At 53.0% G+C, this 57,671-nt stretch carries 45 protein-coding genes, 1 tRNA gene and 7 pseudogenes (1 of these 53 running past the window's edge); 31 read left to right on the top strand and 22 right to left on the bottom strand.

What is annotated here, in order from left to right:
• From JCM15908_RS00240 to JCM15908_RS11305, 4 genes and pseudogenes are all read right to left on the bottom strand, one after another.
• Window positions 1–1,095, bottom strand: partial view of a DUF8426 domain-containing protein gene (locus tag JCM15908_RS00240; RefSeq protein WP_084607791.1) — the 5' portion only. The gene continues 114 nt to the left of window position 1, outside the view; the window shows 1,095 of its 1,209 coding nt (coding positions 1–1,095); the start codon lies at window positions 1,093–1,095; its stop codon lies beyond the left edge, outside the window.
• Window positions 1,004–1,978 carry a 5-methylcytosine-specific restriction endonuclease subunit McrB gene (locus JCM15908_RS11310; RefSeq protein WP_148295475.1) on the bottom strand — a complete coding sequence of 325 codons (975 nt, stop codon included), beginning with the start codon at window positions 1,976–1,978 and terminating at the stop codon, window positions 1,004–1,006. The genes JCM15908_RS00240 and JCM15908_RS11310 overlap by 92 nt, the downstream gene beginning before the upstream one ends.
• Entirely contained in the window at window positions 1,945–2,364 is a 420-nt protein-coding gene (locus JCM15908_RS13950) for a hypothetical protein (protein ID WP_051530720.1), read from the bottom strand. Before JCM15908_RS13950 ends, JCM15908_RS11310 begins: the two co-directional genes overlap by 34 nt.
• Window positions 2,365–2,550: 186 nt before the next feature.
• Window positions 2,551–4,295, bottom strand: a pseudogene (locus JCM15908_RS11305) (GNAT family N-acetyltransferase).
• Window positions 4,296–4,745: 450 nt separating this feature from the next.
• Between JCM15908_RS11305 and pta the strand changes: the two are divergent.
• The 4 genes from pta to JCM15908_RS00210 all read left to right on the top strand — a co-directional run bounded on the left by pta (window position 4,746) and on the right by JCM15908_RS00210 (window position 8,209).
• Window positions 4,746–5,792: a phosphate acetyltransferase gene (pta, locus tag JCM15908_RS00225; protein WP_025001812.1), complete on the top strand. Its 1,047-nt coding sequence runs from the start codon at window positions 4,746–4,748 to the stop codon at window positions 5,790–5,792.
• Window positions 5,793–5,998: 206 nt separating this feature from the next.
• On the top strand, window positions 5,999–7,204 hold the full coding sequence (locus tag JCM15908_RS00220; RefSeq protein ID WP_025001811.1) for an acetate/propionate family kinase: 1,206 nt from the start codon (window positions 5,999–6,001) through the stop codon (window positions 7,202–7,204).
• 92 nt (window positions 7,205–7,296) lie between these two features.
• Window positions 7,297–7,968, top strand: coding sequence for a hypothetical protein (locus JCM15908_RS00215; RefSeq protein WP_025001810.1), 672 nt, complete (start codon window positions 7,297–7,299; stop codon window positions 7,966–7,968).
• On the top strand, window positions 7,961–8,209 hold the full coding sequence (locus JCM15908_RS00210; protein ID WP_025001809.1) for a hypothetical protein: 249 nt from the start codon (window positions 7,961–7,963) through the stop codon (window positions 8,207–8,209). The genes JCM15908_RS00215 and JCM15908_RS00210 overlap by 8 nt, the downstream gene beginning before the upstream one ends.
• Before the next feature lie 391 nt (window positions 8,210–8,600).
• Here JCM15908_RS00210 and JCM15908_RS14490 read toward each other — a convergent pair whose 3' ends face one another.
• The 4 genes from JCM15908_RS14490 to JCM15908_RS00190 form a co-directional block, all read right to left on the bottom strand.
• Window positions 8,601–8,813, bottom strand: a complete 213-nt coding sequence (locus JCM15908_RS14490) for a hypothetical protein (protein ID WP_148295474.1) — start codon at window positions 8,811–8,813, stop codon at window positions 8,601–8,603.
• Window positions 8,783–9,220 carry a hypothetical protein gene (locus tag JCM15908_RS11300; RefSeq protein ID WP_051530719.1) on the bottom strand — a complete coding sequence of 146 codons (438 nt, stop codon included), beginning with the start codon at window positions 9,218–9,220 and terminating at the stop codon, window positions 8,783–8,785. The genes JCM15908_RS14490 and JCM15908_RS11300 overlap by 31 nt, the downstream gene beginning before the upstream one ends.
• A 112-nt stretch (window positions 9,221–9,332) precedes the next feature.
• On the bottom strand, window positions 9,333–9,836 hold the full coding sequence (locus JCM15908_RS00195; protein WP_025001807.1) for an RNA polymerase sigma factor: 504 nt from the start codon (window positions 9,834–9,836) through the stop codon (window positions 9,333–9,335).
• A 206-nt stretch (window positions 9,837–10,042) separates the two neighbouring features.
• Window positions 10,043–12,859: a M16 family metallopeptidase gene (locus tag JCM15908_RS00190; protein WP_025001806.1), complete on the bottom strand. Its 2,817-nt coding sequence runs from the start codon at window positions 12,857–12,859 to the stop codon at window positions 10,043–10,045.
• Between the two features lie 150 nt (window positions 12,860–13,009).
• Between JCM15908_RS00190 and JCM15908_RS14730 the strand changes: the two genes are divergently transcribed.
• On the top strand, window positions 13,010–13,150 hold the full coding sequence (locus JCM15908_RS14730) for a hypothetical protein (RefSeq protein WP_159101282.1): 141 nt from the start codon (window positions 13,010–13,012) through the stop codon (window positions 13,148–13,150).
• 177 nt (window positions 13,151–13,327) lie between these two features.
• Here the strand turns inward: JCM15908_RS14730 and JCM15908_RS14725 are convergent, their stop codons facing one another.
• Window positions 13,328–13,477, bottom strand: a complete 150-nt coding sequence (locus tag JCM15908_RS14725; protein ID WP_159101281.1) for a hypothetical protein — start codon at window positions 13,475–13,477, stop codon at window positions 13,328–13,330.
• 174 nt (window positions 13,478–13,651) lie between these two features.
• On the opposite strand from JCM15908_RS14725, the gene JCM15908_RS00185 reads away from it, so the two are divergent.
• From JCM15908_RS00185 to nadA, 3 genes are all read left to right on the top strand, one after another.
• Window positions 13,652–15,160: a GH3 auxin-responsive promoter family protein gene (locus JCM15908_RS00185; RefSeq protein WP_025001805.1), complete on the top strand. Its 1,509-nt coding sequence runs from the start codon at window positions 13,652–13,654 to the stop codon at window positions 15,158–15,160.
• A gap of 226 nt (window positions 15,161–15,386) precedes the next feature.
• Entirely contained in the window at window positions 15,387–17,324 is a 1,938-nt protein-coding gene (locus tag JCM15908_RS00180; RefSeq protein ID WP_084607790.1) for an Ig-like domain-containing domain, read from the top strand.
• A 56-nt stretch (window positions 17,325–17,380) separates the two neighbouring features.
• Window positions 17,381–18,370: a quinolinate synthase NadA gene (gene nadA, locus JCM15908_RS00175; RefSeq protein ID WP_025001803.1), complete on the top strand. Its 990-nt coding sequence runs from the start codon at window positions 17,381–17,383 to the stop codon at window positions 18,368–18,370.
• A 196-nt stretch (window positions 18,371–18,566) separates the two neighbouring features.
• Here the strand turns inward: nadA and JCM15908_RS14720 are convergent, their stop codons facing one another.
• Entirely contained in the window at window positions 18,567–18,707 is a 141-nt protein-coding gene (locus JCM15908_RS14720) for a hypothetical protein (protein ID WP_159101280.1), read from the bottom strand.
• Between the two features lie 136 nt (window positions 18,708–18,843).
• Here JCM15908_RS14720 and JCM15908_RS00165 point away from each other — a divergent pair, with 136 nt between their 5' ends.
• The 6 genes from JCM15908_RS00165 (at window position 18,844) to JCM15908_RS00145 (ending at window position 24,449) form a co-directional block, all read left to right on the top strand.
• Window positions 18,844–19,848 carry a sensor histidine kinase gene (locus JCM15908_RS00165; RefSeq protein ID WP_025001802.1) on the top strand — a complete coding sequence of 335 codons (1,005 nt, stop codon included), beginning with the start codon at window positions 18,844–18,846 and terminating at the stop codon, window positions 19,846–19,848.
• Window positions 19,849–19,870: 22 nt separating this feature from the next.
• A complete protein-coding gene (locus JCM15908_RS11295; RefSeq protein ID WP_051530718.1) occupies window positions 19,871–20,338 on the top strand; it encodes a LytR/AlgR family response regulator transcription factor in 468 nt (155 codons plus the stop codon).
• A gap of 11 nt (window positions 20,339–20,349) precedes the next feature.
• Window positions 20,350–20,640, top strand: coding sequence for a LytTR family DNA-binding domain-containing protein (locus JCM15908_RS14715; protein WP_036892403.1), 291 nt, complete (start codon window positions 20,350–20,352; stop codon window positions 20,638–20,640).
• A gap of 331 nt (window positions 20,641–20,971) precedes the next feature.
• Complete coding sequence (locus JCM15908_RS00155; protein WP_025001801.1) at window positions 20,972–21,349, top strand: response regulator; 378 nt, start codon at window positions 20,972–20,974, stop codon at window positions 21,347–21,349.
• Window positions 21,350–21,381: 32 nt separating this feature from the next.
• A complete protein-coding gene (locus JCM15908_RS00150; protein ID WP_148295473.1) occupies window positions 21,382–23,499 on the top strand; it encodes a choice-of-anchor J domain-containing protein in 2,118 nt (705 codons plus the stop codon).
• 62 nt (window positions 23,500–23,561) lie between these two features.
• Window positions 23,562–24,449 carry a choice-of-anchor J domain-containing protein gene (locus JCM15908_RS00145; RefSeq protein ID WP_025001799.1) on the top strand — a complete coding sequence of 296 codons (888 nt, stop codon included), beginning with the start codon at window positions 23,562–23,564 and terminating at the stop codon, window positions 24,447–24,449.
• Window positions 24,450–24,878: 429 nt separating this feature from the next.
• Here the strand turns inward: JCM15908_RS00145 and pdxT are convergent, their stop codons facing one another.
• Window positions 24,879–25,490 carry a pyridoxal 5'-phosphate synthase glutaminase subunit PdxT gene (gene pdxT / locus JCM15908_RS00140; protein ID WP_025001798.1) on the bottom strand — a complete coding sequence of 204 codons (612 nt, stop codon included), beginning with the start codon at window positions 25,488–25,490 and terminating at the stop codon, window positions 24,879–24,881.
• 32 nt (window positions 25,491–25,522) lie between these two features.
• Entirely contained in the window at window positions 25,523–26,398 is an 876-nt protein-coding gene (gene pdxS / locus JCM15908_RS00135; RefSeq protein WP_025001797.1) for a pyridoxal 5'-phosphate synthase lyase subunit PdxS, read from the bottom strand.
• Between the two features lie 87 nt (window positions 26,399–26,485).
• On the opposite strand from pdxS, the pseudogene JCM15908_RS11285 reads away from it, so the two are divergent.
• The 3 genes and pseudogenes from JCM15908_RS11285 (at window position 26,486) to JCM15908_RS00120 (ending at window position 28,875) form a co-directional block, all read left to right on the top strand.
• Window positions 26,486–27,411: pseudogene (locus JCM15908_RS11285) on the top strand (ABC transporter ATP-binding protein).
• Window positions 27,411–28,445: a C1 family peptidase gene (locus JCM15908_RS00125; RefSeq protein WP_025001796.1), complete on the top strand. Its 1,035-nt coding sequence runs from the start codon at window positions 27,411–27,413 to the stop codon at window positions 28,443–28,445. Before JCM15908_RS11285 ends, JCM15908_RS00125 begins: the two are co-directional and overlap by 1 nt.
• A 43-nt stretch (window positions 28,446–28,488) precedes the next feature.
• Window positions 28,489–28,875, top strand: a complete 387-nt coding sequence (locus tag JCM15908_RS00120) for a VanZ family protein (RefSeq protein ID WP_199897197.1) — start codon at window positions 28,489–28,491, stop codon at window positions 28,873–28,875.
• Here JCM15908_RS00120 and JCM15908_RS00115 read toward each other — a convergent pair.
• From JCM15908_RS00115 to JCM15908_RS00080, 8 genes and pseudogenes are all read right to left on the bottom strand, one after another.
• Window positions 28,835–29,332, bottom strand: a complete 498-nt coding sequence (locus JCM15908_RS00115) for a CYTH domain-containing protein (protein WP_025001794.1) — start codon at window positions 29,330–29,332, stop codon at window positions 28,835–28,837. The genes JCM15908_RS00120 and JCM15908_RS00115 overlap by 41 nt on opposite strands.
• Entirely contained in the window at window positions 29,332–29,475 is a 144-nt protein-coding gene (locus tag JCM15908_RS14860; RefSeq protein ID WP_199897196.1) for a hypothetical protein, read from the bottom strand. Before JCM15908_RS14860 ends, JCM15908_RS00115 begins: the two co-directional genes overlap by 1 nt.
• 128 nt (window positions 29,476–29,603) lie before the next feature.
• On the bottom strand, window positions 29,604–30,728 hold the full coding sequence (gene prfB / locus JCM15908_RS00105; RefSeq protein WP_025001793.1) for a peptide chain release factor 2: 1,125 nt from the start codon (window positions 30,726–30,728) through the stop codon (window positions 29,604–29,606).
• A gap of 8 nt (window positions 30,729–30,736) precedes the next feature.
• A pseudogene (locus JCM15908_RS11280) lies at window positions 30,737–32,544 on the bottom strand (AMP-dependent synthetase/ligase).
• A 394-nt stretch (window positions 32,545–32,938) separates the two neighbouring features.
• Entirely contained in the window at window positions 32,939–33,406 is a 468-nt protein-coding gene (locus tag JCM15908_RS00095; RefSeq protein ID WP_025001792.1) for an RNase H family protein, read from the bottom strand.
• 197 nt (window positions 33,407–33,603) lie between these two features.
• Window positions 33,604–35,422 (bottom strand): annotated as a pseudogene (gene argS / locus JCM15908_RS11275) (arginine--tRNA ligase).
• A 126-nt stretch (window positions 35,423–35,548) separates the two neighbouring features.
• Window positions 35,549–36,595, bottom strand: a complete 1,047-nt coding sequence (locus JCM15908_RS00085) for a threonine aldolase family protein (protein ID WP_025001791.1) — start codon at window positions 36,593–36,595, stop codon at window positions 35,549–35,551.
• Window positions 36,596–36,654: 59 nt separating this feature from the next.
• A complete protein-coding gene (locus JCM15908_RS00080; protein WP_025001790.1) occupies window positions 36,655–37,197 on the bottom strand; it encodes a hypothetical protein in 543 nt (180 codons plus the stop codon).
• Between the two features lie 126 nt (window positions 37,198–37,323).
• Here JCM15908_RS00080 and JCM15908_RS00075 point away from each other — a divergent pair, with 126 nt between their 5' ends.
• Window positions 37,324–39,789, top strand: a complete 2,466-nt coding sequence (locus JCM15908_RS00075) for a TonB-dependent receptor (RefSeq protein ID WP_025001789.1) — start codon at window positions 37,324–37,326, stop codon at window positions 39,787–39,789.
• 416 nt (window positions 39,790–40,205) lie between these two features.
• Here JCM15908_RS00075 and JCM15908_RS00070 read toward each other — a convergent pair whose 3' ends face one another.
• On the bottom strand, window positions 40,206–40,520 hold the full coding sequence (locus tag JCM15908_RS00070; RefSeq protein ID WP_025001788.1) for an MvaI/BcnI family restriction endonuclease: 315 nt from the start codon (window positions 40,518–40,520) through the stop codon (window positions 40,206–40,208).
• Window positions 40,521–40,616: 96 nt separating this feature from the next.
• On the opposite strand from JCM15908_RS00070, the gene JCM15908_RS00065 reads away from it, so the two are divergent.
• On the top strand, window positions 40,617–41,855 hold the full coding sequence (locus tag JCM15908_RS00065) for a TRM11 family SAM-dependent methyltransferase (RefSeq protein WP_025001787.1): 1,239 nt from the start codon (window positions 40,617–40,619) through the stop codon (window positions 41,853–41,855).
• Window positions 41,856–42,212: 357 nt separating this feature from the next.
• Here the strand turns inward: JCM15908_RS00065 and JCM15908_RS00060 are convergent, their stop codons facing one another.
• The gene (locus tag JCM15908_RS00060) at window positions 42,213–43,202 is read right to left on the bottom strand and encodes a patatin-like phospholipase family protein (protein ID WP_051530717.1); all 990 of its coding nucleotides are present in this window, start codon (window positions 43,200–43,202) and stop codon (window positions 42,213–42,215) included.
• Window positions 43,203–43,822: 620 nt separating this feature from the next.
• Here JCM15908_RS00060 and JCM15908_RS00055 point away from each other — a divergent pair.
• From JCM15908_RS00055 to JCM15908_RS00005, 12 genes and pseudogenes are all read left to right on the top strand, one after another.
• Window positions 43,823–44,968, top strand: coding sequence for an acyltransferase family protein (locus JCM15908_RS00055; RefSeq protein WP_025001785.1), 1,146 nt, complete (start codon window positions 43,823–43,825; stop codon window positions 44,966–44,968).
• A 765-nt stretch (window positions 44,969–45,733) separates the two neighbouring features.
• Window positions 45,734–48,391 carry a DNA mismatch repair protein MutS gene (mutS, locus tag JCM15908_RS00050; protein WP_025001784.1) on the top strand — a complete coding sequence of 886 codons (2,658 nt, stop codon included), beginning with the start codon at window positions 45,734–45,736 and terminating at the stop codon, window positions 48,389–48,391.
• A gap of 353 nt (window positions 48,392–48,744) precedes the next feature.
• On the top strand, window positions 48,745–49,614 hold the full coding sequence (locus JCM15908_RS13945; RefSeq protein WP_051530716.1) for a DUF6242 domain-containing protein: 870 nt from the start codon (window positions 48,745–48,747) through the stop codon (window positions 49,612–49,614).
• Window positions 49,611–50,122: pseudogene (locus tag JCM15908_RS13940) on the top strand (DUF6242 domain-containing protein). The gene JCM15908_RS13945 and the pseudogene JCM15908_RS13940 overlap by 4 nt, the downstream one beginning before the upstream one ends.
• 113 nt (window positions 50,123–50,235) lie before the next feature.
• Complete coding sequence (porG, locus tag JCM15908_RS00040; protein ID WP_025001783.1) at window positions 50,236–50,931, top strand: type IX secretion system protein PorG; 696 nt, start codon at window positions 50,236–50,238, stop codon at window positions 50,929–50,931.
• 62 nt (window positions 50,932–50,993) lie between these two features.
• A complete protein-coding gene (locus JCM15908_RS00035) occupies window positions 50,994–51,734 on the top strand; it encodes an isoprenyl transferase (RefSeq protein ID WP_025001782.1) in 741 nt (246 codons plus the stop codon).
• Between the two features lie 12 nt (window positions 51,735–51,746).
• Window positions 51,747–54,376: pseudogene (locus JCM15908_RS11265) on the top strand (BamA/OMP85 family outer membrane protein).
• A gap of 144 nt (window positions 54,377–54,520) precedes the next feature.
• Complete coding sequence (locus JCM15908_RS00025) at window positions 54,521–55,075, top strand: OmpH/Skp family outer membrane protein (protein ID WP_084607781.1); 555 nt, start codon at window positions 54,521–54,523, stop codon at window positions 55,073–55,075.
• Window positions 55,076–55,206: 131 nt separating this feature from the next.
• Window positions 55,207–55,710, top strand: a complete 504-nt coding sequence (locus JCM15908_RS00020; protein ID WP_025001780.1) for an OmpH/Skp family outer membrane protein — start codon at window positions 55,207–55,209, stop codon at window positions 55,708–55,710.
• 169 nt (window positions 55,711–55,879) lie between these two features.
• Window positions 55,880–56,382 (top strand): annotated as a pseudogene (locus JCM15908_RS11260) (OmpH/Skp family outer membrane protein).
• Window positions 56,383–56,532: 150 nt separating this feature from the next.
• Entirely contained in the window at window positions 56,533–57,369 is an 837-nt protein-coding gene (gene murI, locus JCM15908_RS00010) for a glutamate racemase (RefSeq protein WP_025001779.1), read from the top strand.
• Window positions 57,370–57,565: 196 nt separating this feature from the next.
• Window positions 57,566–57,638, top strand: a tRNA-Pro gene (locus JCM15908_RS00005).
• The last annotated feature ends 33 nt before the right edge of the window (window positions 57,639–57,671 follow it).

The following is a 57,671-nucleotide window of genomic DNA, read 5'->3' as shown; positions in this document are numbered from 1 at the left end:
CATCAGACTTTGGAGGTTCAGTCTCCACAGTTCCTCGTGCGTCATCCTCCCCTCTTCCACTTTCAGGAACTGCGCCCCACCTATCTGATAGTCCTTTCCAAGTCCGTCAGTATCGGCTATCGCCTTGTTCAGCCGGTCCATCCGCTCGCGGTTTTCGCCCGAGATGCCCATATTGTCGGCACTCTCCGCTGCTGTGATTTCCTGCCAGACAAAGCGTCGGCGCATGGCAAAGTCCATGCTTTCTACGCTTCGGTCTATGTTGTTCATCGTACCTATGATATACACATTCTCGGGAATGAAGAAGCCATCCTTGAAGACATCACCCTCCTCTATCAGGCTTTGGTACTGCGTCTGTACCCGTTCCTTCTCGCCGCGATAGCTGGGTTCGATAGAGAAAAAGAGTTCTCCGAATATCTTGGAAATCTCTCCGCGGTTGATTTCGTCAATGATAAAGACGTAGGGTTTGGGTTGGTTATGGGCCAAAGTAGTCGGAGCTGGAAGTAAAGAACGTACAACTTTAATAACATCCTGTATGTTCCAATAAAGCCTATACACTGTTGAGAGTGTCAACATCCGATTGTCATTCAGCTCTCTTATATCGTACCTGATGTTCTTTACCAACCATTTTACAGTACGGTATCGAGGGTATGCTCCACCTTCTTTACGATATTCGTAATCGCCAGTGATAATCCCAATCGCATCGGTCTCCTTGGCTGAGTAGCAGGAAACGACAAGGTCGCCAATCTGCATGCCTGTCTGGAACGCTTTAAGAATCGCTTTCCCTCCATCCGAGTAGTCTTCATAGTCATTGAAGTCTTCCACATCGCCGTACTGCCCCCATCCTATACGGATATGTCCATTGTCCAAACAATCTGTACGTGTGGGATTATCTCCTGTCCCTTCAAGCGAAACCTTCCAAATTTTCGGGCTATCATTCAGTTCGGAAAAGATGTCTCCACTATCTTGTATCTCTGAGTTCAGAAGGGCCTTCTTGCAAAACTCCTTAAAGATTCCATCTTCCCGGCGAAAGCAACAGCTCCATTGGACTGCCCAAAAGTCGTAGGACGCAGTCTTCCACGAAATCTGTATAGTCATACGAGGGGTGAAACTGCACCTGTTTGCACACTCCGCCCATCCGATTTGCCATTTCCTTGGCCGTGAAAGTCTTTCCTGTGCCGGGCGCACCGGTAAAGATAAGGTTGTGGTTGGCCTTGAGGAGGTCAATATATTTGTCTATTCTATCCATGGTCTTTGTCGTTTCGTTGGTTATGGATTGTTGTTTCGTGTCGTCATCATAATATCTGCTGATATAGAAACCGAAGTCTACAGTGAGCGTTCTCAGCTCAGGATCGGCATAAAGTGGCAGTGATTCTCCATCAATTGTCGCCTTTACGAGAGCCAAAAGCTCCGCATCTTTCTGCAATTCCTCGCAGACGGCATCGTAAAACAGGCAGCCTAACACCACCTGCAAGGGAGATGACGACCGTTTTGGCTTATATACGTTGCTTAGAAGTGATGCAACCTTCTTGTATTCCGTACTCTTATAGATGTAGTATTTGTCGGGATAGCGAAGCCACAGATACACACTGATGCTGTTATTGTTCTGGTAATGGCTTTTCCACGTGCCATCATTGTATGTCGACCGCAGCCTTTCCGCTTCACTCTGAAAGATGCCTATCCTTTCAAAGAGGCTCTTCTCTTCATCGTAAAGCCGTCGGAACATCGCCCGAACATCCTCGGGAGCCACTTTAGCAAAAGCTTTTATCGTCCCCAAAGGATAGAAACGTGCCGCATTAAGCAGGTTTTTCACCTTTGAAAATGCCTTTTCCAACATTGCCGAGAAGTCAGCTGCATCAATATTCCACTCCTCTTGAAAGTTCCTGACAGCCTCCCACTTGTATCGTTCAAGTTCCCAATGAGACGGGAAGTAAGCCTTATAGCCATTCAGGGCAGACGCCAAGGCTGTCTTGTTCGACACGAGCGAGGCTTTGACAGCAGCCGCAAGCTCCGGCCGCATCTGCCATACAAACAGATTATCGACCTTTTTCCCCCATCCATCGGGAAAAGCCACGCAGCCCCTTCGCCTACAATCTCAATCCGATTGAGGATAGACCGTGCGGCACGGCCGAACTGCACTACCGCTGCATTGATGTTCCGATAGTGCTTATCGTCTCCATAAACCGCCCGACTAACTTCCATGCACGATGCCTTATAGTCGGGCATGGCATAGAAAGCCAACAAAGCCTCCTTTGCTTTCGGAGTAATTTGGGTAGCGGAAAGAACAGCCTTCCATTCCTCCATGCTTATGTTGACCTCGCAAGTATAGCTGCCATCTGCATTTATAACAGCTTGTATCTTTTCCATTATCGATTAGTTCTCATAAAGGTATAAGCCAAAAGACGGACGAAAACCGCCCCGGCTTCCACCTGCAAATATAGCAATTTGCCCTCAACTGAGCAACTTTGCGACAAAGAATGTACTTCCGCCGGGTTATCAGCCAGCAGTTCATACCATGCAGAAACACAGAGCCGGCAGGAAACCTTCCCTGTTCTAATTGAGCATCAGGGTCATTTCGAGGCTGTCATCTGCGAAGATGTAGTCGGCCAGTTCGTTGATGGTCAGCGTCCGGGTATGCGGAAGCGGATGGTTGGTGTGGCTGACGTGTCCGTCCTCTATATGGAAATAGATGTTGTTCATCGGGATGTCCGAGTCGTTGTAGACACGCAGGTTCTCCGTCAGCGCGGGATCCGGGAGGCATAGAGTTGCAGAGCCTTCCCGGCATTGACTACGCGTATCATGCCCGGGACGGCTTCGGTGGGCCGCTGCACGGCCGGATTGAGCGAACGGGCAATGCGGAAGTCTTCCTTGATGACCTCGAATCCGCCCTCGCTGTGCAGCAGGATGGCGGGACGCGACTGCTGCCACTGGTCGTAGGCGGAGAAGTCCCAGTCGTCCACGCCGGCAGGCGGAGCCACGCAGGTGATACGGCGCACGTAGCCGCAGCGGCCGTACCAGTCGCAGAGCCATTCTTCGGCAGGTATCAGGACGGCGAAGACCGCCTCCTTATGGTAAAGCCGGAAGTGCGCCTGCGACATGAGATTGCTGCCTATCTCCTGCTTGCGGTATTCCTCGCGGACGCTTACTCCGCTGATGTAGGCGGTCAGTGCCTGCGCGTCGTAGTACTTCAGCTGATGCGGAATGGTCTGGAGGGCGGCCACGGTGTGGCGGCCGAACTGGCAGACGACGTTCCATTCGGGACGGAACACACGCGAGAAGTAGAGGTCGATGAACTCCTCCGGGTCGTGGAAAGTGTCGCGCCAGAGGTCGCGCGTCTCCTGCCTGATGCGGTCTTGGTTCTCGAATTGCGCAAGCGGATACCTCTCCATGACTACGTTTTTCTCCAAAAGAATGTCGGGCCTGTACGACAATTTCGCATAGCGCAGGCCTTCTATGCCGAGGTCTTCCTCCCTGTTCATATACTCATACTGTTCGGGCAGATGGCGCGCAAACTCCTGATTGATGATGGAGAACGCCCCTTCGTAGCCGGTATCTGCCTTTTCTACGCAGACGTCGAAGACGGTATTGGTAATCGGACATCCGAAGGTGAAGGCGACTATCTTGCCGCCGACCCATATCGTACCGCCTATCGTGCCTATCTCGTCCCACATATCGAAGATACGGGTCATGGAGCGCAGCTCTTCCGAAAGGTCCTCGGCACTCTCCGTGTCGTCCTTCGAGGCTTTGCGCCAATTGGCTTCTACGGCAAGACATTCGGGTATCATGTCCTTCGTCAGCGGCTTGTACTCATAGTCGGGATAGAGCTTCCGGAACTTGTTGCAGTGGTTGCGCTTCCCCTGCAGCTTCTTGCCCGACAGCGTGGCGAGCTTCTCCCGCGTGTAGATATAGTCGAAATGGTCGCGGTCGGGCCTTATGTCGAAGGTGCCGGGAAAGGTGGTTTCGAGTATCTCCACCATGTTGCTGCATACGCCAAGCATCAGGAAGGGGTGCCCAAGAGCTATGGCGTCGTCTCTCATCTGGCGGACAATGGCTGCAAACGACTCGCGCATCGACTCGTCCCAACGGCACTTCCATACGGGGGCCATGTAGGCAAGGTGGTGCCCCATGTAGAAACGGAAGACGAGAAAGCCGTCTACTTCGGCAATCTGAGTATTGTATAGGAATCGCCAAGAGATGATGTTGGCAATGCTGAGGTCGCAGTTCTGACGGTCGCCGCAGAGGGTATAGCTCTGTATGAGTTCGCGGTCGGTGGTCTTGACGTCGTGGAATTTTATCATTTTCGTGTTGGATTGACAAACTGATTTGAGCGTACTGAAAGGCCGGGAACAGGGGCGCGGCACTGCCATCTGTAAGACTTTGACAGACAATGGTTTACCTTCCATCTTGCGAAAGTGCCGCTTTGACATGGTGAAAGTGCCACTTTGACCATGCGAAAGTGCCGCTTTCGTATCTCCGTCCGGGCTTGGCCGCTGTTTCAGCTCTTCGGTGTCGACTGCCGGCCGCTCCTCCGACGGTGGCGAATCTGTCCGCAGGGCGAATCCTTCACCGCGGAATCGTTCAGCCGTCCCGGCCATTCAACAATGTTGCAAAAGTAAATAGTTTTTCCGTATCGGCCAAATCGTACCGCAAAAAGACGAAAAATGCAATGTAGATTTGGCAATTTAGTGGGTTTTTACTATCTTTGCAACGCATGTACGAAACACAAATATAAACATTCAAATAAGACTATGGATTTATTAGAGCAGATTGTTGCACGTGCCAAAGCTGACAAACAACGTATCGTACTCCCCGAAGCCGAAGAGGAGCGCACTCTGAAAGCCGCTGACAAAGTATTAGCCGACGACATTGCAGAACTTATTTTGATAGGCAATCCTGAAAACATTAACAGACTCGCCAAGGAATGGGGGCTGAACCATATCGGCAAGGCTACCATCATAGACCCCGCCAACAACCCGCGGAGCGAGGAGTATGCCGCCAAGCTCGCGGAACTCCGGCAGAAGAAGGGCATGACTCTGGAACAGGCGCGGGAGCTCGTTACGAAGAATAACCTCTACCTCGGCTGCATGATTATCAAGAGCGAGGGGGCCGACGGACAGATTTCCGGTGCGCTTTCCACCACGGGCGACACGCTGCGTCCGGCTCTGCAAATCATCAAGTGTGCCCCGGGCGTTACCTGCGTGAGCGGTGCGATGCTCGTCCTGACACACGAACAGCAGTACGGCGAGAACGGCATCGTCGTCATGGGCGACGTGGCGGTTACCCCGAATCCAACCGCCGACCAGCTCGCACAGATTGCCTACACCACCGCCGCCACCGCGCGCAGCGTGGCAGGATTCCAAAATCCCCACGTGGCAATGCTGAGCTTCTCTACCAAGGGGTCTGCCAAGGATGCCAAGGACAAGGAGACGGGCAAGAGCGTCTATATCATAGACAAGGTGGTTGAGGCTACCAAGATAGCCAAGGAGAAGTACCCAGACCTTAAGGTGGACGGAGAGTTGCAGGCAGATGCCGCACTCGACCCTGCCGTGGCCGCAAAGAAAGCTCCCGAATCCGGCATTGCCGGCAAGGCAAACGTCCTCATCGTCCCCAATCTGGAGGTAGGCAACATCGGCTACAAGCTCGTTCAGCGTCTCGGCGGCGCAACGGCCATCGGCCCGATTCTCCAAGGCATCGCACGCCCTGTAAACGATTTGTCGCGCGGCTGCTCCGTAGACGACATCTATTATATGGTAGCCATCACGGCATGTCAGGCACAGGACGCAAAGAATAATTAAAAACGGCCTCTCCCCCGCCCCCTTCCCCGACAGAGGGGAGCGTAAAAGACACAAGGGGGAAAGCTGCTGATACATCCATTCCAATAAAACAATAACAGAGACTGGAGGCGACGGGAGAATGACCAAGGATGGAAAGACAAGCGACAGAGCTGTTGCCCCTGACTTCCTGAACTCCCTTTACTCCTTCAACTCCCAAACAAAACAATATGAAGATTTTGGTATTGAACTGCGGCAGCAGTTCCATCAAGTACAAATTGTACGATATGGCAGACGAGTCGGTACTGGCTCAGGGTGGCGTAGAGCGCATCGGACTTGACGAGGCTTTCATCAAGGTGAAGCTGAACAACGGAGAGAAGCGACAGATTATGGCAGAACTGCCCACCCACAAGGAAGGTGTGGCACTCGTATTCAAGGTGTTGCTCGACCCGGAAATAGGTGCGCTGAAGAGCCTTGACGAGATTGACGCCGTCGGACACCGCATCGTGCAGGGCGGAGACCTCTTCGAGAAGAGCTGCATAGTAACCGAAGAGGTGGAGAAAGGTATCGAAAGCCTCATCGACCTCGCCCCTGTCCACAACGCAGGACACCTCCGCGGACTTCGCGCCGTGGACGAACTGATGCCGGACACACCGCAGGTAACGGTCTTCGACAATGCTTTCCACAGCACAATGCCCCCCTACGCCTATCTGTACGCAGTTCCCTACGAACTCTACAAGAAGTACCACGTCCGCCGCTACGGCTTCCACGGAACGAGCCACCGCTACGTTTCGCAGCGCGTTTGCGACATGCTGGGCGTCGACATCAAGACACAGAAGATCATTACCTGCCACATTGGCAACGGTGCATCGGTAGCAGCGGTGAAGTATGGCAAGGTTGTCGATACGTCGATGGGCCTCACTCCGCTCGCCGGACTGATGATGGGGTCCCGCTCCGGCGACATTGACCCGTCCGCAGTTACCTATCTGATGGAGAAACTCGGCAAGAAACCGCAGGAGATGGCAGACTTCCTGAACAAGGAGAGCGGCGTGCTCGGCATCACGGGCATCAGCTCCGACATGCGCGAAATAGAGAATGCAGACAACGAGGGCAACGCACAGGCCCATCTGGCACTGGAGATGTACAACTACAGAATAAAGAAATACATCGGTGCTTACGCTGCAGCCATGAACGGAGTGGACATCATTGTCTTCACCGCCGGCGTGGGCGAGAACCAAGAGGGTGTACGTATGGACTCCTGCTCGGACATGGAATACCTCGGCATCAAGATGGATGCAGAGCGCAACCACTGCCGCGGCGAGGAGAAAGTCATCTCTGCCGACGACTCGAAGGTGAAGGTCGTGCTCGTCCCGACCGACGAGGAGATTGTCATTGCACGCGATACTCAGGAACTGGTCAAGGGCTTGAAGAAGTAAGAATGTGCCTCCCTTGGAGAGAGGGAACAAAGCATCATAGCGGCAGGATTCCCACAATGGGAGTCCTGCTGTTTTGTTTTTAGAGAAGAAAGATGCCGAAAACGCTGATTGAACATATAAAAACGGCAATACGGGCATGCTATGAAAACCCGTTCAAGGTGTCGCTGTCAGTGCTTTTAGCGAGCATAGCCCTCTGCGCCCTTCTGCTTTTTGCCATACCCGAAGAAGACCATCTACGCTGGGGACTGGGCTATTTGGCTGTATGGGCCATGCTGCTGTCGCCCGTTGCAGTCTTCGTCTCGGCACGCCATAGCGAGTGGAGGGTGATGGCAAGGGTCTGTTCGGCTTTCTTCTTCCTCGCTGTATGGGGCGGCTGCATCCTCCTGACGGCTATCGGCGGCGACATACTCCTTCCACCGACCTACTTCTGCGACGACGGCGACTATCTCGTCCGGCAACAATATGATGGCTTTTTCAACCCTCCTGTCATTGCCGTCTATAAACGAGAAGGACTATTGGAACACCGCGTGAGCAAGCTGCGGATGGCCAATGCCGACTCCATCAAGGTTTACGAGCAGTGGGATGCCATTGTCGTTTACAGCAGCGGACTGAAAAATGCCGACCCTTGGGGCGACTCATGGGGCAGTCCCGAGCGAGCCATCTACCCGCTCACGGACAACGGGGCGTTCGTCCGGCACCGCAGGGAAGTGAAAGCGTTGGCACGAAAACTGCGAGTCCACGCAATTGATTTGGAATATGAATAACATAGCAAAGGCTCTCTGCCTCCTCTTAGCAGGCTTCTTCCTGACGGCCTGCCGCCACGGCCGCATTACCGGCAAGCCCGAAATGAGCGACAGCACACTGGCGGCCTTGGACTTGATTCGCAGGGACAGCATCTTCTACCTCACACGCGGCATCGGCTATTCAGGGCACGAAACACCGCAATACCGCTGTGGCAAGTTGCTGGGACGACACGGCAAGATGATGACAGACTTATGGGCGTAAAGAGCACGCAGGTTGTTCTGGACGGGAAAAACACAGTCTGTCTTAGCAAGAACACGCCTTTTCCGAAACGAAAACAGAAAAGCGAACACAGCAAAAACACATACCCGGGAAACAGACTTGCAACTATCTGCCTGTCAAGGCTATACAAAGGCAAAACGAAAATGGCTTCCTGACGGTGCGAAAGTGGCACTTTGACTTGGTCAAAGTGCCACTTTCGTTTTACGAAACGGGCTTGTCCGTCTTGCAGCCATGCCGGACCGGCTGGTTTTCCGTCATCCAAACGCTTGCCGGCAAAGCTGTACCGACGGTATAAACATCCGGATATATCCTCGCCACGATGCCCGGAACAAGTGCCTGAAGCGTTCCGCCGGCCATGCCGTTGCGCGCTTTCCTATTCCTGCCCTTGGCCATCTTCAGCTGTCAGCTCCTCTATTTGCCGGATGATTTCCGTATTGATGCGCTGCATCTTCCAATAGATGTATAGGCCGACCATTCCGCCGCCGACACCTCCGATAATACCTCCAATAATGGCACCACTGCACATCACCCTGACAAATTCGTCGCTACTGTCATTCAGCCTGCGTATAGCTCTGCCCCCATCCATGCTATCCAGATGGCAAGCATCGGAAGGCTGACCATCAGGCTGCGCTTGCGCATCTGCTTCATCCAGACCATCCGGCGCGATGTCTCCAAGAGGTCGCCCGTCATAAACTGCTCCCTGCTGAAGCGGTTGATGTATGCGTCGCAGGCAACATCGGCCGTCATGATAACCAAGGTAAAGGCGTAGAGCCACCAAGAGAGATGGAGCGCGCTGCACATCCAGTAGTAGACGACACAGACGAAGGCCAAGAGGAAGTAGGAAACCCACGTATATTTCTTCATGAACGACATCTTGCCGAGCATCGACTCGCGCAGCAGGCGGTCGCTGACAAGCTCCTGAGCGTTTAGCTTTTCCTTGAGGATGGCCATCTGCTGGCGCATTTCCTCCAATTCGTTATTCTGCTTTTTCATTATTTCTTTTCTTTGATAAAGTCCTGTTTGTGTTAGTCTGACAATCCGGGTAAGCCCGGGATAATCCGGCATACTGCACTGCCGGTTCTGCCGGCTGAAAGCCATGCCGCCCCTACCTGTCCGAAACCGGGTCGGGGGCCGGGCTGTTTTTCAGTTTCTCCTTGATTCTATAGAGCCTTACGGACACGTTTTTGGTAGAGATTCCCACTACCTGTCCTATCTCCTCGTAGCTCATGTTCTCGAGCCACAGCAGGATGATGGCACGGTCGAAAGGTCCGAGCTGGCTGATGCGCCGGTTGAGCTGCTGCACCTGCCGGCTGTCCTCATCGCTGTCGGTGAAGGGATTGATGTCGATGGAAAGCGGTACCGACTTGCGCTTTCGCTTTTTGCGGTCGCACGAGATGCAGGTGTTCAGGCTGACGCGGTATATCCATGTCCGCACGTCGCTGTCGCCCTTGAACCCCGGCAGGCCCTTCCAGAGGTTCACCAACACCTCCTGAAAGAGGTCGTTCACCTCGTCTTCGTTCTTGGAGAACATATAGCAGACGGTGTATATCGTGCTCTTATGCTCTCTGACGAGCCTCGCAAAGGTCTGTTCGTCTTGTTTTGGTTTCATCTTCGCTGAAAAATTATTTTGTCTATTAGACGCATTGGCAGCGGAATAACTACACTGACAAGCAGAAAAAGTTTTATCCTCGTAGCTTTTCCCTGCCCCAGCAGGACCATAAAGGTAAGTTTGGCCACAGCTGAACGCAGAAGGCCTGCAGCTCCGTTGAGCTACAGGCCTTCGATGGTTTTATCCCACAAGGGAAAAGAAATGTCCTACTTGGCAGGAGTCATCACTACTTCCGAGCGGTTGCCGGCAGCAACAAGACCCTTCAGGAAGGCTGCAATCTTAGCCGGAGTCAGAGACTCTATGGCTGCCTTGTAGCCAGTGTGGAGGTCTACGCCTGTCCAGTTGTATTCGTCAATGACGTTCATCCAGTGTCCGTTGGTCTTGAAGTCCTGATCTGCCTGCTTCAGCATGAAGTCCTTAACCTTCTGTACCTTGTCGGCGTCTACCTTGACGGTATTGTTCTTCATACCCTCTACGAGGAGCTTCAGGGCAAGTTCTGCCTTGTTCGGGTCCATCGGGCAATAAGCCTGAATGGCTGCCACGGCCTTGTCGCCACGGCGAGACAGGCCACCCGATGCGCTTACGGAGTAGGCGGCACCGTTGTCCTCGCGGATGTCCTTCAGGTAAACCATGGAGAGAACCTGCGATGCTGCGTCAACGAGTACGCTGTTCTCTACGTTGTAAGCCATTGGCTGGTGCCAGAGTTCAAAGGCAATTGCCTTCGGGGTCTCGCTCTTGCGGGTGAACTTGTTCACGTTGATGCCATTGGCAAGACCCGGAGTCTCTACCCAGTTCTCGGCCTTTCCGGAAGGCAGACAGGCGATATACTTCTCGAGCAATGGGCGGAGTGCAGCCTCGTCGAAGTTGCCGACGAAGTAGTAAACGAACTGGCCCGGACTGGCGAAACGCTCCTTCCAAATCTGGAGAATACGGTCGTAGTTGAGCCCCTTCAGCGTGTTCACCGTCAGCGGAGCGCGGCGTGGGTTGTGGCCATAGATGGTATTGGTCAGCGAATCGCTGAATACGGCCTCGGGAGAGAGGTCCTTATTCTTCAACGCCAACTCCAGTTGAGACATCAAGGCATTGTATGCCTCCTGGTCCTTGCTTACGCTTGTGAAGTTGAGATAGGCGAGCTGAAGCATCGTCTCTATGTCCTTCGGTACGCAATATCCGCTCAGATACTGATAGTAACCGCCCAGACCAACGTTTATGCCTGCCTGTTTGCCATAGAGAGCCTTCGTGAGTTCCTGATTGGAGAAGTTGCCCAGACCACTTGAACCAATCACAGCGTCGAAGAGAGCGAGATTGCTGTAGTCTGCCTTTCCATAGGAGCCGCTGCCTCCCTTGGCCATAGCTTGGAACTGAACTTCGTTGTCCTTGAAGTCGGTCTTCTTGAGAATGACACGTGCGCCATTGCTTAAGGTGAGTTCCTTATAGCCGAACTGCTTGTTCTCCTTCTCACCGGTAATCTTTCCGGCCTTCGGGAGCTTGGTCTCATCAAGAAGCGGTTCGTTCTTCACATTGTCCACATAAGGCTCTATCTTCTCCGCGCGCACGGCGTTGATGGTCTTTGCCATGCTTGCCTCTGTAGGATAAACCTTGCCCGGCTTCTCCTGAGCGAAGATGTAGGCAACGAAGTTGCTGTCCTTGTCGGAGATGAGTTCCTTAGCGTACATATTAATAACGTCGACGTTAAGAGCCGGCATTTCAATGAGCGACTTCATAATCTGATACTCCTCTTCCTTTCCGGGAATAGGCTCGTTGTCAAGATAATAGTCGGTCAGCTCGTCGCCATACTGGGCGTTGCGAATCTTGTTGCGGTTGGTATACTGCGACTCCAACTGGGAGAGGAACTCGGCCTTCATGCGCTCGAACTCGCCCGGGGTGAAGCCATACTGACGGGCACGCAGAGCCTCGCGGTAGATAGCGGCAAATGCCTCAAGGTCTTTGCCCTCCTTGGCACTGCCACCCAACTGGAAGGCATCCTTGGTATTGGAGAGGATAAAGTTGCCGTCGTAGCCGTAAGCACGCGTGAAGGGACAGTCGGCCTTCTGTGCCAACTCGCTGTAACGCTGGTTGAGCATCATCGAAATCATCTGCTTGGCATAAGAGTCAATCAGGTAGCTGATGTCGGTCTTGTCCTCGTGAGGTATCGCGTCGTGCTTCATGGCGATGCCGATGGAGCTGTACTGCATTTCCTTATCCTTGTCTACGACGTAGATAGGGTCTTTCGTGTCGGGCACCTGCTCGGCAACGACCTGTGCGGCATTTGCAGGGACAGTTACACCGTTCCACAATCTCTTAATCTCACTTTCAAAATGGTCTACGTCAATGTCGCCAACGATGATGATGCACTGGTTGTCCGGGCGATACCATTTCTTATAATAGTCGCGCAGAACCTGATACTTGAAGTTGTCTACAATGCTCATCAGGCCGATAGGCAGACGCTCGCCGTACTTCGATCCGGGATAGAACTTCGGCAGAACACGGTCGTAAATGCGCATGACAGGACTCTGTCCCATCTGCCATTCCTGATGAATCACACCGCGCTCCTTATCGATTTCCTTGTCTTCAAGGGTCAGGCCGTTCGACCAGTCCTTCAGAATGAGCAGACAGGAGTCAAGTGCCGACTGACGGGTTGTGGGCACGTCGCTGATGCGGTAAACCGTGCGGTCGATGGAAGTAAAGGCATTCAGATTGCTTCCGAACTCAACACCGATGGAACGGGTGAACTCCAACAGGGTGGAATCGGGGAAGTGCTCCGATCCGTTGAACGCCATGTGCTCAAGGAAATGGGCCAGACCGCGCTGGTCATCATTCTCCTGAATGGAGCCGACACGCTGTGCAATGTAGAAGTTTACAACGTTTTCCGGCCATTCGTTGTGCAGCAGGTAATAGGTCAGACCATTGCTGAGCTTTCCCTGACGAACGTTCTTGTTGACGGGAATAGGCCCCAGTTGTTGAGCCGATGCAATTCCTGCAACAAAGAAAAAAGCTACTAAAAGTAGTTGTTTCAGTCTCATTTTCTTTTCAGGTTAAAAAATTTATTAATTGATAATGGCACAAAGGTACATAAAATAATGATACATTGTTATTCTTTTATGCTTTTTTTATGAAGATATAGGGGATTTTCTAACTCCCGACGGCTTATTTCGGGGTTATCGGACAACAAAATGGCACACAATCATTTACGGAGACGCAAGGAACGGCCACAGAACAGCGGAAGGGCGGAAGTACCGCCCCCGTCCGACGGCACAGCTCAGAAGGGCACAACGCTGACCGGAGACAACGCTCCGCCTGCCCCGAAACCATAGCTCTGAAGCATGGTTCCGACATGCACGTTCCGCCATATTCCCACTGCGGAAACGGAACATTCCTGCCGCTGAATACCACAAGGAGGAAACCATTCTCAAACAACTGATAATCAGGAGAATAGAGACGGGGCAACGAAAGTGCCGCTTTCGCCCCGCGAACAAGCCCGTTTCGCATGGTCAAAGTGCCGCTTTCGTCAGACGGGAAAGCCTTGCCGGAGGAGCGAAGGCCATCTTGTCGCGAAGCGGCAGGGTGAAATTCATCCTTCCGCCCCTCCCGTCTCCAACCATCAGGACACCGGGAGAATCTGTCAGAGACCTTTTCCCCACCGTCCGCCAAGAAGCTGTCGCATCGGGCTTACGCTGCGTTTCATCCTAACGGACAGGTGTTTGCCGAAGCCGACAGGTTTTTCCTGCCTGACGGACGAGTGTTAAATTTATAGAAAACAAGGCTGTTTCGGCTTTTTTGCACTACTTTTGCACCTTAATATAATAGAAAGTCAGATGAATCTTACAGGCATAGTCAACAAGCTGTATTTCCAACCCCGACAGCGAGAACTGGGCAGATACCAGACAGAAGGAGCCGAAATTCAGCATGAGATACTGCGCTATCTCATTGAGCGTGCAAGAGATACGGAATACGGGCGACACCACTTGTTCTCCACCATCCATTCGTATGACGAATTTGTACAGAACATTCCCGTCAACACATACGAGGAGCTGAAAGGCGACATCGACCGCATGCGCCACGGCGAGGGCAATGTCCTCTGGCCGGGACAGGTGAAGTGGTACGCGAAGTCGTCGGGAACGACCAACGACAAGAGCAAGTTCATACCCGTATCCAACGAGGGCTTGCAGAATATACACTACCAAGGCGGAAAGGACGTGGTGGCCCTGTATCTCGGCAACAACCCCGGCAGCCGCCTGTTCGACGGAAAGAGCCTCATACTCGGCGGCAGCCATGCTCCGAACTACAACCTCCCGAACTCGCTCGTGGGCGACCTGAGTGCCATACTCATCGAGAACATCAATCCGCTGGCAAACCTCAAGCGCGTCCCGGGAAAGGACGTGGCACTGCTGAGCGACTTCGAGGTGAAGCGCGACCGCATAGCCCGTGAGACCATGACGAAGAACGTAACCAACCTGTCGGGCGTCCCGTCGTGGATGATGTCTGTCCTCGTCCGCGTGCTGGAGCTTTCCGGCAAGCAGCACATAGAGGAAGTGTGGCCCAATCTGGAAGTTTTCTTCCACGGGGGAATCGCCTTCACGCCCTACCGCAAGCAGTACGAGCAGCTCATCACGAAGCCCGGCATGCACTATATGGAGACCTACAACGCGTCGGAAGGATTCTTCGGTATTCAGGACGACCCGGCCGACCCGGCCATGCTGCTGATGCTGGACTACGGGGTCTTCTACGAGTTCCTGCCGATGGACGAGTTCGGCAGCGAGCATCCGGACATCGTGCCGCTCGAAGGCGTCGAGGTGGGCAAGAACTACGCCCTGCTTATCAGCACCTCCTGCGGATTGTGGCGTTACCAGATAGGCGACACGGTGCAGTTCACGTCCACCAATCCCTACAAGTTCATCATTACCGGGCGCACCAAATACTTCATCAACGCCTTTGGCGAAGAACTTATCATGGACAATGCGGAGCGAGGTCTCGAAGCCGCCTGCAAGGCCACGGGAGCGCAAATCAGCGAGTACACCGCAGCACCTATCTATATGGACGCCAACGCCAAGTGCCGCCACCAGTGGCTCATAGAGTTTTCCAAGGAACCGTGCAGCCTGACGGAGTTTGCGACCATCCTCGACTCGAAACTTCAGGAAATCAACTCCGACTACGAGGCGAAGCGTTTCCACGACGTTACCCTGCAGCCTCTCGAGGTGATACCTGCCCGGCGCGACCTCTTCAACGACTGGCTGAAGTCGAAAGGAAAGCTCGGCGGACAGCACAAGGTGCCGCGCCTGTCCAACAGCCGTGCCAACATAGAGGAGATGCTGAGGATGAACTAAGCCTTTCAAAAGCCTACCGGGAAGCCTCCACCAACTCCTCCGCCTCTCCTCTGGCCTACCATCAGGGAAGAAAACCTGCATGATGGCCGTTTCTCTCTGCCAAAACGAACAGCTTATGTTTTCAATATTGTCCGACATAAAACGGTCTATCCGCAAGCGCATCCCTTCCTTCGAAGGGGCTTGGGGAGGACTTTTGCCCCTGCTTCTCCTTGCCTCCTGCGCACGGATGGGCGAACCCGACGGTGGCTGGTACGACGAAACGCCGCCGCGGATAGTCGGTTCGTCGCCATCCGACAAGGCAACCGACGTGGCAAGCAAGCACATCAGCATCCTCTTCGACGAGTTTATCAAGGTGGACAATCCCTCCGAAAAGGTAATCATATCGCCGCCCCAGCTCGAAGTTCCCGAAATAAGGGGAGAGGGAAAGCGCATATCCGTGAAGCTGCTCGACGAACTCCAGCCCAACACTACCTACACGGTCGACTTCTCGGATGCCATCTCCGACAACAACGAGGGAAATCCCTTGGGCAACTATACCTACTCCTTCTCCACGGGAGACCACATTGATACGCTTGAGGTTGCGGGCTATGTGCTTGCCGCCGAAGACTTGGAGCCGGTCAAGGGAATACTCGTCGGACTCTACAAGAACCAGTCCGACACTGCCTTTACCCGTCTGCCGATGCTCCGCGTAGCCCGTACCGACAGCCGCGGACGCTTTGTCATAAAGGGAGTGGCCGAGGGCGACTACCGCATCTACGCCCTCAGCGATGCAGACGGCGACTACCGGTTCAGCCAGCAGAGCGAGGCGATAGCCTTTACACCCGAAGTTATCATGCCCGGCTCGAAGCCCGACATACGTCAGGACACTATATGGCGCGACTCGCTCCACATCAGCGACATCCGCCAGACGCCCTACACGCACTTCCTCCCCGACGACGTGGTGCTCACATCCTTTACCGAAGCCCCTGCCAACAGGTATTTCATAAAGGCCGAACGCAGGGAACCCGACCACTTCTCGCTGCTGTTCAGCCACGGCGATGCCGAGCTTCCGGTCATCCGCGGACTCAACTTCAATGCCTCGGATGCCTTCATCGTCGAGCCGGGAATGAATCAGGACTCCATCAACTACTGGCTACGCGACACGGCATTGGTCAATCAGGACACGCTGAGAATGACGGTCCGGTACAACGCTACCGACAGCCTCGGAAAGCTCGTACCGCAGACCGACACGCTCGAGGTGCTATCCAAGAATCCCTACGCCAAGCGTCTGAGACTGCAGCAGGAAGCCTACGACAAGTGGAAAAAGCAACAGGACAAGAACCGCGAACGCGGAAAGGACTACCAGACCGAGATGCCGGCCAATCCGCTGGAAGTCAGATACAACGTCAGCGGTAAGATTGCACCCGACGAGAATCCCACCCTTGAGCTGCCATCGCCCCTTGCCGCCTGCGACACAACGAAGATTCACCTCTACGAGAAGATAGACACGCTATGGTACAGGGCACGCTATCAGTTCGGCGAGATACCGGGACAGGCACGCCGCTACAAGCTCGTCGGGGCATGGAATCCCGGACACGAGTACAGCCTCGAGATAGACTCGGCAGCCTTTACCGACATCTACGGCAAGACATCGGCGAAGTACAAGCAGGGCATCCGCATCGGCGCGCTCGAAGACTACGGCACACTCACCGTAACCCTGCAGGGAATGGAGGGCAAGAACTGCCTGCTGCAGCTCCTCAGCGGAGGCGACAGGCCGGAGAAGGAAGCCCTTGCCAAGGACGGCGTGGCAAACTTCTTCTACGTCAACCCCGGCAAATACTACCTACGGCTCATCGTCGACGACAACGACAACGGGCGTTGGGACACGGGCCTGTACAGCGAACAGCGGCAGCCGGAAGCCGTCTATTACTATCCCAAGGAGATAGAGTGCAAGGCGAAATGGGACATCAGGGAGCTGTGGAATCCCCGTCAGCTGCCGCTCTACCGGCAGAAGCCGGAGGCCATCACCAAGCAGAAGGCCGACAAGCAGAGAACCATACGCAGCCGCAATGCCGAACGGGCGAAAAAGCTCGGCATCGACTACAACCCGAAGAACGGACTGGAAAGCACCAAGGCCGCCCCAAAGGGAAAGAAAGACAAGGACAAAAAGAAGAAGCCAAAATAACCAAGAAACTCTCCCCAAGCACCTCCGCCGGAAAGCCTTGGGAAAGCAAAAACACTATGATGAAAAGCGAATGGATTGAAAAAGGCTACGTGGACGAACCGATAGACGCGTCCATCGACCTGAAGGCAGAGATACGCCGGCTCTGCAAGGAGAAAGATGCCATCATCTTGGCACATTACTACACCGTCGGCGACATACAGGACATAGCCGACTTCGTGGGCGACTCGCTCGCACTGGCGCGCAAGGCTGCCGAGACCGATGCAGGGACAATGGTCATGTGCGGAGTCCACTTCATGGCAGAGACCTGCAAGCTGCTCTCCCCCGGGAAAACCGTCCTCTGCCCCGACCTCACCGCCGGCTGCTCACTGGCAGACAGCTGCAAGGCCGAAGACCTGAAGAGATTCAAGGACGGGCATCCCGGCTACAAGGTTGTATCCTACGTCAACACCACCGCTGCCGTGAAGGCACTGACCGACTGCGTCGTAACATCGGGCAACGCAAAAAAAGTCATCGACGCCTTCCCTGCGGACGAGAAGATAATCTTCGGACCCGACTACAACCTCGGAAACTACATCAATTCAGTTACGGGACGCAACATGCTGCTCTGGGACGGAGGCTGCCACGTACACGAAAAGTTCTCCGTCGACGCCATCGGCAGGCTCAAACGGCAGCACCCCGAAGCCATCGTCATGGCCCACCTCGAATGTAAGGCCCCCGTGCTCGCCGCAGCTGAAGTGAAGGGAAGCACGGCGACGATGCTCGCCTACGCCCAGAACAGCCCGGCAAGGGAATTCATCGTGGCCACCGAACCGGGCATCCTGCACGAGATGGAGCGCACCTGCCCCGGCAAGGCCTTCTACCCCGTACCGCCGGAGACGGACGAGGGCAAGCCCGGATGCACCTGCAACGAGTGCGAATACATGAAGCGGAATACCCTCGGAAAGGTCTACAACACCCTCAAATACGGTTTCCCGGCCATCGAGATAGACCCCGAAACGGCACGGGAGGCAGTCAAGCCCATCGAGAAAATGCTGTCGCTGAGCTGACAGGCCGCACCATGAACCTGCAGGCGCAAGGCGGCCGACACCCTTCCCACCCGCAGCCCGCCGTCAGCCTGACCGTCCTGACTGCGGCCACAAAACGCCATCCGTGTAAAGAAAAGTCAGGGCCGGCTTCCCGTCAGGCCCTTCCGACACCGTCAAAGTGCCATTTTCGCCCTGCGAAAGTGGCACTTTCGCTGTGTCAAAGCGGCGTTTTCACTTCATCAAAATACCACTGCCGGCACACCTCCCCGAAACTTCCTGACTTCCAGTCTTCTACAACCGTCATCAAAGAGCTTCCCGTCGCCGTCCTGAAGACATCCCATCCTGACTTTGTAAACATAATTCCGCGCATTATCCGCAGCCCGCAGAAAATATGGCAACAGACCGACAGGCATTTCGGAAAGATTTTGTAAGTTTGCAAAAACGAAGAATCGTCAGCCGTAAACTATACAGAATCCTTACCCATCACGCCTCCAATGAAAACAAATGCTATACGCGGACTCTTCCAGAGCGCGTTGCTGGCAACGGCAATAGTCCTCGTCTCCTACATTACCTTTCAGGCTTTCTACAATCTGATAGCCTTCAAGTCGCTTCTGCCCTACGCAGATGCCTACGACTTCTGGCAGAGCGTAGTCCACAATCTCGTGCCGATGGTGGTGCTCTTTTCCGTCAATTTCGTGCTCGTCTTCAAACTAAACCGCCTCCACCATGCGGTCTACAAGATATTGGTAGACGTCATCATATCGTTCTCCTTCCTGACACTGGTCAACCTCGCCTTTCTTCTCTACATGCGCAACACCCCGTCCGCACATATAGACTGGGCAGGCACGACATTCTGCAACACATTTATCCTGATGGGAATAGAGATGTCTTTCTACATCAGCCACTACCGCAAGTCGCTCCAGCAGGCCGAGGAGTACAAGCGGCGCATACTCATGTATCAGTATAATGCCCTCAAGGCACAGGTCAACCCACATTTCCTGTTCAACTCTCTCAACATTCTCTACTCGCTGATAGGCATCGACCAGACGAAATCAAGGCAGTTTGTCATGTCGCTCTCGGAGATGTACCGCTACATCATGACCCAACAGGACCACGAACGCACCCTCCTCAGGGACGAGCTGCGCTTCCTCCACTCCTACGTCGAGGTGCTGGAGATGAGGTACTACAACCAGTTCCGCGTCAGAATACTGGGCGAGGAACTGGTGAAGGAACAGGAAATCATCCCTTTCACGATGCAGCTGCTCATAGAGAACGTTACCAAGCACAACGTCATCTCGCAACGCCATCCACTCGAAGTTACCATCCGGATAACGGACACGACGGTTACGGTAGTCAATCCCATCCGCCCGCGCAGCTCTACCAGCTCCACAGGCATCGGACTACGCTACATCACCGATCTCTACAAGCAGTACGGAAAGGACTTTGCCTACCACGACGACGGCGAGAGCTTTGAGGCAACAGTGCCATTCCTCCAATAATCCACAACCATACCGCATTGACATGAAAACAAAATACGCCATCATAGAGAACGAACCCATCTCGCTCGAAAGCCTGAAGCAGACCGTCGCCGTGCTGCGTCCCGAGTACGAGCTTGTCTTCACGGCCGAATCGGTAGAAGAGAGCATCGCTTTCTTTCAGGAAAGTCCCGGAGTCGACCTTGTCTTTATGGACATAGAACTGGTCGACGGCAACTGCTTCGAGATATTCGGCAAGGTTGAAGTCCATACGCCCATCATCTTCACGACCGCCTACGACACCTTTGCCCTACAGGCGTTCAAGGTAAACAGCGTTGATTATCTGCTGAAGCTATCCACGAAGCCGACCTTGAGCGTGCCTTGCAGAAGCACGAGCGCAGCCGGAAAGCCGGAAAGGAAGCCGCCAGCCCGGCTCCGCTCTACAGCCGGCTTGCACAGACGGCCACGCAGCACCGCATCCTCACCGTCAGCGGCGACAGCTATTCGTTCATAGAGATAGCCGACGTGGCGTTCTTCGCCAGCGAAGACAAGTGCATCTTCGCCTACAAGAAAGGCGGCGGACGGAAGCTGACCGCCATGACAAACCTCTCCGAAGTGGAACACATCGTCAGTCGGAGCGACTTCTTCAAGCTCTCGCGCGACTTGGTAGTCAATATCTCTGCCATTGCCTCCGTACAAAAGTTCTTCCACGGCCGACTCTCTGTCGTGGTAAGGGCAGGAACGGAAGAGCGCAGGGTTGTGGTCAGCATGGCACGCCGCAAGAATTTCCTCGACTGGCTGGGCGGTCAGGGCTGACCCACCAAGCCGTCTTGCCACTCCCAAGGAAGTCTTTCTGTCGTTCCTAAGAAAGCCCTTCTGTCGTTCCTAAGGAAGTCTTTCAGCCGTTCCTAAGGAAGTCCTTCTGTCGTTCCTAAGGAAGCCCTTCTGTCGTTCCTAAGGAAGTTGTTTATCCGTTCCCAAGGAAGCATTCTGCTGCCCTTGGCGAAGCTTTTGTCCGTTTCCCAACAGATTCTAAAACCATTTCATTCCCTACTTCTTCCATTTAGGTAGCTGAATGGTAGAGTCCGTTCCAACTTGCTTGCCATTTCATTATTTTATCTATAATTTTGTTCGCAAAACAACAGGAATGGCAAATAAGCGGAATATAGGCTATATAGTGATGAGCGACGAGCATTATACCTCCTTGGACATTCAGGAGACGATACGCTCCCTCCGTCCCGGCTATTATCTTTTAGGCATGGCCGAAGACTCGGAGCAATCGACGGAAATGCTCAACAACAACGACATTGACCTTATTATAGCCGACCTCCAGCTCTCCGACGGCAACAGTGCCGACGCTATCCGGCACTCGCGGCAACAGCATACGCCCGTCATCTTCACCACTCCCTACCGCAAGGACAACCCTGTCTACGACGACTTGAACGTCTTTGCCTTCATGGTGAAGCCCGTCAGCAGCAGCGAACTGGCAAAAGTAATCGTACGATTCGAGGAGAAAGAGTATTAGAAAGAACGAGTATTAACTAATATTTTACGGTAATGAAAAAAGACACTAAGCTATTATCACTCTGTCTGGCAGTGATGTTGTCTGCGCCCCTAAGCAGTATGGCGCAGCAGGATGAGCACAAGGTAAACGTGCCTTTCGGCTCTGTAACCCACCCGGCACGGGCAATGAAGGCCCCGACCGTGAACAATGGCAGGGCGGCAAAGGAGCCACAGGAAGTCGTAAAACCTGCTTGGACGGCACTGCTCAACGACGAGAGCGTCTTCAATCAGTTCACCATCGTGGACAACAACAAGGACGGCACTACATGGTTCTTCTACAGGGAGATGAGCGGAGCAGGCAATGCGTGCTACAAGTACAACAGCCTCGAGAACGCTGACGACTGGCTCATCTCGCCAATGATAGAGCTTAAGGCCGGGACAAACTACAATATAAAGTTCCATACACGCGCCAACAGCTCTTACTATAAGGAAAAACTCAAGGTCAGCGTGGGAACGGAGCAAACCAACGAAGGCATGGAGGCAGGTCAGGACATTCTTCCAACAACCGAGATAGGGGGCGATACGGTTTTCTTCTCCAAGACTTTCACGCCCGAAAAAGACGGCAACTACTGCATAGGATTCCACGCCGAGACAGAGGCTGACCACAACCGCCTGTATGTATACGACCTGACCGTAGAGGAAGGAGCCGTCGACAGCGCACCCGAAGCCCCGACTGGATTGCAGGTCGTGGCAGACGAGACGGGCGACCCCAAGGCAAGAATATCGTTCGTACTGCCAACGAAGACCGTCGCAGGAACCGACCTGACTACCATTGACAGCGTGGTGGTGAAGCGGAACGGCGAAATGCTGGCCACACTGAAAGACACTGATCCGGGCAGCCGCCAGACCTTCGACGACGAGAATGTCGTCCACAACGGCAACAACACCTATACCGTGGCGGCATACGCAGGCGGCAACAAGGGCAAGGAGGCTTCAGCATCTGCCTTCGTGGGCGTAGACAAGCCGCTGATGCCCGAGTCTCTCGTCATCAAAGACAACAAGACGCATATCGGGGCTGCGTGGAAAAAGGTTACGGAAGGGGCTAACAAGGGCCGGATTAATCCTGAAAAGATTGTCTACAAGCTCTGCGGATTCGACGACAAAAACCAGCCGACGGTGCCGGTACAGGACGTTCAAGGAAAGACCGAGACCGACATAGACGTCAATACGGGCGAAGGCAAGCAGCGGATTCTCCAGTATGCCGTTGCGGCAAGCAACGCCGGAGGGCAGAGCGACTTCGTATACTCCAATGCGATTATCGTCGGTGCACCCGACATCCTGCCCTATCGCGACAGCTTCAACGACGGCTTCAAGCAGGGATTCAGCCACTTCTGGTGGATGGACGGTGAAGGAATGGGATACGACTACGGTGTCTCTACCATCGGATTCGACACCTCCTCGTCCGACGACGACGGTTCCTGCATCAAGTTCACATCCATTGCATATAACGACAAGCTCAACTTCAAGACGGGAAAGATAAAGCTCGAAAACTCCGACAGGATGAAGGCAGTCTTCAGCTACCGCTCCGACGGAGCCAAGTTTGCCCAGTTCAACCTGATGGTAGTCATGCCCGACGGCAGCGTACTGCCCCTGAAGACCTTCCCATTAGCCGAAGCCACGGAGTGGACGGCCGCACAGGTCGACCTGCCGTCCTACTTGGGGCAGCTCGAGAACGTGATGTTCCAGTTCCAGCTCGAAGCAACAGGCGCGCCGGACGTTCCTCAGGTAGTCTACTTGGACAATGTCAACGTTGCCGTAGCGTCCAACAAAGATGTGGCAGTCAGCATGGTGCTGCCCGAAAAAGTGCAGCGCGGCAAGAAGACTTCGCTGAAGGTGAAAGTGAAAAACTATGGCAGCGAGGAGGCTAAGGACTATACCCTGACCGTGAAAGCAGGCGACGAAACCATCTTCCATACAACCATCAGCAAGCCGCTGCCCCCGTTCTGCAACACAGACATTCAGGTTGAGCTGACGCCCAACATACTCTTCGCCGACGAAGAGCTTCCCATGACGGCCGAAATAGCCATGGACGGAGACGAGCAACCCGAGAACAATACGGCAATGGGAGTCATTGACCTCTTCGACTATAAGGCTCTACAGTCAGGGAACTGACGGGGAAGAACACAGAAGAAGGTGTCAGCCTCTCATGGACGGCTCCCGAGACAAAGAACGAGATGATTACGGAAGACTTCGAAAGCTACGAGCCGTGGCTGACGGACAATATCGGCGACTGGACGACGGTAGACAACGACCAAGAAATTGTTGGTTCGCTCTTCAGCGACCTCCAACTGCCACACGAACACGAGAAGTATGCCTTCATGGTAACCAACTTCGAGCAGGACTATCAGGCCGGAAGCTACTTCCCGGGACACTCCGGCTACTCCTACCTCTCGTCAATCTACTGCATCAACTCCGACGGCACGGAGTATCGGGCCAACGACAACTGGCTGATTAGCCCCGACCTTTCGGGCAACGCGCAGACCATCACCTTCTACGCGCTCAACCACAATGCCAACGACAAAATGTTCTCCGAGAACATCAACGTACTCTATTCCACCACCGACACCAAGCCCGGGAGCTTCCACCAACTCGCAAACTACACTGCCGACAAGGGCGAATGGCAGGAGTTCACGGCCGAGCTTCCGGCAGGGGCAATCTTCTTTGCCATCCAGAGTACGAACGAGCCGAACAAGTGCAACTGGCTGGCCATCGACGACATCAGCTTTGAGCGTGGTACGGGCAGCGTAACGGGATACAACGTCTATCGCGACGGCACGCTCCTGACAACCGTCAAGGACCTGACCTCCTACGTAGACAAGACCGCCGATGAAGGCGAACACACCTATCAGGTTACAGTTCTCTACTCCAACGGCAACGAGTCGGCACCCGTCGCAGTCATCGTTTCGGTAACTATGGGCATGGAAAGTCTGACCGCGGACGCTGCCCGTCCGACAGACATTTACGACCTTACAGGCAGGCTGATACGCCGGAACGCAACATCGCTGAAGGGTCTCCCACGCGGCATCTACGTCATCGGCGGGCAGAAGTACGCCGTAAAGTAAGCGTCGCATCATCCCTGAAAAAGTATAGAACGAACTGAACCGCAAAGCAGACAGCCCGTCCTCCCGTCTTGGGAACGTGCTGTCTGCTTTTTATTGCTGCTTACTCAAAGAAGGAGGGCTATTGTCCCCTTACTTTTCTTCCACCCATCCACGTAAGAACAACATCTACTCCCTGATACGAAATGTCTTTACAAACCAAGCCGGGCATCCCATAGAGCGATTTCCTTCTCACACAAAAAAGAAGAAACTGCAAACCACTGATTCACAGACGATAATAAAATCATATTACCATTATCGAGCTTTCGTCAGGCGAACAAGACACTTTGAGACAATGAAAGCGGCACTTTCGTTCACCGAAAGTGCCGCTTTCATGTCGCCATCCCAATGCTTTGAAACAACGGGGATGACTTTTCTTTACATTCCGTGCTGCTATTTCCCTATATCGGACCCGCGCTTTGAAGACACCGACTCCCTGACCATATCCACAAACAGCTGGTGGATAAAGGTTTCGTCGTTCAGTTCCGGGTGGAAGGCCGTAACGAGCTGGTTTCCCTGCCGGGCTGCCACAATGTGCCCGTCCACCTCTGCCAGCACCTCCACGCCGTCTCCCACCTTTTCTATATAGGGCGCGCGGATGAAGCTCATGGGCAGCGGATGGCCGGCCCCCTTGAAGTCGTGAACGGTGAAGAAACTCCCCAGCTGCCGGCCGTATGCGTTCCGGCAGGTGGTTATGTCCATGGTTCCGATGCGCTCGTAGGGCGAACGGGGATTCAGCAGGTGGCGCGAAAGCAGTATCAGTCCGGCACAAGTGCCGAACACGGGCAGCCCGCCGGCAATGGCCCTACGGACAGACTGGAAGAGGTTCAGCTCGTGGAGGAGCTTCAGAATGACCGTGCTCTCGCCACCGGGAATGACGAGTGCGTCCTTCTGCCGGTCCCAGTCAGAGGCCTGCCGTATCTCGAAGGTCTCCGCTCCCAGTCTCTGCAATATCCGCGCATGCTCGATAAAAGCTCCCTGAAGGGAAAGAATGGCTATCTTCATCGTATTGCTCTAATCGGTACAGGGGGCGGATTCTACTTTCCTCTTTCTGCCATCAGCACGGCAATCTCGCTCTCGTTGATGCCCACCATAGCCTCGCCGAGGTCTTCGCTCAGCTCTGCAATCATCTTGGCATCCCTGAAGTTGGTGACTGCCTGTACGATGGCACGTGCACGCTTCTCGGGATTTCCAGACTTGAAGATGCCGGAGCCGACGAACACTCCCTCCGCTCCGAGCTGCATCATCAGCGCAGCGTCGGCAGGCGTAGCTACACCGCCGGCAGCGAAGTTGACCACGGGCAGCTTGCCGTTGTCGTGTACGTACTTCACCAGCTCGTAGGGTACGCGCAGCGACTTGGCAGCCTCGTACAGCTCGTCGGCCTGAAGAGAGGTCAGACGGCGCATTTCCGACTGCATCATGCGCATGTGGCGAACGGCCTGAATGATGTCGCCCGTGCCGGGCTCGCCCTTGGTACGGATCATCGTCGCGCCCTCGCTGATGCGGCGCAGTGCCTCACCGAGGTCTTTCGCACCACAGACAAAGGGTACGTCGAAGGCGTTCTTGTCTATATGGTAAACGTCATCGGCAGGCGAAAGAACCTCGCTTTCGTCGATGTAGTCTATCTCTATGGCCTGCAAAATCTGTGCTTCGGCAAAGTGGCCGATACGGCATTTTGCCATGACGGGGATGCTCACGGCTTCCTGAATACCGCGTATCATCTTGGGGTCGCTCATGCGCGACACGCCGCCGGCGGCACGGATGTCGGCCGGAATACGCTCCAGTGCCATGACGGCACAGGCTCCTGCCTCTTCGGCAATGTGTGCCTGCTCGGGTGTAGTTACGTCCATGATGACACCGCCTTTCAGCATCTGTGCCAAGTTTCTGTTAAGTTCTTGTCTGCTCTGTTCCATAGCGTGTAAATCTTAATTCTATTTTGGTTCAACAATGATAATCATGCAAAGGTTGGATTGCGCCGGCAAAGATAGTACGAACGATTGATGTTGCCAAATGTTTGTTCGGTAATGGCAAATCAGTGTACGCAAAAAGGAAAAGTCAACACGCCGTTCAGACAGGCCGGATGGGCCGCTGAAGATGCCCGGATAAGAAAAAAAAGACAGAAAAACACCGCGGTCTGCCCGTCTCTCACCGTCTTTCCGTATCTTTGCAACATGATTATCAGCTTATCCCATCTTTCCGTCGGATACCGCCGCGAAGCTCCCGTCGTCGCCAATATCAGCATCGATATACGGAGCGGAGGGCTGACCTGCCTGATTGGCGACAACGGCATCGGAAAGTCGACCCTGCTGAAAACCCTCACGGGATTCCTCCCTCCGGCAGGCGGAAGCATGACGATTGACGGACAGGACATGCTGCTCCTCTCGCAGAGAGAGCTGGCACGGTATGTCAGCATCGTGCTGCCCCACAGGCCGGACGTGCAGAATCTCACCGTGGCAGAGGTGGTCGGGCTGGGCCGCACGCCTATACGGGATTCTGGGGAAGTCTGGCAAGCCGCGACAAGACGGTCGTTGCGGAGTCCATAGCCGCCGTAGGCATTGCGCCGCTGTGCGACAGAATGATACAGACCCTGTCCGACGGCGAACTCCAGAAGACCATGATTGCCAAGGCATTGGCACAGCAGACACCGGCGATTATGCTCGACGAGCCTACCGCCTTCCTCGACTTCCCGTCCAAGGTAGACATGTTCCGGCTCCTCAGCCGCCTGTCGAAGACGCACGACAAGCTCATCCTCCTCTCCACACACGACTTGGAACTCGCCCTGCGCTACGCCGACAGCCTCATCAGGATAGACCATTCGGGGCTTCAGACGGTTACGCCCGACGATGTAAAGAGCGGAATAGAACAACTGCTGACAGACGGAAACAAAGCGTCCGGGCCACAGCTGTTAAACGAAACAAAGGCATAATGAAACAGAAAATTATCCTGTCGGCTCTTCTGCTGGCCCTCATCGGCTGCGGAAAACAGAGCCAAAAAGACATTTATCGCCCCCTGCGGCTGACCGACGACATTGTCCTGAAGACCACACCGGTCAAGAATCAAGGCTCAAGCCCGCTCTGCTGGGTCTACGCCATGCTGGCTACGATAGAGACGGAACACCTTCAGCAGGGCGACTCCGTCCATCTCAGCCCCGATTATGTAGCCCGCATGTACCTGACGGAGCAGGCTACACACCGCCTTTACACCCAAGGCGGCAAGTCGGACAGGCCGATTACCATGCGCGGCATGCCGGGCATGCTCATCAATCTCATAGAAACCTACGGCCTGCAGCACTTCGACGCCTATCACAGACCCGACGATGCCGACTACAACATGTTGTGCCGGCGGATAGAGAAGAGCCTCAGCACACCCGCAAAAGACTCGCCTCAGAGCAGGCTTGCAGACATTTCGCTGCTTCTTGACAAAGGACTGGGCTATCCTCCCCGGCAGGTTTTCATGCTCGGAGCCGTCTATACGCCCCTTGAGTTTGCCCACAGCGTCTGCCGTTCCGACGAGTACGAGGCTCTGACGAGCTTTACCCACCACCCCTTCGGGCAGCGTTTCGCGCTTGAAGTGCCTGACAATTACTATCACAACACCTTCCTCAATGTTCCCATAGACACGATGATGGCGCGAATCGTGCGTGCGCTCCGTCAGGGACACCCCGTCTGCTGGGAGGGAGACATCTCCGAGCCGGGCTTTTCCTTTGAGCACGGAACGGCAACCTTGCACAACGAAAAGGAGAAAGTGAGCCAGAAGCACCGCCAGTATTCGTTCGAGGCGCACAAGACTACCGACGACCACTGCATGGAGATAACAGGACTGGCTCACGACAGCCGCGGACGGCTGTTCTTCCGCTGCAAGAACAGTTGGGGAAACGACAACCCCTACAATGGCTTCATGTATCTTAGCGAGAACTATATCAGGCTGAAGACCATTGCGGTATTCCTCCCTGCCGAATAAAAACATCTGCTTTTGCAGTTTACGACAGCCCCACGCATTGCTTATGCGCAACATTATAATCCACTATCCGCTTTCCTCCTGCATCCTGACAGCTATCTGGGTGCTGTGCTTTGCAGACATTCCCGAGACGCCGCTCAGCCATGTCAGCCTGATAGACAAATGGACACACGTGGCGATGTACCTCGTCTGGTGTCTCGTCATCACCATAGAGAGGCTGCGGGCAGGCAAAGAAAAAGCCAGACCCAAGCAGCTTTTGCTTTGGGTCTGGCTTCTGCCCACGCTCATGGGTGGACTGATAGAGATACTGCAAGCCCACTGCACGGGCGGCAGACGGAGCGGAGAGTGGCTCGACTTCCTTGCCGACACCATCGGGACAAGCCTTGCCCTCGCTATCGGTATTCTTCTGGCAAGGTTCCGCGCCAAAGGCTGAACGGGTTGCAGCGCATGTGCGAATTGTAGAAACGGCGGTCGCCGGTAACCTCCTGTCCGAGAAAGGCAGGACGGTCGAAGCTCTCCGACTCGTCCGACAATTCCACTTCAGCCATCACCAAGCCCTCGTTGTCGCCATGAAACTCGTCTACCTCGAAGGTGTGTCCTCCAAAGTCAATCAGATAGCGACGCTTTTCAATGATGCCGGGTTCGCAGAGCTGCATCAGCTCTTCGGCTTCCCGAAGCGTTATCTCCCTCTCAAACTCATACCGGCTCAACCCTCCGTCGCGCGAAGGGCCCTTGATGGTGAGATAGCCACGGTCGTCTCGGATGCGGATACGGACGGTATTGACGGCATCGAAGTAGCCCTGACGGATGCGCGAGGACGATTTCGCCATTGCCTTCCAGTCCACTGACTTATGGACAAGGAACTTCCGCTCTATTTCCTGTCCGCTCATCAGCCTACGACTATGATGGAATAGACGGTTACGGCTATTGCCAAGAGGAAGAGACAGATGATAATCCACTTGATGACTTTCTTTGCCTGACGCTCCTGCTGAGCCTCACGCAGCTTGCGGTGTTGTTTGCTTTTTTCACTCATAATGGTATATTTTTAATGTTATTAGGCTTGTTCGGGGTGGCTGTCTTATCGGAACGAGACTAAAGGACGGGGCAACGGGCCGACAGGAAGAACCGACTTGGCATCCCCGACCGCCCTGTATCATGCCGTCAGACCTCCTCCCCTGTTACGGGAAACTCCATCAGATAAGCCTTGATGAAGCCGTCTATCTTTCCGTCCATGACCCCGTAGACATCCGAAGTCTGGTAGTTGGTGCGGTGATCCTTCACTCGCCGATCGTCGAAAACGTAACTGCGAATCTGGCTTCCCCACTCTATCTTTTTCTTGGAAGCCTCAATCTTGGCCTGTTCTTCCATCCTTTTTTTCATCGCACGGTCGTAGAGCTGCGATTTCAGCAGCTGCATGGCCTTGGCACGGTTCTTGGGCTGGTCGCGCGTCTCGGTATTCTCGATGAGGATTTCCTCCTTCTCGCCCGTGTCGGGGTCTTCGTACTGATAGCGCAAACGGACTCCGGACTCTACCTTATTGACGTTCTGGCCACCGGCACCGCTTGACCTAAAGGTGTCCCAACTGACCCTTGCAGGGTCTACGTACACCTCTATGGTATCGTCGACAAGCGGAGATACAAACACGCTGGCAAAGCTCGTCATGCGCTTTCCCTGTGCGTTGAAAGGGCTGACGCGCACCAACCGGTGTACGCCGTTCTCGCTCTTGAGATAGCCGAAAGCGTATTCGCTTCCCTCAAACTTCATCGTTACGCTCTTGATGCCGGCCTCGTCGCCGTCCTGAAGGTCGGAGATGGTAACGTGGTAGCCGTGTGCCTCGCCCCAGCGCATGTACATCCGCATCAGCATGGAAGCCCAGTCCTGACTCTCCGTACCCCCTGCGCCCGAGTTAATCTTCATCACGCACTCCATCGGGTCTTCCTCCTGACGGAGCATGTTCTTCAGTTCGAGGTCTTCAACAGCCTTCAGTGCCTTGTCGTAGGCGGCATCCACCTCCTCCCCGGTAACGAGTTCGTCCTTGTAGAAGTCGAAGGAGAGCTGCAGCTCATCGGCCAGCGACCGTATCTCCCTGTAGCCCTTAATCCACTTCTCTATGCCCTTTACCTTCTTCATCTGCTCCTGCGCCCTTGCCGGGTCTTCCCAGAAGTCGGGCGCCTGCGTCCGAAGCTGCTCCTCCTCGTACTCTATTTCGCGCTTGTCTATGTTCAGGTAACGGTGCAGAGCCACCGTTCTGTCCTGTATATCCTTTAGTTGTTCGGAAGTTATCATTCTCTATCCTACTCTTCGTACATCTTTTCTATTATGTCCCTGAAGTTCTTGTTGATGACCGGGCGTTTCAGTTTCAGCGTGCTGGTCAGCTCTCCGCTCTCCATCGAGAAGTGGTGGGGAAGGAGCGTGAACCGCTTCACCTGCTCGTACTGGGCCAGTCTTTGCTGCAGCGTGGCGATACGGTCCATCATCATTTCCTGCACACGGGGATTCCCGCAAAGGTCTTCGCGCGTAGAGAAATCAATGCCGCGGTCTTTCGCCCACTCTTCCAAGACGCGAAACTCGGGCACGATGAGGCAGAGACAAATTTGCGCTGGTCGGCGATGACAGCCACCTGATCGACAAACTTATCCACGAGCAGCATGGCTTCGACCATCTGCGGAGCCACGTACTTGCCGTTGGAAGTCTTGAAAAGGTCCTTTATGCGCTCTTTGAGGAAAAGCTCCCCGTCCTGAAAATAGCCCGAATCGCCCGTATGGAAGAAGCCGTCGGCATCGAAGGCCGTCGCATTGGCATCCTCACGGTGGAAATATCCCGGGGTAACGGTGTCTCCCTTGAGCAGCACCTCGTTGTTTTTGCCTATCTTAACCTGCAGCCCCTCTATGGGGTATCCGACGGAACCGACGGTATAGGGTTTCCCCCTGCGGTCGCAGCTGACGGTGGCCAGACTCTCCGTAAGGCCATAGCCGACGAGCATGTCCAGCCCGATGCTGTGCACAAACTCCTCAACCTCGGGCGAGACGTAGGCACCGGCAGTCGGGAATATATGCGGATTCTCCAAACCTATCTGCTTCCTGACAAGACTCAACACCGTGCGGTTGAGCATCTGATATTCCATTTCCACACCGATGGGGACACGCTTTCCCTTGGACAGATAGCTGATATTGCGCTTCTTTCCTACCGCCAGAGCATGTTGCAGGAGCTTGCGCTGAACGGGGCCGGAGCTTTCCATGCGCTGCTTGACGGCTATATAGACTTTCTCCCAGAAACGGGGGACGGCCGACATGCTCGTCGGGTGGGTCTCGCGCATGCTGTCCTGAATCTCCTTCGGATAGGTATTGATAATCAGCTGTGCACCTACCGTCAGCGAAAGGTATGCCCAGCCGCGTTCAAAGACATGCGTGAAAGGCAGGAAGTTGATGACGCGGTCTTTCTCGGTAACGGGAACGCGCTCTCCGTTCGCCTCCATGGCGGCCCGATACATTCTGTACGTGAGGATGACGCCCTTGCTCTCGCCCGTCGTACCGCTCGTATAGAGAATGTTGCAGACATCGTCGTCGTTCGCCTCCGCCATGAGCCGGTCTACTTCCGGCTGCCGCGGGAAGCCCTCACCGAGCTTGAGGAAGTCCTCAAAATACAGGGCGTGGGGGTCGTGGGTGCTGATGCGCACGCTCGGGTCGTAGATGATGATGCGCTCCAGAGTCGGACAAAGCGGGAAGACGCGGTGCGCCTTGTCGTACTGTTCCTGCTCTCCGACAAACAAGAGCCGCACTCCGGCATCCCGAATCATATATTGTATCTGCTCCTCAGAACTTGTCGCATAGAAGGGAACGCTGACAACGCGCACCCCGTAAGCCCCAAAGTCGGTATAAAGATACTGGATGGTGTTCTGCGAAAATACGGCTATGTGCTCCTGCGGCTTGATACCAAGGTTGACAAGTGCGTTGGAGACTTGCCTGACACGCATTGAGAACTGGTTCCACGAGACCGTTTTCCACTTCAGGCTTCCGAAATTGCGGAAGGTAAGAACGGGACGCGCGCCATACTTCTTGGCTTGCTCGTGAATAAGGGCAGAAAGATGACACTTTGTCTGCATAACTATAATGAGTTTTATTATCTGCAAAAATAATCATTTATCGGCAGAATAAGAAATTATTTGAGAATTATATTAAGTTTTGGTACTTTTCTCCCGTGCTGCCATTCGTGGGACGAGGCAATGCTGCTGCAGCACTTCCGGCACGCCGGACAGATGCCCTGCAAAACGAAAGCGGCACTTTGACCATGCGAAACGGGCTTGCTCGCATGGTCAAAGTGCCGCTTTCGTTTTGTCATTAAGGCTTGTTCGCCGACAGCGGAGGACGGACTGGATGCAACATACTGATAATCTGACCTTTCCGTTGTCTCCTGCTTTATGTTTCAGAAGCTGTTCCCGACAACTCCTTCCCACATAGTCCGTACAGCCTCTATCCGCCGCCGGAACAGCCTGCCGCCTATTTCCGCCCGAAGTCGGCAGGTATCTCGCCCCACTCCTTGGTCTCCCACTTGATGACGGGAACGCTCACGGGGTGCGTCTTCAGCCATGTCTCGGCACGCTGGATAATCTGATAGAGCTGCTCGGTCCGGGCATTGCGCACGAGGGTTGTCTTGCACCGCTTCTTGCTGACCCATAAGATGGCGTTGTAGGAGTCGCTGTATATGACCTTGTCCGTGATGCCCTGCTTCTCCATCAGAGCCAGTGCATGGACGATGGCAAGGAACTCTCCTATGTTGTTCGTGCCCTGCACAGGCCCGAAATGGAAGACCTGCGCCCCCGTCTGCAGGTCGATGCACTGATACTCCATCGGTCCCGGATTGCCCGAACAGGCAGCGTCGACCGCCCAAGACGGACACCGTACTGCCGCAGGAAGCGGCAGTACGGTGTCCGTCCTATAGGATGGGGGATTCTGTAACGATTTCATTGAAGTTCTATTCAAGGAGATTGCCGTCTCCCAAAGTTTCCAAAGTGCAGGAACAGAGCTTCGTCTGTCCGAGCAAGATTATGGCCTCAGACAGACAGGATGCGCTGTCCCCTCTGCCTCCCTGCCTTGTTTATAGCAGCGCAGGGGCCAACAAAGTCATCTGCACCCCCTTCCCCTTTCGGGAGGGCAGGGCGGGGCTACATTCTCTCCGGCACTTCGATGCGAGAAGGGCCATGCCGTTCCTGATGACCTTGGCCACATTCTGTGCCAAGACAAGGCGCGTGGTCTTTTCGGCTTCGGTATCTGCGTTGAGGATGCTGTAGTCGTGGTAGAACTGGTTGAACTCTTTCGTCAGCTCGTAGCAGTAGTTGGCTATGCCGCTCGGGCTGTAGTCGATGCCCGCCTGTGCAACGGCTGCACTGAAATCGTTCAGCTTCTGAATGAGGCTATCTCCTTCTCGTTGAGCGGTGCATCGTCGGGGAGAACGGCAGGAATCCCGACTGCCTGTGCCTCTGCCTTACGCAGGATACTGCGGATACGGGCATAGGTGTACTGGATGAACGGGCCGGTATTGCCGTTGAAGTCGATAGACTCCTCGGGATTGAAGAGCATGTTCTTCCGGGCATCTACCTTGAGGATGAAATACTTCAGTGCGCCCATGCCCACGATGCGTGCTATCTCGTTCTTCTCCTCGTCGGTGATGCCTTCGAGCTTGTTCACCTTGTCCTCGCTGAGACTCTTTGCGTTCTCAATCATGGAGGCCACGAGGTCGTCAGCGTCCACTACGGTGCCTTCGCGGCTCTTCATCTTGCCGTTGGGAAGCTCTACCATGCCGTAGGAGAAGTGCACGAGGTCTTTCCCCCACTTGAAGCCGAGACGGTCGAGAAGGATGGACAGCACTTGGAAATGGTAGTTCTGCTCGTTTCCGACGACGTAAATCATCTTGTCTATCGGGAAGTCGGCAAAGCGCATCTGTGCCGTGCCGATGTCCTGCGTCATGTAGACCGACGTGCCGTCCTTGCGGAGGAGCAGCTTCTGGTCGAGCCCCTCGTCGGTGAGGTCGGCCCATACGGAGTTGTCATCCTTGCGGATAAAGAGGCCTTTTTCGAGTCCTTCCTCCACCTTCTTCTTACCTGCGAGGTAGGTGTTGCTTTCGTAGTATATCTTGTCGAAGCCTACGCCGAGTGCCTTGTAGGTCTCGTCGAATCCTGCATATACCCAGTTGTTCATCTTTTCCCAGAGTCCGCGCACTTCGGGGTCGCCCTGCTCCCACTTCACAAGCATCTCATGGGCCTCCCTGATGAGGGGTGCCTCCTGTTCGGCCTTTGCCTTTGCGTCGTCGGCCGGCATGCCCTCGCTCTCGTATTGTGCCTGCAAGGTCTTGCACTCTTCCTTGTAGTGCTTGTCGAAAGCCACGTAGAAGTCGCCTATCAGATGGTCGCCCTTCTTGCCGGCCTGCTCGGGCGTGATGCCGTTGCCCCACTTCTGCCATGCCAACATCGACTTGCAGATGTGTATGCCGCGGTCGTTGACGATGTTCGTCTTGACCACCTTGTTCCCGTTGGCGGCCATAATCTGTGCGAGCGACCAGCCCAGCAGGTTGTTGCGCACGTGTCCCAAGTGGAGCGGCTTGTTGGTATTGGGCGACGAGTATTCTATCATCACGAGCGGACTGCCCTCGCCGGCCGTCTTCTCACCGAACTTCTCGTCGGCGTTGATGTCGTTGAGAAGTCCCACCCAAGCTGCCGGAGCAATGACAAGATTGAGGAATCCCTTGACGACGTTGAAATCGGCAACGGCCTTGCAGTTCCGTTTCAGGTACTCGCCTATCTCCTGTGCCGTCTCCTCGGGCTTCTTGCGCGAGGTCTTCAGCAACGGGAAGGCAACGAGGGTAAGGTTTCCCTCGAAGTCCGCACGGGTTTTCTGCAACTGTATCATCTTCTCCGGCACTTCTGCGCCATAGAGGTCTTTTACGGCAGCAAGGGCCGCTGAGGTTATCTGGTCTTCTATTTTCATAATCTGATGTCTTATCTGTCTGCAAATTTATACAAAATCTCCGAGATATGGGGGCATCGGAGACAAAAAAGGAAACTTTCGGGGCGGAAAGTCGGCAATAGCCCGGCAAAACTACGGGAGAACCACTTATCGGGCAGCAGGAAGCCGGCTGAGTGCCGCCTCCAAGGCGTCGAGGTCGTCTGAGGTCGTCGCCCAGCTCGTAACAAAACGGCAGACGGTATGCGTCTCGTCGTATTTCTCCCACCGCGAGAAGGCGACGGTCCGGGCAAGTTTCTCCATCACCGGGTTCTTCATGACGACAAACTGCTGATTGGTGGCTGACTCTATGAAGAACTGAAATCCCCGTTCGCGCAGCATGTTCTTGAGACGGCGGGCAGCGGCAATGGCGTGCCGGGATATGCTGAAGTAAAGATTGTCGGTGAAAAGGGCATCAAACTGCACGCCGATGAGCCTTCCCTTGGCCATCAGTGCCCCGTGCCGCTTGACGATGGTGAAGAAATGGCGTGGCGAGCGCATATTGGTGAAGACAACGGCCTCGCCACACAATGCACCGACCTTGGTTCCGCCGATATAGAACACGTCGCAGTGGCGGGCCAGCCACGGCAGGTCGAAGTCGCAATCGTCCGCCATCAGTCCGTAGCCGAGGCGTGCCCCGTCTACGTAGAGGGGAAGCCGGTATTTCCGGCAGACCTCGTAGATATCGGAGACTTCCCGTGCCGAATAGCTGGTGCCAAGTTCTGACGGGACGGTGATGTAGACCATGCCCGGCTGTACGACGTGGTCGCGGTTCTCATCCTGCTCGAAGTTGGTCATGAAACGGTCGAGCGACGTTGCCTCCAGCTTGCCATTGACCGCCGGAAGGGCTATCACGCGGTGTCCTTCCGCCTCAATGGCTCCGGCTTCGTGCACATTGATATGTCCCGTCTCGGCACAGACGACACCCTCGTATGACTTCAATATGCCGTCAATGACCGTCGCATTGGTCTGCGTACCTCCCGACAGGAAGAATATGTCGGCCCCGGGCATGCCGCAGGCAGTCCTTATCTTTTCTCGTGCACGCTCGCTGAATCGGTCGAAGCCGTATGTCTGCGTCCGTTCGTCGTTGGTTTCTATGAGTCGTTTCAGCACCAGCGGATGAGCACCGCAGCTGTAATCACATTCAAATGGAAGCATGGCAATGGGGTTAAGATGGAGTAGCCGGAGGCTGTCAGTCGCCGGCACGTATGTATATATTATTGTATACGCACGCTCTTCCCGTCCTTGTAGCAGGCTATGGTACGCGTTCCGTTGGTGTAGATTTCCTCGCTTCCGGGAATGTCAAGCACGAATCCGGCCGCCTTCACCTGCCCGACGAGGTTGTCATAAGCCGTCGGATTGAATACGGCAATGATGATTGCACCCTCCTTGAAGGCCACATAACTTGATACGCCCTTTCTCATCGGACGTGGATAGTCGCCATACTGAGTGGCGGTGAGGAGCTTGGCGAGCTGACAGTTCTTGTAGTACATCTTCGAGAACTTGTCGAGCCGGTACACCTCGTAGTTGGTCTTGAGCTTGTAGCCGTACTTTTTGGCGATACCGGCAGCATGGTCGGGATTCTCGAATATGTCCAATGCATCGGCTATGCTGATTACTTCGGGGTTGGCGATAACTTCGGTTGTCGCTACAGGAACAACCGGCTGAGGGGTTTCGGTGGCTGTCTTCTGCGCAGTTCCGCAGCTATTCAGCACTGTCGCTGCCACGACCGCGAGCACTGCTGTTAATACTTTCTTCATCTCTTTGCCTGTTTTTGAGTGCAAAGATACGGTTTTTCCTGCTTACTTCAAAATCACTATTATTAGGTATTGTTCATATTATGGTTTTCACGTAACTTTGCAGCCAAATTTTTATCATGTTAATCTATGAATAGAGTATTTACATTCTTATTAGGAGTATTATGCGCTGTCAGTGCTTTTGCACAGAACACCGACGCAATGCTTTTCGGAGATGTGAAGGCCAAGGAGACGGGCAAGCACCTTCCCCATGCCGTCATCTTAGTGAAAGGAACCAACCTCAAGACCGCCTGCGACGCTTCGGGACACTTCAAGCTCGGCAACTTGCCGCTTGGGAAACAGACCATCGTTGCCTCGCTGACGGGCTATCAGGAGCAGGAAATCGAAGTTACAATGACCGCCGGGAAAGGAACGGAGGCCTATTTCCAACTTGATAAAGACCCATTGGAACTTAGTCAGGTAGTGGTTACGGGCACGCGCACGGCCCACTTCATCAAGGACGTGCCTATCCGTACCGAGGTGCTGACATCGCAGGCCCTCAAGCGCAAAAACGCACAGACACTTTACGATGCGTTGGAGGGTGTTCCGGGCATCCGCGTAGAACAGCAGTGCCAGTTCTGCAACTTCTCCATGGTACGCATGCAGGGACTTGGTGCAGAGCATACGCAGGTTTTGCTCGACGGCGAGCCAGTCTACTCCGGTCTCGCAGGTGTCTACGGACTCCAGCAGATGGGAACAAACGACGTAGACCGCCTCGAAGTGGTGAAGGGTGCAGGTTCGGCACTCTACGGAAGCAGCGCGGTGGCAGGTGCCATCAACATTATTTCCAAGGAGCCTACCTACGAGCCGTCCCTCAAAGCCGACGTACAGATGGGCAACTGGGGCTACAGAAGCTATAAGGGTTCGGGCTCCATGCGTTATAAGAATATCGGTCTGAGCATCTATGCACAGCGTACCGAGGCCGACGCGGTAGACCAGACGCAGGACGGAATGACCCGTAAGGAAGTGAAAAACAAGGACGGTGTGTCCGACCGCGTGAACGACCAGATGACCAATCTCGGCTTCGGCATATACTTCTACAGCCCGTTTGCCAAGAACGACAAGCTCGTTCTCCGTGGCAAGGCTATTGACGAGCAGCGGTTCGGAGGCACAATGACGGATGACCTCTACCTCAATCCGTTCTCCGCAGGTACGGAGAACATTAAGACCAACCGTCTTTCTGCTGACCTCGCCTATACCCTCCCGATAGGCGCACACTCCGAGCTGAATCTCGCAGCTGCCTATGTTCATCACAAGCGCAACGCTACCAACGACACTTTCCTCGGCAGTTATCAGGATTCTCACAAAGACCCAGCCCATCCCGACGAGCCGGGTGCAAGTCCCGACGTAGAACTGATGCGCCCCTATCTCGCCAGAGAGAACACCTTTACCCCCTCGCTCACCTTCACGAGTATTCTCGGTAACCATACCCTTCTGACAGGAGTGCAGGCTTATTTCACACGTCTTCGCGAGACGGGCCTCTACTGCCTGTCTGACGAAGCTGACGAGGACAGTCCCTACTATGGTGTGCCCTACACCTCCATCGGCAAGAAACACGCCAACGAAGTGGGCTTCTTCCTTCAGGACGAGTGGAACATTCTGCCTTCCCTAAGCATCGTTCCGGGTATCCGCATCGACCGCCACAGCTCTGGCGAAGAATATGCGGCAAGCGAAAAGGTGTTCGACGGCACGTTCCCCACAACCCATTTCGCCAAGACAACGGTCAATCCACGCCTTGCCGTCAAGTATGAGGTTTCTCCATCCTTTATCCTCCGTGCCAACTTCGGTACAGGCTTCCGCGCCCCTTACGGCTTCTCCGAGGATTTGCACCTTTGCAGCGGTTCGCCACGTGTATGGAAATCGTCCAGCCTGAAGGGCGAACGCTCCATCAGCTACAACCTCTCGGCCGATTACTACGGAAAGAACTATCAGCTGAACCTGAACATCTTCCGCACCGACCTGAAAGATAAGATTCAGTTCTCTCCTGCTTCCGACGACGTGAAACGCTTCGGTTATACCTATCAGTGGGAGAACGTCGACGACGCCTACGTACAGGGAATAGAGCTGGGTGCCAAGGCTACGCTCTTCAAGGACTTTGCCGCAGGCATCAACTGGACATTCAACCAAGGCAAATTCAAGCACGAGCGTGCTGAATGGTCTGACCCCGAGGATGAAACATGCGCCAAATTCCCACAGCGTCTCGCATACGCGAAGGACAGCAAGAATATTTCGCGCTTCCCATCCATGACGGGCGACATCGACATCGACTACACCCCGGGAACTTGGTCGTTCGCCCTGACAGGTTCATTGCAGGGAAGAATGTATATTGATTACAATTCCGAGGATGCCGGAGAAACATCCAAGATAAAGCATACCAACGCTTTCACCACATGGAACCTCCGTGTAGCCAAGCAGTTCGGTACCGTTTCGGTCTATGCCGGTGGCAAAAACATCTTCAGCTACATTCAGGACGAGAAACATACCGACGACGCTGCCTTCATGTATGCCCCCGTCTATGGTGCTACTTGGTATGCAGGCGTCAGCGTAAACCTTTAGACACGTAGATTGGTTGAATGATACAGACTGATAGAATGAGCCAACACATCTGAAAAGAACCCCGAAAGTTTTTTGTCTAACTTTCGGGGTTCACTTTACATTTTGCTCCGGCTTTTATCTTGTCATTCAACCTCGGTTTACATGTTATTGTCCCTAAGGGAAAGGATAGAAAGAACAACAGGAAAACGTTTACGATAGCTGGCATGTTCTGTTACCTTTTCCAAAGTTTTGTTGCGCCTTCCATGGTTCGCCAGCTTAGCAAGACAAGCAAACTTATTTGCTTTCTGTTAACATACCTAATTTTGTCATATAAGTCCTAATTTTAGTTTTCTTTTTTTTCTGTCATTCTGTCAACCTTCGCAACCAATTGAATATCAAGCTCAAAAATGTTAAAACCAATGACGGAATGACAGCAACTATAGTTTATTCTTTAATATTTTTTCTAAAGCATCGTAATTATATCCAACAATAGTATCTATTGTGTTATGTTCTAAATCGTATACTCCTATTCTTATTGTTTTCTGATTTCTATCACTTATTAACTTAAAAGACAACTTGTTAGCAAACGTATTATAATCATTTGCAAACATAGATGTATGTAGCTTATTCAACCCTATTTTCTCAGGTTCTTCATAAGGTATTCCAAATTTTTTATTAAGATAATTGTTGGCACCTTTAGGAAAAGACGGTGCCTTTGTAAATAAAGTTACATAATTTTTGTAAATTTGCAAGCAAAAGTATTCATTTTAAAGACAAATATCGCTCTCATATTGAGAGTATTTCACACCTTTGCACTTTCAAAATGAGTGTAAGTTATTTATCGAAGCATGTATAACAGAAAAATAGATGACAGATGGAGCTTTAAAGAGGCTAACACAAAGGAATATACCCATTGTTACCATACTTATCCGGCTATGATGATACCACAAGTTGCAAGAACCTTAATAAAGGAATATAAACCAAATGGTAGACTAAGCCTTATTTTAGATCCATATATGGGAAGTGGTACAACCTTAGTAGAATCATCATTGGTTGGAATAAACTCTATTGGCACAGACTTAAATCCATTAGCAAGATTGATGTCTAAAGTAAAAACAACGCATTATGATTATCATAGTCTGTTGATGCAGTTTAGAGATATACAGTCAAGTCTGATTACATATACTGAAGATAAAGTAAAAGACCGGAATTTCGACAGAATATCCAACTATACTTTCTGGTATAATGAAAGTACATTATTAAAGTTGTCGTATCTATCGCAACTAATAGATGCAACAACCGATAAGGATTTTTTTAACATCGCCCTTTCTGAAGTAGTAAGAGAAGTATCCTTTACACGTAATGGGGAATTCAAAAGATATAGGATGAACGAAGCTAATATAGCAAAATTTAATCCTGATACATTCAATCTCTTTGAAAGAAAAGTTATTCGCAATCTTAGCGGATTAGAGCAATTTAATGAAAAGGCCAAGGGAAATGTGTCTGCCCATATCTATGATTTTAATACTGTCAATGGTATTCCTTCTAATGTAATTAAGGATGGAGATATAGATATGGTAGTAACTTCCCCGCCCTACGGCGATAGCAGGACAACTGTTGCTTACGGACAATTCTCAAGGTGGACTAACGAATGGTTTGGGTTTGATAACGCTAAAAATTTGGATAGCCTTTTAATGGGAGGAGGGAAAGCAACCAGTGAATTGTTTACGACCAAAAGTCTACGGGATGTTTTAGACGAAATAGATAGGCTGGAGCATAAAAGGTATTTAGAAGTTATCTCTTTTTTAAATGACTACTATTTGTCAATCAGGAATGTGGCCAAAGCTGTCAGAAGCGGCGGTACTGTTTGTTATGTAGTTGGGGACAGAAGAGTGAAGGCGGTACAAATACCTTTAGATTATTTTACTGCTGAAATGTTTGAGAGTTTTGGATTCAAGCATCAAATAACATTGGTAAGAGAAATACCTAACAAAAGGATGCCATCTAAAAATAGCCCGACCAATAAAACTGGTGCAAAAGTGGATACAATGAGCCATGAGTATATTGTTATATTAAAGAAATTATAGAACGGAAAAAACAATCAGCCTGACTTCCCTGAAAGGGCACAGCTATTTATAGGCAATTTAATGATTCATACATGTTCTTGTCAAGCCGTTTGTATTTGAGTTTAACTAAACCTGCTTATTATCGCCACCACGACTCTTTTCGTTTCTCAATACCTCCTGTCGGCCCGACAATCCCTACATTCCACTGATTATCAATAGATGGAATGTCAAGGGCAAACGGCGGAAAGTGAGCAACTTTCTGCCAAAACGGGCAAATCATCACCACGAACAGAGCGGTGCGGATAGACGGGCAAGGGACAGACAAGCCCTCTGAAGACGGAGAAACTACCGGAAAACATAGCAAGGGGAGTGGTTGTCCTAAAAGTTTACCGTACGCGAACCATACACCTGCCGCTTCAACCCCTCCACGACGGCGGGTGTCAGCACCGCACGGGCAGCGGCATATCCTTCTTCCATCATTCTTGTGATGGCTTCCCTGCCGAAGCTCGTTACCCCGTAGCCGGTGAGGGTGGGATTGATGTAGATATCGGCCTGCCTCCTGTTTTCGTTGTATTTACGGATATCGGGACGGTCGGCAAGCCACTTGAACATCCCCCCCAACTGACGGAGGAAACCCAAGGGCGACCGATAGTCGTCGTGCTTGTTCTGCGTCAGGTCAACGGCAATGACGATGTCGGCCCCCATCCGCCGCACTACGTCAATCGGCAGATTGTTTATCATTCCGCCATCCACCAGCATCAGCGAATCGAGGACAACGGGCCTGAACACTCCCGGAATGGCCATGCTTGCACGCATATTCCTCGCCATGCTGCCCGTATCGAGGACTATCTCTTGCTGATGCCGCAGGTCGAAGGCCACGCAGGCGTATGGCGGCTGCCCGGCACACGTGCAGCCTTGGGGCGCATGGACCACCAGAGAGTCAAGAAACCGATAGATGCGGTCGCCGTTCAGAAGCCCGAAGCCCTTCCTGCCGGCAGGTTTCCCCTTACTGCGACGGATGGGAAAGCCAAAAAGATAGGTGATGCCGTCAGCCTCCTGTACGATACGGTGCGAGAAAGATGAGTCGCGCCCGGCAAAGAGCGCAAGCCAGTCTTGCGAGCGAAAGAGCGTATCAAGGTCGCCCGAACGGTACCCCACGCTGTAGAGACCGCCCACTATAGAACCAATGCTTGTTCCGGCAATATAGTCGATGGGGATTTCCGCCTCCTCCATAGCCTTGAGCACCCCCACTTCGGCAGCTCCCTTCGCACCGCCTCCACCGAGAACCAACCCGACACGCGGACGCTGCGCCTGCACGGAAAAACCTGCAAGAATAAGCAGGAATGAAAGGACTAATCGCTGAATCATGCAGCAAATATACTCATTTTCTGCAATATGAGACAAGGAAATAGCCCTGACTTTTGAAAAGAAATCGCAATCTAAACAATCAATTGTCTTTCCACTGCACAAACAGAAGCCCCGTCTGCCCCCTGCAATCGTACCTCCCCGGACAGACGGGACGCCTGATTCTGCTATCCGTAACGCGGACATATCTTTCTTACCCGTTTGGCTTCAATGAACCGGACAGCACACGCATCCCATCTATAGCAGAAGAACAAAAACACAAATTGTAAACAACTGACAATCAGGCTTCTAACATTCACTCAACGAAAGTGCCGCTTTCATCGGGTGAAAACGGCACTTTAACATGGCGAAACGGGCTTGCCCACACAGCCGATACGGCACTTCCGCCATTCCGCGGCCTTGCATCCTTGAATTCATCCCACAGACGATGCCGGTTTCCGCAGAAATAACGGGTATGCCGTACCCGTCCGTCCATCCTCCGCCCATCATGCACCGCATGTCCTGCCAAGCTCCGATAGAATTATTTGCAGGCTTTGCTTGCCTGTTGCCGGGAAAGATACTATCTTTGCAGATGAAGTAATGGCACGGGGGCAATCCCCGTTGCCCTGACTGAAGACGTACCGATGACAACTTCCGATAGAATACACGAAACCGCCTTGGCGACCTGTCCGCCCCGACGTCAGCACTGGATTGACCTCCTGCGCGGCTTCTGCATGCTTGCCATCCTGCTCGACCACACCGAGATATACTACACGGGCGACAACCTCATCAGCTACCATCTCTATGTGGCCGACGCGCTGGTCGTCTTCTTTTTCATCTCGGGCTATCTCTTCTGCCGCCCAAACAATTACGGAGCAGAAGCAGCCTCCACCCTTAAAGGCAGACAGGCCGGCGACCCGGACAGCCGGGGCGGAGACGTGCAAACTGACCGCCTGCCCCTGCGACTGGCCGAGGAGCCGTTCCCGTTGCGGCACAAACTCCTTTCCATTATCCGCAACCTGCTCGTCCCTTACTTTGTCTTCACCACCGCCCTCGCCCTGCCCAAATCCTTGGCGCATGGTCTGCCAGTGGAGGAAGTCTTCCTGACCGTCCTGACAGGACAGGCCTCTTGGTTCATAGCCGCCCTCATTGTGGGAGAGACGGCTTTTGCCCTGCTCCTGTGGATAAGTCGTGAGAAATGGTGGATATTGTCAGTTTCGGCCCTCCTTTCGATGGGACTGTGCATCTGGTCTGCACACAATGGACGGTCGTTCTACTGGCAAGCAGACAATGCCTGCATGGCATTGACCATCTTGTACTTAGGTTATCTCTACCGCCGGAAGGAAGCGTTTTTCAACCGTTTCCACACCCCATACCATACATTCCTGTTCTTTATATTATTCATTATAATAAAGGTATATGTCCACACCGAAGGAGTCAGCCTGCTGATAGAGCCCATCGGAGTGTCCGACTGGCCGGTTTTCGTGGTCAACATGGTGGTGGCAGTCTTCTTTCTGGTCAACCTCTTCCGCCAGATTCCCCGGCTGCACTTCCTGCGGCCTGTAGAATGGACGGGCAGTCATAGCCTTGTCTATTACTTCCTTTGTGGCGGCGTTCCCCTGACGGTTTCTGCCATGTTTCAACGCCTCGGCCTGCCTTACGACGGAAACTATCTCCACGTCGTTCTCGCCTACGTCGCCGTGTGGATTGCCTCCACCGTCCTCGTATGGCTGACCTACCGCTATCTCCCCTTTGCCGTCGGCCGCTGGGATAGATACCGTAACGAATAGAGACAGCGAGACAGGCACGGGCTGCCCTCAGTAGCCCGATGGTCATTTCGCAAGCGAACTTTTATCTGCCGGTGTATTGTGCTTTCCGATGTTGCCGATGACGTGTTGCCGAATTGGCACACAGAACCTGCAAAAAGGGCGAAAGGTGCAGCAAATCACTTTGCCACACCTTCCTTTCTGATTCTACAAATTAACCTTAACTAGTCTAATGTTGACTACAACGCTTTGTTTTCTTCTTATTCTTATGCTTTATGATTTACAAAAAGTCTTCATCTATAGTTTATCCTTTTCCAGTGAAGAGAAGACGTTCCGGCGACTATCTCTGTCTCTCGTGTCCATCTTCCTTTAACGAGTATTGGATACCTTCTTAATTGTCGGTTGCAAAGATAGCAACGATTTCACGGTCTCGCTTGGAGTATCGCCTAAAAAACCTGCACCCATGTCCTGATTTAGTCTTAATAATAGGACTATTGTCTTATAAATAATTCATTACTCATTGATAATCAATAAATTAAATATCCTAATATGACTTTTGCATGAAAAGGCTGAATATTCTGTTCTTTCCTGCTCCTTTCCTGCATTTTTCATTTCTCCCATTCAGCAAACGACGGCCCGTTATCGGGGAAAGCATTTTTATCCGTCAGCCACCCGTGCGCAGTCGGTGTGCTAAAGTTTATTGATACTTTTGGGAGTTCGCGCCTATTTTCGTATATTTGCAATTTCCAAACAAGAAACCGACAACATAACTAAAAGGAAACAAACTCCATGGCTAAAGACGAAAAGGGATTAACACCGATGATGAAACAGTTCTTCTCCATGAAGGCCCAGCACCCGGACGCGCTTCTGCTCTTCCGCTGCGGCGACTTCTACGAGACCTACTGCGACGACGCCATAGAGGCTGCGCGAATATTGGGCATCACCCTGACCAGACGCAACAACGGAGCGTCCTCGGGCGACGAGATGGCCGGATTCCCCCACCATGCCCTCGATACCTATCTGCCAAAACTGATACGCGCCGGAAAGCGCGTCGCCATCTGCGACCAGCTCGAAGACCCGAAAAAGAAGCGCGAGGAGATAAAGGGCAAGAAAGGCCTGTCTGCCATGGACAAGATGGTGAAGCGCGGAATAACCGAACTTGTTACACCGGGTGTGGCCCTGAGCGACAACGTGCTCAACTACAAGGAGAACAACTTCCTTGCCTCCGTCCATTTCGGCAAGGGTGCATGCGGCATCAGTTTCCTTGATATTTCTACGGGAGAGTTCCTTACGGGCGAGGGGACTTTCGACTATGTGGAGAAGCTCATCGGCAACTTCACGCCCAAGGAGGTGCTCTACGACCGCGGCCGGAAGCAAGATTTTGAACGCTATTTCGGCACGCGCCTCTGCACGTTTGAGATGGACGACTGGGTATTTACCGAACAGACCGCACGCCAGAAACTCCTCAAGCATTTCGGAACCAAGAGCCTCAAGGGGTTCGGAGTAGACCACCTGCACAACGGAGTGGTCGCTGCCGGGGCCATCATGCAGTATCTCGAACTGACGCAGCACACACATATCAACCACATAACGTCGCTGTCGCGCATTGAAGAGGAAAAATACGTGCGCATGGACCGCTTCACCATCCGCTCCTTGGAGCTGATAGCACCGATGCAGGAAGACGGTTCGTCGCTGCTGAACGTGATAGACCGCACCGTTACCCCGATGGGCGGACGCATGCTGCGCCGATGGATGGTCTTCCCACTGAAGGATGTCAAGCCCATCAACGAGCGGCTGGACACCGTTGACTACTTCTTCCGCGAACCCGACTTCAGGGCTTGTCTGGACGACCAGTTCCACCGTATGGGCGACTTGGAGCGCATCATATCCAAAGTGGCCGTGGGGCGCGTATCGCCCCGGGAGGTCGTACAGCTGAAGACGGCACTGCGCGCCATTCAACCCGTCAAGACCGCCTGCCTCTACGCCAAGAACGAGGCACTACAGCGAATCGGCGAGCAGATGAACCTCTGCGAGTCGTTACGCGACCGCATAGAGAGGGAAATCAAGTCCGACCCACCGCAGCTCGTCGCCAAGGGCGACGTGATAGCATCGGGCTACAATGCCGAGCTTGACGACCTCCGCTCCGTCCGCGACAACGGCAAGCAGTATCTTCTGGAAATTCAGGAGCAGGAAACGCGGAAGACGGGCATTTCGTCTCTCAAGATAGGCTTCAATAACGTGTTCGGCTATTATCTTGAGGTGAGAAACACATTCAGGGACAAGGTGCCGTCAGACTGGATTCGCAAGCAGACCTTGGCACAGGCAGAACGGTACATAACGCCCGAACTGAAAGAGTACGAAGCCAAGATTCTCGGAGCCGACGAAAAGATTCTGATGCTCGAGACCAAGCTCTTCAACGAGCTGGTACAGGACATGCAGGAGTTTATTCCGCAAATTCAAATCAATGCCAACCTCGTCGCCCACCTCGACTGCCTGCTTTCCTTTGCAGCGGTATCTGAAGCCAACCGCTACGTCCGTCCCGTTGTGGACGACACGGAAGTGATAGACATCCGGCAGGGCCGCCATCCCGTCATCGAGACCCAGTTGCCGATAGGCGAGAAATACGTCCCGAACGACGTGCGCTTGGACAGCGAGCAACAGCAGATTATGATGATTACAGGCCCGAACATGGCAGGTAAGTCAGCCCTGCTCCGCCAGACCGCCCTCATCGTACTGCTCGCACAGATAGGCTGTTTCGTCCCTGCCGAGAGCGCACAGGTAGGCATGGTAGACAAAATCTTTACCCGTGTGGGGGCATCCGACAACATTTCGCTCGGCGAGTCCACATTTATGGTAGAGATGACGGAGGCTTCCAACATCCTGAACAACGTTACTCCGCGCTCCCTCGTACTCTTCGACGAGCTCGGAAGGGGCACAAGCACCTACGACGGCATCAGCATTGCATGGGCCATCGTGGAGTATCTGCACGAGCAGCCCCGTGCGAAGGCGCGCACGCTCTTCGCCACCCATTATCACGAACTGAACGAAATGGAGAAGATTTTCCCACGTATCTGCAACTACAACGTTTCGGTGAAGGAGCTGGACGGAAAGGTCATTTTCCTCCGCAAGCTCGAACGGGGCGGCAGCGAGCACTCGTTCGGTATTCACGTGGCCGAGATTGCCGGCATGCCGCGTTCTATCGTCAAGCGTGCCAACACGGTTCTGAAGGAGCTTGAAGCCGACAACGCTCAGGTGGGCAGCGTCGGTAAGCCGTCGGTAGAGAAGCTCGAAAAAAGCAGGGAGGGCATGCAGCTGTCCTTCTTTCAGCTCGACGACCCCGTCCTGACACAGATTCGCGACGAGATTCTCGGTCTGGACATCAACAACCTGACCCCGGTCGAAGCTCTGAACAAGCTGAACGACATCAAGAAAATCGTAAAGGGATAGGCCGGCCATGCTTTCCTATGCCCCTGACGCAAGGGGAAGCATGGAGAAAAACTGCCTGAATTCCTTGTCCATAACTTCTGTTCCGACCTCCCTGCCTAACGGAGTACGCTGACCGGAAATGGCGGTACGAAATGACTTCCCCTGCCACCTTTCCCATGAACTGACTCAGGCAGAGACAGGCATGCCCCGTTCCGACAAACAGGGACGGGGATTTTCAAAAATTCATCTTGTAGCCTAAACAAACTTAAAAAAAGGAGACGAATTCGATATTTTACATAATTAATGGTGTCAAAGCCCCTGTTTCTGAAGATTTCTAAGTAAATTTGCAGCTAAAAATCATATATCAGCATCTGATGAGAAATAAAATATCCTTCCTTGCAGCAATCATAGCAGCTGCACTGATGATGACCTCCTGCCTGAAAGACGAGGACAACGACAAGGGCGTTACGTACAGCGATACTGCCATAACTTCCTTTTCCATAGCCACGCTGAAGCAGGTGCGCGACACGGTATCGAAGAGCGGAGCGGACAGCTCCTATATTGCAAATATAAAGGGAAACAAGTTTTATTTCAGTATAGACCAGACAAAGGGACTCATATACAACACCGACTCCCTGCCATACGGCACAAAGGTAAACAGGGTCTTGGTATCCATGACCGCACACAATTCAGGAACCATTTTGTGGAAGTCGCAGACAAGCGACTCGCTGAAATATTACTCCTCGAACGACTCGGTAGACCTGTCGCAGCCACGCACTCTGCGCGTCTATTCCAACGACGGGTCCAGCTACCGCACCTATACGGTTTCGGTAAACATACACAAGCAGAAAGCCGACGTCTTCAACTGGCTTGCCCCCGTAGAGAACACTGAATTAGGGCAGCTGACTGCCTCGCGCATGCTTGCCTTCGGGGGAAATATCTATCTGCTGGGGCAGAAGGACGGCAAGACCATAGTCTACGCAACCTCCGAAAACAACCCATCGGCATGGGTGGCATCGCCTGCCAGCTTTGGTGCAGAGGCCTACAAGAGCGGCATCGTAGCAGGAGACTACATCTATCTCGCCGATGAGGGCACGGTAAATCGCACCATCGACGGCATCAACTGGAAGCCAATGGGCACAGACAGCCGTATCCGCCAGTTGGTGGCAGGCGGAAAGACAAAACTCTTTGCCATCTCCAACGATGGCGGGCTGCTGATGTCGGAAGACCAAGGCATCACGTGAACAGTGAAACCATTGATGACGCAACGTCCTTGCTGCCGACCGACAACTTCGGCTATTCCTGCCAGTCTCTCACCACCAACAGGGAGATGGAACGCATCATGCTCGTAGGCACTACGGCAGCACAGAGCAACGCCGTCGTATGGACAAAACTTGTCGACACCTCCAACGCTTCGGCCTCCTATCCGTGGACACTCGTCGATGCAGCCACCTCGCAAGCATACGGACTCCCGGCACTGACCTCCCTGTCGCTCCTCAACTACGATGGCAGCGTTATCGCTATGGGACAGGCAGCAGGCACCTTTACCACTCCGCTCATAAGTGCAGACGGTGGCATCACGTGGAAGAGCAGAAAGCACTATACCTATCCTTCGGGACTCGGCGTAGCGCCAACTTCTCGGCAACCGTAGACCGTCAGAACTTCATCTGGCTGCTCAGCGGCACCCAGCTGTGGCGCGGACGGCTCAACCGGATGGGATGGGACATGCCGCTGAAGGAAATAGGAGGCTAAATTCCGGCACACTGAAATCATAAGATTTTCACTCACTATATATAATTAAGGTATTGCCCACTGACAAAAGGGCTGTTCTTCGCCAACCAATAATCATCATTCAACACCCATCAATGGCAAAACGATTACTTTTCTATATGATGTTCGTCATGGCTGTCCTGCCCGTTCGCGCACAGGATGAGCCTGAATACCGTATGGAAATTGGCGCAGGCATCGGCATGATGGACTATCTCGGCGACTTCAACGGTTCGCTGACGAAAGATTTGCAGCCGATGGGAACCGTATTGGTCCGCTACAACTTCAACCCCTATATGGGCATGAGGATGAACGCTTCGTTCGGCAAGATGAAAGGAAAATCTGCCGATGAGAAGACCTATTACCCGAAATTTGCCAGTCAGCCCTATGAGTTCAATAATTCGCTCGTGGACATTGGGCTTGCCTACGAATACAATTTTCTGCCTTATGGCACAGGACGCGACTATCGGGGGGCACAACGCCTGTCGCCTTACGTGTCGCTGGGACTGGGTGCCACCTACGTCAAGACAGAAGGAGGAAGCAAGAAGTCGGCTTTCTCGGCCAACGTCCCGATAGGCATCGGAGTGAAATACAAGGCAGGAAAGCGCGTCAATGTCGGTCTGGAATGGGCCATGCACTTCTGTCTCAGTGATGAACTTGACGGGCAAAAGGACCCATACGGCATTGAGAGTAGCGGACTTTTCAAGAATACCGACTGCTATTCGACTCTTCAGCTGACCCTCACCTATAGCTTCAGTGCCAAGTGCCGTACCTGCCACAACGAAGACGAATAGGAGCGGTACGGAAGAAAACAACTTCGCAACAGAACAAGAACATATAATCTTCGCAACAGAATATGGCAGAAGAAATAGACATAAAGCGCGTACCACAGCATATTGCCATCATCATGGACGGCAACGGACGTTGGGCGACAGAGCGCAACAAGCCACGCTCCTACGGCCATCAGGCAGGCGTAGAGACCGTGCGCCGCATCACCTCGGAGTGTACACGGCTCGGAGTAAAGTACCTGACGCTCTACACTTTCTCCACCGAAAATTGGAACAGACCGTCCGACGAGGTGGCCGCTCTGATGGGACTCGTACTCACATCGCTCGAAGACGAAATCTTCATGAAGAACGACGTGCGGTTCCGTGTCATCGGAGATATTGGCCGACTACCCGAGGCTGTTCAGAAAAAATTGCAGGAGACGATGGAGCATACCGCCAAGAACACAACCATGACAATGGTGATTGCCCTCAGTTACTCGGCACGGTGGGAGATAACAGAAGCCACCCGGCGCATAGCAAAGCAGCTACAGGACAAGATACTGACGCTTGACGACATTACGGAGGAGACGCTTTCGGAGAACATGAACACCAACTTCATGCCCGACCCCGACCTGCTTATCCGCACAGGGGGAGAGCTTCGCATCTCCAACTATCTGCTCTGGCAGCTTGCCTACTCCGAACTCTATTTCTGCGATACCTATTGGCCTGACTTCAGAGAGAACGACCTGCAACAGGCCATTGTCAGTTTCCAAAGCCGGCAACGACGTTTCGGAAAGACGGAGACCCAAGTTGAAAACGAAAATAAATAAGATACGCTATACATGAGTAAGATAAACAAGGTTCTGCTTCTCCTGACCGCCTTCTTCGGAATAGGACAGCAGATGATTGCACAGGAGACTATCGTCAACCCTACCATCTCCTATGCCGGAACTCCCGGAGTGTATAGGCTGGCCGGACTGACCACATCGGGGGTCGAAGGCTACGAGGACTATATCCTGACGGGCATTTCCGGATTGTCCGTCGGACAGGAAATAGAGATTCCCGGCACTGCCATCACCGATGCTGTGAAGCGGTACTGGAAGCACGGACTATTCTCCGATGTTTCCATATCGGTGGACTCAATCGTCGGCAACGACGCTTACCTGAAGATAAAGCTGCGCACCCGTCCGCGTGTGTCTACCATCAACTACATCGGACTGAAAAAATCGGAGACCGAAGACATGGAGAAGAAGCTCGGATTGCTCAAGGGCGGACAGATTACCCCGAACATGATAGCACGTGCGCAGACCTTGGCAAAGAGATATTTCGAGGACAAGGGATACAAGAACGCAGAAATAAACATCCGCCAGCGCGACGACGTTGCCAACAAGAATCAGGTCATTCTCGATGTAGAGGTAGACAAGAAGCAGAAGATGAAAGTCCGACAGATTATACTGGAGGGCAACGAGCAGTTGTCTGACAAGAAAATCAAGGGCGGACTCTTTACCAAGGGTGCACTTTCCAAAACCCACGAAGCCGGAAAGCTGGCGACTTTTCTGAAGTCTAAGAAGTTCACTCCCGAACGCTGGACAGAGGACAAAAAGAAGCTCATAGACAAATACAATGAACATGGTTTCCGCGATGCCGTCATTCTGAAGGACAGTGTCTGGAATGTGGACGACAAGCACGTGAATATCTATGTCAAGCTGGACGAAGGCAAGAAGTATTACATCCGCAACATCACGTGGGTGGGCAACACGGTTTACAACACCAACTACCTCTCCCTTCTGCTCAACATGAAGAAAGGAGACGTGTATAATCAGAGGTACATGAGCAAGCGTCTGACCGAAGACGAAGACGCTGTCGGAAATGCCTATTGGAACAATGGTATATCTTTTACAACCTTCAGCCGACAGAGGTGAACATTGTCGGCGACTCCATTGACCTCGAAATGCGTATCTACGAGGGACAGCAGGCCCGCATCAATCACGTGAAGATAAACGGCAACGACCGTATCTATGAAAATGTAGTGCGCCGGGAACTCCGTACCAAGCCGGGCGACCTCTTCTCCAAGGAGGCTTTGCAGCGTTCTACCCGCGAACTGGCATCCATGGGGCACTTCGACCCCGAGAACTGCTCGCCCGAAGTGCATCCGAGATACGAGGACGGAACGGTTGATATAGACTGGAATCTGAAGCAGAAGAACAACGACCAGATAGAGTTCTCGCTGGGATGGGGACAGACTGGCGTCATTGGCCGTGTTGGACTGAAGTTCACCAACTTCTCTGTAACCAACCTTTTCCGTCGCAACAAGGAACACCGCGGACTGCTGCCCATAGGTGATGGCGAGACGCTCTCGCTCGGTGCACAGACCAACGGGCGATACTATCAGAGCTACAACGCCCAGTATTCCACCAACTGGTTGGGAGGCAAGCGTCCGATACAGTTCACCTTCGGCCTCAACTACTCCAAGCAGACCGACGTATCTACCAACTACTACAACAGCGGATATTTGAACAACTACTACAACTACCGCTATGGATACGGCAATTATAACTACAACAACTACGAGAACTTTTCGGATCCCAACAAGTATATAAAACTGCTCGGAGTCTATCTGGGTTGGGGAAAGCGTCTGAGCTGGCCTGACGATTATTTTACGCTGTCGGTTCAGTTGGCCTATCAGCGTTATATGCTGAAGAACTGGCGTTATTTCATCATGACGAGCGGCTCTGCCAATAACCTCAACCTGAACGTATCCATCAACCGCTCGTCTACAGATAATCAGCTGTTCCCACGCCGCGGTTCCGAATTCTCGGCTTCGCTGGCCATCACACCGCCTTGGTCGAAGTTTGACAACAAGGACTATCGCAATTTGGCCAACGACGTCAACTCGCCAACCTACTCTCAGGAACAGCAGGAGAAGTATCGCTGGGTCGAATATCACAAGTGGAAGTTCAAGGCGCGTACCTTTACCGCATTGTCAAGCGGACAGAAATGCTTTGTCCTGATGACCCGTGTGGAACTCGGATTGCTCGGCAGCTACAATAAATACAAGAAGAGTCCGTTTGAAACATACTACATGGGTGGCGACGGAATGAGCGGCTACTCCACCGGATATGCCGAAGAGACAATCGGATTGCGGGGGTATGAGAACGGCTCGCTTACGCCCCGGGGACAGGAAGGCTACGCCTACGACCGATTTACGCTCGAACTCCGTTACCCGTTCCTGTTGGGCAACACGACCATCTATGGTCTCGGATTCATTGAGGCCGGTAATGCTTGGAGCGAAACAAAGAAATTCAACCCCTTCGACATGAAGCGTTCAGCAGGTATCGGTGTCCGCATCTTCCTCCCGATGGTCGGCATGATGGGTATTGACTGGGCCTACGGATTTGATAAGGTACTCGGAACGAACGGATGGGAAAAGGGCGGAAGCCAGTTACACTTCATACTCGGACAGGAATTTTAACAAGAGAACAGAGGAAAGGGTAAAGAGATGAAACGCTCTCCCCTGCATTGCTCCTATGACAGCAACAAGGTGTAAAGCCTGAAATGCAGGAAAAGGAATCAATAATCTTCTCCCTCTGATTAGACAATAATAAAACCAACAGATATGGAAAGAAACAAGAAAGCTATACGCAATAGGGCATTGAGGAGTGTCTTGCCCCTTTGTCTTTTTATCCTTTTGCCCTTAACCGCATCTGCGCAGAAGTTTGCCCTTATCGACATGGAGTATGTTCTGAGCAACGTACCTGCCTACGAGAGGGCCAACGAACAGCTCAATCAGGTGAGCAAAAAGTGGCAGGCAGAGGTCGAAGCCCTCAATACGGAGGCAGGAACGATGTACAAGAACTATCAGAACGAGGTGGTTTTCCTCTCTCAGGAGCAGAAAAAGAAGAAGCAGGAAGCCATCATGACAAAAGAAAAGGAAGCATCTGACCTCAAGCGGAAATACTTCGGTCCGGAAGGCGAGCTGTTCAAGAAACGCCAAAGCCTCATCTCACCGATACAGGACGAGATTTACAATGCCGTAAAAGACATATCCGAACAGCGCGGCTATAGTCTGGTCGTTGACCGTTCAAGCGAGTCTGCCGGCATCATCTACGGTTCACCGAAGATTGATATCAGCAACGAGGTACTGCAAAAGCTCGGCTATGCCAACCAGTAATCAGTCACTCAACATTCATAATTCACAATTGTGGATACCTGTCTTGTTCTTTGCGACATTTCCATAAAGCACAGAACGCTCATGGACAGCAGATAAACAAAATAACAAACAATCAAAAATAACAAAACAAAATGAAAAAACTTATTTTAATGTTGATGCTCTGTGCACCAATGACCATGTTTGCACAGAAGTTCGGGCACCTTGACTCACAGGCTCTTCTTCAGTCTCTTCCCGAGGCTACAACTGTACAGACCAGCCTTGAGGCAAAGGGAAAGGAGTATGAAAAGCAGCTCACCGACATGCAGGCAGAACTGCAGCGCAAGGCTGAAGAGTACGACAAGACCAAGAGTACGATGAATGCTACCAAGCAGGCAGAGACAGAAAAGGCCTTGCAGGATATGTACACCAAGATTCAGCAGACCGCACAGGACAACCAGAAGGCTTTCAACGAGGAGCAGCAGAAGCAGCTCGGTCCGGTTCTTGACAAGGTTCGCAAGGCTATCGAAGCCGTTGCCAAGGCAGGAAACTACGTCTACATCATGGAAAAGGCAGCAGGTCAGCCTATCTATATCAACGATACGCTCAGCAAGGACATCACTGCCGACGTAAAGGCACAGCTTGCCAAGATGAAGTAAACGCCCTCCCCTTTGTCCGAATCAGCCACAACTGCTGCATATCGTTGCGGATATGGCGGTTCGGGACAGAAGAGGTCAGCGCATGAAACATCTTCCTGTGCTGACCTCTTTTTTATTCTCTGCACACGAGTAACCCAACTTCAACGTTCCCTATCAACACCCTTACAGAATGAAGAAAATACTCTTATCCCTCCTTCTCGTAGCCCTGCCGGTTTTTGTCAACGCCCAGTCGTTGCGGTTTGCCTATTTCCACTACATGGAAGTACTGCAATCAATGCCTGACTACGCTATTGCCACACGCAATATGCTGACCTCCGCGCCAAATACGATGAAGAGACAAAGCGGTCGGAGGATGACTTCAATGCCAAATACGAAGACTTCCTCGACAAGCAGCGCACTCTCGCCCCTTCTATCCTCCGCAAACGACAGGCGGAACTTCAAGACCTGATGGAAAAGAACATCGACTTTAAGGAAGAGACAAAGCGGTTGCTCCAACAGGCTGAACAGGAAGCCTATGCGCCAGCACGACAGAAACTCAACGATGCAGTCCGGAAAATAGGACAGGAAAACGGTTACGCCTTCGTCCTCAATGCCGACAACAATGCCCTGCCCTATGTTGACACGACTCAGGGTATAGACATTACCGATGTGCTGAAAGAATCTTTCCATTAAATCCAACCGACAACGGTTAATGGACAATCGTCTTTTGACATGGAAAGCTACACATTATAAAAGGTGAGAATAAAAGACATTTCCCATTCAGCCTTTAACTCTCGCAGAGAGCTGCCTTTTCCTCAACTCCCTTAACTGCCCAAGGAAAATATGAAATACTCACAAGAAGCAGGCCCTATAGGGGTCTTCGATTCCGGCTACGGAGGTTTGACAATACTTCATGGCATCCGACAGATGTTGCCGGAATACGACTATCTCTACCTTGGCGACAATGCCCGTGCACCCTATGGCTCGCGCTCGTTCGACGTGGTCTATCAGTTTACGCGTCAGGCAGTGCTGAAACTCTTCGAGATGGGATGCCAGCTGGTTATCCTCGGCTGCAATACGGCCTCGGCAAAAGCTCTCCGCAGTATTCAGCAGAACGACCTTCCCGGCATCGATTCGCGTCGGCGCGTGCTCGGAGTCATTCGTCCCACTGCCGAAATCATCGGACACCTTACCCATAGCCGCCACGTCGGACTTCTGGCTACGGAGGGAACGGTACGCAGCGAAAGCTATAATATGGAAATACAGAAGCTCTGGCCCGACGTGAAAGTTACCGGCACGGCCTGCCCCCTATGGGTACCCATCATAGAAAACAATGAGGCTGACAGTCCCGGAGCAGACTATTTCGTAAAGAAACGCATTGACCACATTTTGCGGCTCGACCCCGATATAGACACGCTCATACTCGGCTGTACCCACTATCCCATCCTTATGCCGAAGATTCTGAAGTATGTTCCCCGTGGCGTACAGATTGTCCCACAAGGGGAATATGTAGCAGAAAGCCTGCAGAACTATTTCCGCCGGCATCCTGAAATGGAGAAACTCTGCACCAAAAATGGCACGGCTTGCTATTATACGACCGAGAACGAAGAGAAGTTCAAGGAGAATGCACGCATCTTCCTCCGCGAGGACATCAAGGTGCGGCACATTGATTTAGAGTAGTCGGCAGCCCCTCTGCCACACTGCCGGCCCACAGGCAGGCTGCCGGTTCTTCATTATCAGCCTTCGCAGCAGTTTGTCTTAACAAGCCGGATAGCAAGCATTATTTTTCCATACAGAAAAATATTCACCATAAAATGCTACTTATTCCGAATTTTTATGTACCTTTGCAACCGCTTAATGAGTAACATTAAGCTATCGGGATGTAGCGCAGTTGGTAGCGCACTACGTTCGGGACGTAGGGGTCGGGCGTTCGAGTCGCCTCATCCCGACTGAAAAAAGGAATAAGTATCACTACTTATTCC

It is taken from the genome of Prevotella dentasini JCM 15908, assembly GCF_000614065.1.
Classification (GTDB): Bacteria; Bacteroidota; Bacteroidia; order Bacteroidales; family Bacteroidaceae; genus Prevotella; species Prevotella dentasini.
The sequence above is the reverse complement of the archived record's forward strand: the minus strand, read 5'-3'. Positions and strand labels throughout refer to the sequence as shown.

Excerpts from the sequence above, each read along its gene's own strand:
- JCM15908_RS13950 (WP_051530720.1), bottom strand. The coding sequence starts at position 2,364 with ATGGAAAAGATACAAGCTGTTATAAATGCAGATGGCAGCTATACTTGC.
- pta (WP_025001812.1), top strand. The coding sequence starts at position 4,746 with ATGGATTTATTAGAGCAGATTGTTGCACGTGCCAAAGCTGACAAACAA.
- JCM15908_RS00220 (WP_025001811.1), top strand. The coding sequence starts at position 5,999 with ATGAAGATTTTGGTATTGAACTGCGGCAGCAGTTCCATCAAGTACAAA.
- JCM15908_RS00215 (WP_025001810.1), top strand. The coding sequence starts at position 7,297 with ATGCCGAAAACGCTGATTGAACATATAAAAACGGCAATACGGGCATGC.
- JCM15908_RS00210 (WP_025001809.1), top strand. The coding sequence starts at position 7,961 with ATGAATAACATAGCAAAGGCTCTCTGCCTCCTCTTAGCAGGCTTCTTC.
- JCM15908_RS14490 (WP_148295474.1), bottom strand. The coding sequence starts at position 8,813 with ATGGATGGGGGCAGAGCTATACGCAGGCTGAATGACAGTAGCGACGAA.
- JCM15908_RS11300 (WP_051530719.1), bottom strand. The coding sequence starts at position 9,220 with ATGAAAAAGCAGAATAACGAATTGGAGGAAATGCGCCAGCAGATGGCC.
- JCM15908_RS00195 (WP_025001807.1), bottom strand. The coding sequence starts at position 9,836 with ATGAAACCAAAACAAGACGAACAGACCTTTGCGAGGCTCGTCAGAGAG.
- JCM15908_RS00190 (WP_025001806.1), bottom strand. The coding sequence starts at position 12,859 with ATGAGACTGAAACAACTACTTTTAGTAGCTTTTTTCTTTGTTGCAGGA.
- JCM15908_RS14730 (WP_159101282.1), top strand. The coding sequence starts at position 13,010 with ATGGCACACAATCATTTACGGAGACGCAAGGAACGGCCACAGAACAGC.
- JCM15908_RS00185 (WP_025001805.1), top strand. The coding sequence starts at position 13,652 with ATGAATCTTACAGGCATAGTCAACAAGCTGTATTTCCAACCCCGACAG.
- JCM15908_RS00180 (WP_084607790.1), top strand. The coding sequence starts at position 15,387 with ATGGGCGAACCCGACGGTGGCTGGTACGACGAAACGCCGCCGCGGATA.
- nadA (WP_025001803.1), top strand. The coding sequence starts at position 17,381 with ATGATGAAAAGCGAATGGATTGAAAAAGGCTACGTGGACGAACCGATA.
- JCM15908_RS14720 (WP_159101280.1), bottom strand. The coding sequence starts at position 18,707 with ATGTTTACAAAGTCAGGATGGGATGTCTTCAGGACGGCGACGGGAAGC.
- JCM15908_RS00165 (WP_025001802.1), top strand. The coding sequence starts at position 18,844 with ATGAAAACAAATGCTATACGCGGACTCTTCCAGAGCGCGTTGCTGGCA.
- JCM15908_RS11295 (WP_051530718.1), top strand. The coding sequence starts at position 19,871 with ATGAAAACAAAATACGCCATCATAGAGAACGAACCCATCTCGCTCGAA.
- JCM15908_RS00155 (WP_025001801.1), top strand. The coding sequence starts at position 20,972 with ATGGCAAATAAGCGGAATATAGGCTATATAGTGATGAGCGACGAGCAT.
- JCM15908_RS00150 (WP_148295473.1), top strand. The coding sequence starts at position 21,382 with ATGAAAAAAGACACTAAGCTATTATCACTCTGTCTGGCAGTGATGTTG.
- JCM15908_RS00145 (WP_025001799.1), top strand. The coding sequence starts at position 23,562 with ATGATTACGGAAGACTTCGAAAGCTACGAGCCGTGGCTGACGGACAAT.
- pdxT (WP_025001798.1), bottom strand. The coding sequence starts at position 25,490 with ATGAAGATAGCCATTCTTTCCCTTCAGGGAGCTTTTATCGAGCATGCG.
- pdxS (WP_025001797.1), bottom strand. The coding sequence starts at position 26,398 with ATGGAACAGAGCAGACAAGAACTTAACAGAAACTTGGCACAGATGCTG.
- JCM15908_RS00125 (WP_025001796.1), top strand. The coding sequence starts at position 27,411 with ATGAAACAGAAAATTATCCTGTCGGCTCTTCTGCTGGCCCTCATCGGC.
- JCM15908_RS00120 (WP_199897197.1), top strand. The coding sequence starts at position 28,489 with ATGCGCAACATTATAATCCACTATCCGCTTTCCTCCTGCATCCTGACA.
- JCM15908_RS00115 (WP_025001794.1), bottom strand. The coding sequence starts at position 29,332 with ATGAGCGGACAGGAAATAGAGCGGAAGTTCCTTGTCCATAAGTCAGTG.
- JCM15908_RS14860 (WP_199897196.1), bottom strand. The coding sequence starts at position 29,475 with ATGAGTGAAAAAAGCAAACAACACCGCAAGCTGCGTGAGGCTCAGCAG.
- prfB (WP_025001793.1), bottom strand. The coding sequence starts at position 30,728 with ATGATAACTTCCGAACAACTAAAGGATATACAGGACAGAACGGTGGCT.
- JCM15908_RS00095 (WP_025001792.1), bottom strand. The coding sequence starts at position 33,406 with ATGAAATCGTTACAGAATCCCCCATCCTATAGGACGGACACCGTACTG.
- JCM15908_RS00085 (WP_025001791.1), bottom strand. The coding sequence starts at position 36,595 with ATGCTTCCATTTGAATGTGATTACAGCTGCGGTGCTCATCCGCTGGTG.
- JCM15908_RS00080 (WP_025001790.1), bottom strand. The coding sequence starts at position 37,197 with ATGAAGAAAGTATTAACAGCAGTGCTCGCGGTCGTGGCAGCGACAGTG.
- JCM15908_RS00075 (WP_025001789.1), top strand. The coding sequence starts at position 37,324 with ATGAATAGAGTATTTACATTCTTATTAGGAGTATTATGCGCTGTCAGT.
- JCM15908_RS00065 (WP_025001787.1), top strand. The coding sequence starts at position 40,617 with ATGTATAACAGAAAAATAGATGACAGATGGAGCTTTAAAGAGGCTAAC.
- JCM15908_RS00060 (WP_051530717.1), bottom strand. The coding sequence starts at position 43,202 with ATGATTCAGCGATTAGTCCTTTCATTCCTGCTTATTCTTGCAGGTTTT.
- JCM15908_RS00055 (WP_025001785.1), top strand. The coding sequence starts at position 43,823 with ATGACAACTTCCGATAGAATACACGAAACCGCCTTGGCGACCTGTCCG.
- mutS (WP_025001784.1), top strand. The coding sequence starts at position 45,734 with ATGGCTAAAGACGAAAAGGGATTAACACCGATGATGAAACAGTTCTTC.
- JCM15908_RS13945 (WP_051530716.1), top strand. The coding sequence starts at position 48,745 with ATGAGAAATAAAATATCCTTCCTTGCAGCAATCATAGCAGCTGCACTG.
- porG (WP_025001783.1), top strand. The coding sequence starts at position 50,236 with ATGGCAAAACGATTACTTTTCTATATGATGTTCGTCATGGCTGTCCTG.
- JCM15908_RS00035 (WP_025001782.1), top strand. The coding sequence starts at position 50,994 with ATGGCAGAAGAAATAGACATAAAGCGCGTACCACAGCATATTGCCATC.
- JCM15908_RS00025 (WP_084607781.1), top strand. The coding sequence starts at position 54,521 with ATGGAAAGAAACAAGAAAGCTATACGCAATAGGGCATTGAGGAGTGTC.
- JCM15908_RS00020 (WP_025001780.1), top strand. The coding sequence starts at position 55,207 with ATGAAAAAACTTATTTTAATGTTGATGCTCTGTGCACCAATGACCATG.
- murI (WP_025001779.1), top strand. The coding sequence starts at position 56,533 with ATGAAATACTCACAAGAAGCAGGCCCTATAGGGGTCTTCGATTCCGGC.